55 protein-coding genes, 1 pseudogene and 1 riboswitch (1 of these 57 only partly in view) are annotated in these 57,223 nt (G+C 49.6%); of the genes and pseudogenes, 27 read left to right on the top strand and 29 right to left on the bottom strand.

The window, feature by feature from the left end; translation table 11 throughout:
- Positions 1–299 precede the first annotated feature (299 nt).
- The 3 genes from groES to CRO57_RS01015 all read left to right on the top strand — a co-directional run bounded on the left by groES (position 300) and on the right by CRO57_RS01015 (position 3,380).
- A complete protein-coding gene (groES, locus tag CRO57_RS01025) occupies positions 300–587 on the top strand; it encodes a co-chaperone GroES (protein ID WP_097151553.1) in 288 nt (95 codons plus the stop codon).
- Between the two features lie 88 nt (positions 588–675).
- Entirely contained in the window at positions 676–2,328 is a 1,653-nt protein-coding gene (gene groL, locus CRO57_RS01020; protein ID WP_097151552.1) for a chaperonin GroEL, read from the top strand.
- Positions 2,329–2,993: 665 nt separating this feature from the next.
- The gene (locus CRO57_RS01015; RefSeq protein WP_097151551.1) at positions 2,994–3,380 is read left to right on the top strand and encodes a hypothetical protein; all 387 of its coding nucleotides are present in this window, start codon (positions 2,994–2,996) and stop codon (positions 3,378–3,380) included.
- 27 nt (positions 3,381–3,407) lie between these two features.
- Here the strand turns inward: CRO57_RS01015 and CRO57_RS01010 are convergent, their stop codons facing one another.
- Positions 3,408–4,040 carry a class I SAM-dependent methyltransferase gene (locus CRO57_RS01010; protein WP_097151550.1) on the bottom strand — a complete coding sequence of 211 codons (633 nt, stop codon included), beginning with the start codon at positions 4,038–4,040 and terminating at the stop codon, positions 3,408–3,410.
- A gap of 201 nt (positions 4,041–4,241) precedes the next feature.
- On the opposite strand from CRO57_RS01010, the gene CRO57_RS01005 reads away from it, so the two are divergent.
- Complete coding sequence (locus CRO57_RS01005) at positions 4,242–5,138, top strand: LysR family transcriptional regulator (RefSeq protein ID WP_097151549.1); 897 nt, start codon at positions 4,242–4,244, stop codon at positions 5,136–5,138.
- A 114-nt stretch (positions 5,139–5,252) separates the two neighbouring features.
- Complete coding sequence (locus tag CRO57_RS01000) at positions 5,253–5,951, top strand: hypothetical protein (protein WP_097151548.1); 699 nt, start codon at positions 5,253–5,255, stop codon at positions 5,949–5,951.
- A 19-nt stretch (positions 5,952–5,970) separates the two neighbouring features.
- On the opposite strand, the gene CRO57_RS00995 is transcribed toward CRO57_RS01000, so the two are convergent.
- Together CRO57_RS00995 and CRO57_RS00990 are read right to left on the bottom strand one after the other, a co-directional pair.
- Positions 5,971–6,189 carry a hypothetical protein gene (locus tag CRO57_RS00995; protein WP_097151547.1) on the bottom strand — a complete coding sequence of 73 codons (219 nt, stop codon included), beginning with the start codon at positions 6,187–6,189 and terminating at the stop codon, positions 5,971–5,973.
- A gap of 31 nt (positions 6,190–6,220) precedes the next feature.
- Positions 6,221–6,733 carry an anthrone oxygenase family protein gene (locus tag CRO57_RS00990; protein ID WP_170955896.1) on the bottom strand — a complete coding sequence of 171 codons (513 nt, stop codon included), beginning with the start codon at positions 6,731–6,733 and terminating at the stop codon, positions 6,221–6,223.
- Between the two features lie 694 nt (positions 6,734–7,427).
- On the opposite strand from CRO57_RS00990, the gene CRO57_RS00985 reads away from it, so the two are divergent.
- Positions 7,428–8,051 (top strand): TetR/AcrR family transcriptional regulator, encoded by a 624-nt coding sequence (locus CRO57_RS00985; protein WP_097151545.1) that lies wholly within the window; start codon positions 7,428–7,430, stop codon positions 8,049–8,051.
- A gap of 34 nt (positions 8,052–8,085) precedes the next feature.
- Here CRO57_RS00985 and CRO57_RS00980 read toward each other — a convergent pair whose 3' ends face one another.
- Positions 8,086–8,298, bottom strand: coding sequence for a SlyX family protein (locus CRO57_RS00980; protein ID WP_097151544.1), 213 nt, complete (start codon positions 8,296–8,298; stop codon positions 8,086–8,088).
- A 219-nt stretch (positions 8,299–8,517) separates the two neighbouring features.
- Between CRO57_RS00980 and CRO57_RS00975 the strand changes: the two genes are divergently transcribed.
- Entirely contained in the window at positions 8,518–9,015 is a 498-nt protein-coding gene (locus CRO57_RS00975; RefSeq protein ID WP_097151543.1) for an RrF2 family transcriptional regulator, read from the top strand.
- A 1-nt stretch (position 9,016) separates the two neighbouring features.
- Here the strand turns inward: CRO57_RS00975 and CRO57_RS00970 are convergent, their stop codons facing one another.
- Positions 9,017–9,544 carry a group III truncated hemoglobin gene (locus CRO57_RS00970; RefSeq protein WP_097151542.1) on the bottom strand — a complete coding sequence of 176 codons (528 nt, stop codon included), beginning with the start codon at positions 9,542–9,544 and terminating at the stop codon, positions 9,017–9,019.
- 212 nt (positions 9,545–9,756) lie between these two features.
- Here CRO57_RS00970 and CRO57_RS00965 point away from each other — a divergent pair, with 212 nt between their 5' ends.
- Positions 9,757–10,668, top strand: coding sequence for an isocitrate lyase/PEP mutase family protein (locus tag CRO57_RS00965; protein ID WP_170955895.1), 912 nt, complete (start codon positions 9,757–9,759; stop codon positions 10,666–10,668).
- Positions 10,669–11,363: 695 nt separating this feature from the next.
- Positions 11,364–11,475: riboswitch (SAM-I-IV-variant riboswitch) on the top strand.
- Between the two features lie 59 nt (positions 11,476–11,534).
- Positions 11,535–11,891, top strand: coding sequence for a hypothetical protein (locus CRO57_RS00960; protein ID WP_097151541.1), 357 nt, complete (start codon positions 11,535–11,537; stop codon positions 11,889–11,891).
- 11 nt (positions 11,892–11,902) lie between these two features.
- Here the strand turns inward: CRO57_RS00960 and CRO57_RS00955 are convergent, their stop codons facing one another.
- The 7 genes from CRO57_RS00955 to CRO57_RS00925 all read right to left on the bottom strand — a co-directional run bounded on the left by CRO57_RS00955 (position 11,903) and on the right by CRO57_RS00925 (position 19,183).
- A complete protein-coding gene (locus tag CRO57_RS00955) occupies positions 11,903–13,024 on the bottom strand; it encodes a glycoside hydrolase family 3 N-terminal domain-containing protein (RefSeq protein WP_097151540.1) in 1,122 nt (373 codons plus the stop codon).
- Positions 13,025–13,144: 120 nt separating this feature from the next.
- Entirely contained in the window at positions 13,145–14,131 is a 987-nt protein-coding gene (gene hisG / locus CRO57_RS00950) for an ATP phosphoribosyltransferase (RefSeq protein WP_097151539.1), read from the bottom strand.
- 17 nt (positions 14,132–14,148) lie between these two features.
- A complete protein-coding gene (locus tag CRO57_RS00945) occupies positions 14,149–15,291 on the bottom strand; it encodes an ATP phosphoribosyltransferase regulatory subunit (RefSeq protein WP_210200722.1) in 1,143 nt (380 codons plus the stop codon).
- A 51-nt stretch (positions 15,292–15,342) separates the two neighbouring features.
- A complete protein-coding gene (hisS, locus tag CRO57_RS00940) occupies positions 15,343–16,809 on the bottom strand; it encodes a histidine--tRNA ligase (protein ID WP_097151537.1) in 1,467 nt (488 codons plus the stop codon).
- A gap of 214 nt (positions 16,810–17,023) precedes the next feature.
- Positions 17,024–17,653: a DNA-3-methyladenine glycosylase I gene (locus tag CRO57_RS00935; RefSeq protein ID WP_097151536.1), complete on the bottom strand. Its 630-nt coding sequence runs from the start codon at positions 17,651–17,653 to the stop codon at positions 17,024–17,026.
- A 120-nt stretch (positions 17,654–17,773) separates the two neighbouring features.
- The gene (locus CRO57_RS00930; protein WP_097151535.1) at positions 17,774–18,424 is read right to left on the bottom strand and encodes a TenA family protein; all 651 of its coding nucleotides are present in this window, start codon (positions 18,422–18,424) and stop codon (positions 17,774–17,776) included.
- 21 nt (positions 18,425–18,445) lie between these two features.
- Complete coding sequence (locus CRO57_RS00925; RefSeq protein ID WP_097151534.1) at positions 18,446–19,183, bottom strand: protein phosphatase CheZ; 738 nt, start codon at positions 19,181–19,183, stop codon at positions 18,446–18,448.
- A 474-nt stretch (positions 19,184–19,657) separates the two neighbouring features.
- Here CRO57_RS00925 and CRO57_RS00920 point away from each other — a divergent pair, with 474 nt between their 5' ends.
- Both CRO57_RS00920 and CRO57_RS00915 read left to right on the top strand, forming a co-directional pair.
- Positions 19,658–20,440: a DUF2927 domain-containing protein gene (locus tag CRO57_RS00920; RefSeq protein WP_097151533.1), complete on the top strand. Its 783-nt coding sequence runs from the start codon at positions 19,658–19,660 to the stop codon at positions 20,438–20,440.
- Between the two features lie 291 nt (positions 20,441–20,731).
- Positions 20,732–21,478 carry a L,D-transpeptidase gene (locus CRO57_RS00915; RefSeq protein WP_170955894.1) on the top strand — a complete coding sequence of 249 codons (747 nt, stop codon included), beginning with the start codon at positions 20,732–20,734 and terminating at the stop codon, positions 21,476–21,478.
- Between the two features lie 73 nt (positions 21,479–21,551).
- Here CRO57_RS00915 and CRO57_RS00910 read toward each other — a convergent pair whose 3' ends face one another.
- Positions 21,552–22,151 carry a LysE family translocator gene (locus tag CRO57_RS00910; RefSeq protein ID WP_097151531.1) on the bottom strand — a complete coding sequence of 200 codons (600 nt, stop codon included), beginning with the start codon at positions 22,149–22,151 and terminating at the stop codon, positions 21,552–21,554.
- Positions 22,152–22,305: 154 nt separating this feature from the next.
- Here CRO57_RS00910 and CRO57_RS00905 point away from each other — a divergent pair, with 154 nt between their 5' ends.
- Positions 22,306–23,676, top strand: coding sequence for an aminotransferase-like domain-containing protein (locus tag CRO57_RS00905; RefSeq protein ID WP_097151530.1), 1,371 nt, complete (start codon positions 22,306–22,308; stop codon positions 23,674–23,676).
- Between the two features lie 20 nt (positions 23,677–23,696).
- Here the strand turns inward: CRO57_RS00905 and CRO57_RS00900 are convergent, their stop codons facing one another.
- From CRO57_RS00900 to CRO57_RS00885, 4 genes are all read right to left on the bottom strand, one after another.
- Positions 23,697–24,983, bottom strand: coding sequence for a GGDEF domain-containing protein (locus CRO57_RS00900; RefSeq protein ID WP_097151529.1), 1,287 nt, complete (start codon positions 24,981–24,983; stop codon positions 23,697–23,699).
- 147 nt (positions 24,984–25,130) lie between these two features.
- Positions 25,131–26,522, bottom strand: a complete 1,392-nt coding sequence (locus tag CRO57_RS00895) for a heterodisulfide reductase-related iron-sulfur binding cluster (RefSeq protein ID WP_097151528.1) — start codon at positions 26,520–26,522, stop codon at positions 25,131–25,133.
- 2 nt (positions 26,523–26,524) lie between these two features.
- Positions 26,525–27,763, bottom strand: a complete 1,239-nt coding sequence (locus tag CRO57_RS00890) for an FAD-binding protein (RefSeq protein ID WP_097151527.1) — start codon at positions 27,761–27,763, stop codon at positions 26,525–26,527.
- A 43-nt stretch (positions 27,764–27,806) separates the two neighbouring features.
- Positions 27,807–29,276, bottom strand: coding sequence for an FAD-linked oxidase C-terminal domain-containing protein (locus tag CRO57_RS00885; RefSeq protein ID WP_097151526.1), 1,470 nt, complete (start codon positions 29,274–29,276; stop codon positions 27,807–27,809).
- A 176-nt stretch (positions 29,277–29,452) separates the two neighbouring features.
- On the opposite strand from CRO57_RS00885, the gene CRO57_RS00880 reads away from it, so the two are divergent.
- From CRO57_RS00880 to CRO57_RS00865, 4 genes are all read left to right on the top strand, one after another.
- Entirely contained in the window at positions 29,453–30,397 is a 945-nt protein-coding gene (locus CRO57_RS00880; protein ID WP_244579985.1) for a LysR family transcriptional regulator, read from the top strand.
- A gap of 250 nt (positions 30,398–30,647) precedes the next feature.
- The gene (locus CRO57_RS00875) at positions 30,648–31,115 is read left to right on the top strand and encodes a pseudoazurin (protein WP_244579984.1); all 468 of its coding nucleotides are present in this window, start codon (positions 30,648–30,650) and stop codon (positions 31,113–31,115) included.
- Between the two features lie 230 nt (positions 31,116–31,345).
- Positions 31,346–31,831: a pseudoazurin gene (locus CRO57_RS00870; RefSeq protein WP_097151525.1), complete on the top strand. Its 486-nt coding sequence runs from the start codon at positions 31,346–31,348 to the stop codon at positions 31,829–31,831.
- A 228-nt stretch (positions 31,832–32,059) separates the two neighbouring features.
- Positions 32,060–32,455, top strand: a complete 396-nt coding sequence (locus CRO57_RS00865) for a c-type cytochrome (protein ID WP_097151524.1) — start codon at positions 32,060–32,062, stop codon at positions 32,453–32,455.
- Between the two features lie 98 nt (positions 32,456–32,553).
- Here the strand turns inward: CRO57_RS00865 and CRO57_RS00860 are convergent, their stop codons facing one another.
- Positions 32,554–33,138, bottom strand: coding sequence for a GNAT family N-acetyltransferase (locus CRO57_RS00860; RefSeq protein ID WP_097151523.1), 585 nt, complete (start codon positions 33,136–33,138; stop codon positions 32,554–32,556).
- 525 nt (positions 33,139–33,663) lie between these two features.
- Here CRO57_RS00860 and CRO57_RS00855 point away from each other — a divergent pair.
- The 3 genes from CRO57_RS00855 to CRO57_RS00845 all read left to right on the top strand — a co-directional run bounded on the left by CRO57_RS00855 (position 33,664) and on the right by CRO57_RS00845 (position 36,461).
- Positions 33,664–34,566 carry a FadR/GntR family transcriptional regulator gene (locus tag CRO57_RS00855; protein ID WP_097151522.1) on the top strand — a complete coding sequence of 301 codons (903 nt, stop codon included), beginning with the start codon at positions 33,664–33,666 and terminating at the stop codon, positions 34,564–34,566.
- A 130-nt stretch (positions 34,567–34,696) separates the two neighbouring features.
- On the top strand, positions 34,697–35,527 hold the full coding sequence (locus CRO57_RS00850) for a (Fe-S)-binding protein (protein ID WP_097151521.1): 831 nt from the start codon (positions 34,697–34,699) through the stop codon (positions 35,525–35,527).
- Positions 35,528–35,636: 109 nt separating this feature from the next.
- On the top strand, positions 35,637–36,461 hold the full coding sequence (locus tag CRO57_RS00845) for a hypothetical protein (protein ID WP_097151520.1): 825 nt from the start codon (positions 35,637–35,639) through the stop codon (positions 36,459–36,461).
- Positions 36,462–36,656: 195 nt separating this feature from the next.
- Here CRO57_RS00845 and CRO57_RS00840 read toward each other — a convergent pair whose 3' ends face one another.
- Positions 36,657–36,995: a DUF1127 domain-containing protein gene (locus CRO57_RS00840; RefSeq protein ID WP_097151519.1), complete on the bottom strand. Its 339-nt coding sequence runs from the start codon at positions 36,993–36,995 to the stop codon at positions 36,657–36,659.
- Positions 36,996–37,270: 275 nt separating this feature from the next.
- Between CRO57_RS00840 and CRO57_RS00835 the strand changes: the two genes are divergently transcribed.
- Positions 37,271–38,161, top strand: coding sequence for a LysR substrate-binding domain-containing protein (locus tag CRO57_RS00835; protein ID WP_097151518.1), 891 nt, complete (start codon positions 37,271–37,273; stop codon positions 38,159–38,161).
- A 104-nt stretch (positions 38,162–38,265) separates the two neighbouring features.
- Here the strand turns inward: CRO57_RS00835 and CRO57_RS00830 are convergent, their stop codons facing one another.
- The 5 genes from CRO57_RS00830 to CRO57_RS00810 form a co-directional block, all read right to left on the bottom strand.
- Complete coding sequence (locus CRO57_RS00830; RefSeq protein WP_170955893.1) at positions 38,266–39,207, bottom strand: DMT family transporter; 942 nt, start codon at positions 39,205–39,207, stop codon at positions 38,266–38,268.
- A 154-nt stretch (positions 39,208–39,361) separates the two neighbouring features.
- A complete protein-coding gene (locus CRO57_RS00825) occupies positions 39,362–39,736 on the bottom strand; it encodes a hypothetical protein (RefSeq protein ID WP_097151516.1) in 375 nt (124 codons plus the stop codon).
- Positions 39,737–39,991: 255 nt separating this feature from the next.
- Positions 39,992–40,618, bottom strand: coding sequence for a LysE family translocator (locus CRO57_RS00820; protein WP_097151515.1), 627 nt, complete (start codon positions 40,616–40,618; stop codon positions 39,992–39,994).
- 211 nt (positions 40,619–40,829) lie between these two features.
- Positions 40,830–42,209 (bottom strand): glutamate--cysteine ligase, encoded by a 1,380-nt coding sequence (locus CRO57_RS00815; RefSeq protein WP_097151514.1) that lies wholly within the window; start codon positions 42,207–42,209, stop codon positions 40,830–40,832.
- Positions 42,210–42,455: 246 nt separating this feature from the next.
- Positions 42,456–43,337, bottom strand: a complete 882-nt coding sequence (locus CRO57_RS00810) for a DMT family transporter (protein ID WP_210200721.1) — start codon at positions 43,335–43,337, stop codon at positions 42,456–42,458.
- Between the two features lie 7 nt (positions 43,338–43,344).
- Here CRO57_RS00810 and CRO57_RS00805 point away from each other — a divergent pair, with 7 nt between their 5' ends.
- From CRO57_RS00805 to CRO57_RS00795, 3 genes are all read left to right on the top strand, one after another.
- Positions 43,345–43,644, top strand: a complete 300-nt coding sequence (locus CRO57_RS00805; RefSeq protein ID WP_097151512.1) for a hypothetical protein — start codon at positions 43,345–43,347, stop codon at positions 43,642–43,644.
- Positions 43,645–43,728: 84 nt separating this feature from the next.
- Entirely contained in the window at positions 43,729–44,742 is a 1,014-nt protein-coding gene (locus CRO57_RS00800) for a TAXI family TRAP transporter solute-binding subunit (protein WP_097151511.1), read from the top strand.
- 84 nt (positions 44,743–44,826) lie between these two features.
- Positions 44,827–46,884: a TRAP transporter permease gene (locus CRO57_RS00795; protein ID WP_097151510.1), complete on the top strand. Its 2,058-nt coding sequence runs from the start codon at positions 44,827–44,829 to the stop codon at positions 46,882–46,884.
- A gap of 85 nt (positions 46,885–46,969) precedes the next feature.
- Here CRO57_RS00795 and CRO57_RS00790 read toward each other — a convergent pair whose 3' ends face one another.
- Entirely contained in the window at positions 46,970–47,608 is a 639-nt protein-coding gene (locus tag CRO57_RS00790) for a LysE family translocator (RefSeq protein WP_210200720.1), read from the bottom strand.
- 134 nt (positions 47,609–47,742) lie between these two features.
- Here CRO57_RS00790 and CRO57_RS00785 point away from each other — a divergent pair, with 134 nt between their 5' ends.
- Positions 47,743–48,699: a DMT family transporter gene (locus tag CRO57_RS00785; RefSeq protein ID WP_097151509.1), complete on the top strand. Its 957-nt coding sequence runs from the start codon at positions 47,743–47,745 to the stop codon at positions 48,697–48,699.
- Between the two features lie 2 nt (positions 48,700–48,701).
- Here CRO57_RS00785 and CRO57_RS00780 read toward each other — a convergent pair whose 3' ends face one another.
- Complete coding sequence (locus tag CRO57_RS00780; protein WP_097151508.1) at positions 48,702–49,472, bottom strand: 16S rRNA (uracil(1498)-N(3))-methyltransferase; 771 nt, start codon at positions 49,470–49,472, stop codon at positions 48,702–48,704.
- A gap of 107 nt (positions 49,473–49,579) precedes the next feature.
- On the opposite strand from CRO57_RS00780, the gene CRO57_RS00775 reads away from it, so the two are divergent.
- Entirely contained in the window at positions 49,580–50,188 is a 609-nt protein-coding gene (locus tag CRO57_RS00775) for a histidine phosphatase family protein (RefSeq protein ID WP_097151507.1), read from the top strand.
- Positions 50,189–50,297: 109 nt separating this feature from the next.
- The gene (xseA, locus tag CRO57_RS00770; protein ID WP_097151506.1) at positions 50,298–51,935 is read left to right on the top strand and encodes an exodeoxyribonuclease VII large subunit; all 1,638 of its coding nucleotides are present in this window, start codon (positions 50,298–50,300) and stop codon (positions 51,933–51,935) included.
- A gap of 2 nt (positions 51,936–51,937) precedes the next feature.
- Here xseA and CRO57_RS00765 read toward each other — a convergent pair whose 3' ends face one another.
- Together CRO57_RS00765 and CRO57_RS00760 are read right to left on the bottom strand one after the other, a co-directional pair.
- Positions 51,938–52,426: a peroxiredoxin gene (locus CRO57_RS00765; RefSeq protein ID WP_097151505.1), complete on the bottom strand. Its 489-nt coding sequence runs from the start codon at positions 52,424–52,426 to the stop codon at positions 51,938–51,940.
- A 33-nt stretch (positions 52,427–52,459) separates the two neighbouring features.
- A complete protein-coding gene (locus CRO57_RS00760; RefSeq protein ID WP_141401144.1) occupies positions 52,460–53,290 on the bottom strand; it encodes a protein-disulfide reductase DsbD domain-containing protein in 831 nt (276 codons plus the stop codon).
- A 231-nt stretch (positions 53,291–53,521) separates the two neighbouring features.
- Between CRO57_RS00760 and CRO57_RS00755 the strand changes: the two genes are divergently transcribed.
- The gene (locus CRO57_RS00755; protein WP_097151503.1) at positions 53,522–54,145 is read left to right on the top strand and encodes a YqgE/AlgH family protein; all 624 of its coding nucleotides are present in this window, start codon (positions 53,522–53,524) and stop codon (positions 54,143–54,145) included.
- Positions 54,146–55,686: 1,541 nt separating this feature from the next.
- On the opposite strand, the pseudogene CRO57_RS00750 reads toward CRO57_RS00755, so the two are convergent.
- Positions 55,687–57,223 (bottom strand): annotated as a pseudogene (locus CRO57_RS00750) (EAL domain-containing protein); its annotated part runs 1,280 nt beyond the window's last position; the annotation flags it as partial.

Here is a 57,223-nt window from a genome sequence, read left to right as displayed (position 1 = left end):
ATATGTCTTATATTATAGACATTATGATTTATACAATATTTCCATTGATATCGACAATTTCTTCATCCCTCACCCCACATCGAATTCCCCAATAGCAGGTTTGCAGATCAGAGCTTATCGACAAAAAGAATCTTTTCCGCTTTCTTGACTTCTCATCTCAAGCTGCCTAAATGAGTATCCGTCGTTAGCACTCAATATTGGAGAGTGCTAACACACTTGTTTTTGAGGAGCAGAGTTTGCTCAGGTGCCGCTAATTGGGCTTGGGTGTTCTGCATAACAGACATAGGAAAGTTCATACAATGAAGTTCCGTCCTCTGCATGACCGCGTCGTTGTTCGTCGCGTGGAATCCGAAGAGAAAACCGCTGGTGGTATCATCATTCCAGATACCGCCAAAGAAAAGCCATCTGAAGGCGAAGTAGTTGCTGCAGGCAACGGCGCCCGTGACGAAGCAGGCAACCTGGTTGCTCTGGAAGTCAAAGCTGGCGACCGTGTTCTGTTCGGCAAATGGTCCGGCACCGAAGTTAAAATCGACGGTGAAGATCTGCTGATCATGAAAGAGTCCGACATCATGGGTATCATGGGCTAATCCGCTGAGCTTTTGCTCGTGATTGACCCGATCCGATCCGGATCCCCTCCTTATATACAAGTTATCTAGATTTCAGGAAGAGCACATCATGGCTGCTAAAGAAGTCAAGTTCGGCGCTGACGCGCGTGAGAAAATGCTGCGTGGCGTAGACGTTCTGGCCAACGCTGTAAAAACCACCCTAGGCCCTAAAGGCCGCAACGTGGTTATCGAAAAATCCTTCGGCGCTCCACGCATCACCAAAGATGGTGTTTCCGTTGCCAAGGAAATCGAACTGGAAGATAAGTTCGAGAACATGGGCGCACAGATGGTGCGTGAAGTGGCAAGCAAAACCAACGACGTTGCTGGCGACGGCACCACCACTGCTACCGTTCTGGCTCAGGCTATCGTTCGTGAAGGCTCCAAGTCTGTTGCAGCTGGCATGAACCCAATGGATCTGAAGCGCGGCATCGATCTTGCTGTTATTGAAGCTCATAAGTCTCTTGAAGCTGCTTCCAAGCCAATCAATTCTTCTGAAGAAGTTGCGCAAGTAGGCACCATTTCTGCAAACGGTGAAGCTGAAATCGGCTCCATGATTGCAGAAGCCATGCAGAAAGTTGGCAATGAAGGTGTTATCACCGTTGAGGAAGCCAAGTCTCTGGAAACCGAGCTGGAAGTCGTTGAAGGCATGCAGTTCGACCGTGGTTACCTGTCTCCATACTTCGTAACCAACACCGAGAAAATGATCGCTGATCTGGATGATCCATTCATCCTGCTGCACGAGAAAAAACTGACCAACCTGCAGCCAATGCTTCCTATCCTGGAAAGCGTTGTTCAGTCTTCCCGTCCTCTGCTGATCATTGCTGAAGACATCGAAGGTGAAGCACTGGCTACCCTCGTAGTCAACAAGCTTCGTGGCGGCCTGAAAATTGCTGCTGTTAAAGCTCCAGGCTTTGGTGATCGTCGTAAAGCCATGCTCGAAGACATCGCTATCCTGACCGGCGGCACCGTGATCTCCGAAGATGTTGGCATCAAGCTTGAGTCCGTATCCCTCGACATGCTGGGTACCGCCAAGAAAGTAAACATCTCCAAAGAGAACACCACCATCGTTGATGGCGCTGGCGAAAAAGACGGCATCGAAGCTCGCGTTGCTCAGATCAAGGCTCAGATCGAAGAAACTTCTTCTGACTATGATCGTGAGAAATTGCAGGAGCGTCTGGCTAAACTGGCTGGTGGCGTTGCTGTTATCCGCGTTGGTGGTTCTACCGAGATTGAAGTGAAAGAGCGTAAAGATCGTGTTGACGATGCTCTGAACGCTACTCGCGCTGCTGTTGAAGCTGGTATCGTTCCAGGTGGTGGTACTGCTCTGCTGCGCGCTTCCAAAGCTGTTGAAGCTCTGTCTTCCGACAATGCTGACATCGCTGCTGGCATCAAGATTGTTCTGCGTGCTCTGCAGGCTCCAATCCGTCAGATCGCTGAAAATGCCGGTGTTGAAGGTTCCATCGTTGTCAACAAAGTGCTGGAAGGCGACGATACCCTTGGTTTCGACGCTCAGTCCGAAGCTTACGTAAACATGATCGAAGCTGGCATCATCGACCCAACCAAAGTTGTTCGCACTGCTCTGCAGGATGCAGCTTCCGTTGCTGGTCTGATGGTTACCACCGAAGCTATGGTTGCTGATGCACCTGCTAAAGACGGTGGCGCACCTGCAATGCCTGATATGGGTGGCATGGGCGGCATGGGTGGCATGGGCGGCATGATGTAATCATGACGCTTGGCTAACCTAGCTAAGACTTACAAGAAAGCCGGATCGTTCGATCCGGCTTTTTTATTTGCCCCATGCCCATGCATTCTTAAGCTTTGTGCGCATCCGCGCACGTGTGGCGGCATGATGTAATCACGTAGCTCTAAGCACCTCGCTTAGATTTACGGAAAAGGCCGGATCATTTGATCCGGCCTTTTTCTTTTGCCTCACGCCCATGCGCATTTTGCTTTTGCTCGTCCTCGGGGCTAAAGCCCCTGCGGGCGATGCGGGGACGGCATGATGTAATCATGACGCTTGGCTAACCTAGCTAAGACTTACAAGAAAGCCGGATCATTCGATCCGGCTTTTTTATTTGCCCCATGCCCATGCATTCTTAAGCTTTGTGCGCATCCGCGCACGTGTGGCGGCATGATGTAATCACGTAGCTCTAAGCACCTCGCTTAGATTTACGGAAAAGGCCGGATCATTCGATCCGGCCTTTTTCTTTTGCCTCATACTCATGCGCTTTTTGCCTTTGCTCGTCCCCGCCTCTCCTGTGACCCATTCGAAGATGAAATAATGGAAACTGCCAGATATCTAAAGCGACCCTCAGGGATTGCAATCTCCGCAAGGCGCCCCACATTCAAATTTCAATGATATATTTTTTAGCTTGTTGAGGCTTTTCCATGTTTCCAGACAATCTATCATCCAGCAAATTTGCCAGGCGAAACTTCATCTATGTTTCGCTCCTCATATTTCTTTGTTTTGGAGCGATTATCGACGAGTTTTTTGGTCTTTGGAATGCCTATAACCTGACATGGAATGACGCAGTCCAAATGATAGGCGTCATTATTCTTACTCTCCTATGGCAGCAAGCAGATGCTACTGCTCTCAGAATTCGCCCAAGTTATACCAGCAAATTTTTGACGGTCATCTTCAGTCCTTTGGGTATGGCTGTTTATCTTTTTCAAAGTCGAACATGGAAATCGGCACTCCTCACCTATTTAGTTTTCTGCGGCGGGATTTTTCTAGTTTTTGGGCTGTTCAGTGTTGCTCTCAGCTGGCTGTTTTAGGGCTTTATTCTCAAACATTTGAAATTTCTAAATCTTTCGCGCCACTACAAAGCGGCAAGGCGGATCGGCAGGGTAATTGCCGGTCTCGATGATTTTGAAACCGGCGTCTTCAATCAATGCTTCCAGTTCCGGGGTTTCCATGAAATTGACATAAGGTGCTTTGCCAATCAGCTGCATCAATGGAAGCACGGCTATCATCAGTCGGAATTTCAGTGAACTGCTTTTGGATGGACTGCAGACCGTCTTGGAAATGAAATATCCACCGGGCTTTAGAAGCGTGTGAGCCTTGGCCATCGCCTCCGCAGCATTATCCAGCAAATGTATGAGATTGTAAGCGAGAACGGCATCCAACGGTTCCGCTTCAATGTCTGTCACACCCCCGGCCATGAATTCAATATTCTCTGCCTTGGCATCGAAAGCCTTCTCCTTAGCAATCACTATCATCTCTTGCGCAATATCACTGCCAGTATAATGAGCGACCTTGTCCGCCAATCTAAGCGCTGTTGTGCCTGTTCCACACCCCAGCTCCAACACTCTATCATTTGGCGACAAGTAAGCCGCTGTACGCTCCATGGTATAATCATAGGCCTGCATGTCCCTGATTGGGGAGCGCGCATATTTGGCCGCCACACCATTCCAGAATGTTGCTGCGTCACGCATTGGATATCTCCTGTACAGGCATTCAATCAGGCATCGCTATTATTCAATAGCAAGTGGTGATTTGGACTTTACTTGGATGCGCGCTCCTGTCCTGAAAGACTGCTGCTTTTCGAGAGCGCGCTTTAAGCTGTTCACACAACCTATTCATACAAAAACAAAAGAGAAATTGCCTAAATCTGCATTTTTGATATACGAATATGTATGAACTGGCAGCAAATATCCTTTGATTGGAATCAGGTCAGAGCCTTTCTCGTGACCGCAGAAGAAGGCTCATTGTCTGCGGCTGCGCGCGCTTTGGGTCTGACGCAGCCCACATTAAGCCGGCAGGTCATGGCGCTGGAAGAGCAACTTGGCGTCACATTGTTCGAACGGGTTGGCAAGACGTTGCGTCTTACCCAGTCCGGGAAAGATTTGCTGGATCATGTACGTGAAATGGGCGAGGCAGCGCGCAAGTTCTCCCTTGTGGCCTCCGGTCAATCGCAATCAATTTCTGGCACTGTCAGCGTTACAGCCAGCGATACAATGGCCTATGAAAATCTGCCAGCCTTTCTTCTTCAATTGCGGAGCGAAGCTCCGCTCATCGACATAGAAGTGATTGCCGACAACGAGATCAGTGATCTATTAAGACGTGAAGCTGATATTGCCATCCGCCATGTTCGACCTGAGGAACCAGATCTGATTGCCCGTCTTGTGGGCGAAATTACTGGTAGTTTCTATGCGTCTCATAACTATCTGACAGTGCATGGTCGCCCTCAGAGAATTGAAGATTTAAGCCAGCATCATTTTGTAGGATTTGGCGACAGGGACAGGATGGTTCAATATTTGCTGGCTATGGGCTTACCCATCAGCAAGGAGCAATTTCATGTCACCTCCAAGAGTGGAATTGTCGCTTGGAAGATGGTTTGCGAAGGGATTGGCATTAGCATGATGTCCGATCAAGTCGCGCTTTCCTATCCAGAGGTCGAACGCCTGTCTCTACCGATTGAGCCGCTTCGCATTCCGATTTGGCTAACTACTCATCGGGAATTGCATACCAGCAGAAAAATCCGCCTCGTCTTTGACAAGTTGGCGAACTATCTTACTTCATTATCACCGTGAGAATAGCTTCCTATCGTAGCTAGCCGCCCAAAAGCGGCAGCAAACCTGTCAAACTTAACGTATCCCTTACATTTCCATGAGTAGCTAACTCAGGGTTGTATTTGGGAGGGACAAATGGAATTTTTGCCACGCGCTGACCTATTGGAGCGCAATGGATATTTTGGTCGATTTTGCAGAAAATGGCAGGAAAATCGCTATCACCCCAGCTTTAGCACTTTTCGCCCGGACGAGATGATCGTTGATGACGATGGAAAAAGTTTGGTAGTTGATCAGGAAGAATGTGATCGTCTCAATGCAAAAATGGAGGAAGAATATCTAGCGATGCTCGACCAGGCATTTCCCGATCATATTCTGCCCTCAAGGATGATCGAACGCAAAATCACTGCCGAAGAAGAAAGCAAGGATGAGAAAATCGCAGCCTTGAGCCGAGGCCTGTTTGATATCATGAACCAGCTCAATTGGACGCAAATACTCTTGATCAGTCTTCATCCACTCAGTCCATTTCTGGAGATTGGGCAGGATTATGAACCTTTTAAGCAAGCCAGACTGACATTGGAATCACAAGGCATGCCTCATGACTTCAAGGGTGGGATCATTCTGGAGCGAGCAGAAGTGGTAACCTATCTCCCAATGCTTCTTATTGGAGTGTTTGTTCAAGCTGTTCCATTGGCATTCGCTCCCTCTAAAGATCAAGGAATTTTTGGAGCCTTTTCAGATTGCGGCATGATTCATACATTTTTCAGCGGCCTGATTGAACAGCGGAGTTTTGAAGGTGCGGCAACATCCGCCGATCTGATACCCGAGCCTGTCTGAACCAAGCGAGATGTTGGCCTCAATCGCCAACACTCCAACCGCCAATCCGGGCAAGCGTAGCCTCCACCTCATCCTGGATCGTTTTATACTCGGGATCAGAGGTCACAAAGGCATGCCCAGGGCGATGGGCGTCTGCTCGCTGCAAAAGTGTCTTGTCTTTATCTCTACCAAGATCGGATGCAATCAGGATCAGCTCATCGGAAATATCCCGATCCAATAGGGCTCGGTAAGCTTCCATAAGATTGCCCCCCTTTTCCTTGTCCTTTGGTTCAAGACACTCGCTCGGGCGAAGCTTGGAGCTGACTTATGGCACATGCGCAAATCAAAAGGGCCAGCATCGTGGTCATGGTGCGAAATGTGTTCCAAAATGTCCAGGTGGGTGCGTAAGACCACCAAAGATCCGAGGTCGCAGCAAAATCAGTCGGAACGCTCTGTATTCCCAATGCGTCATTCATGGGAACATTGATCATACCTGTCGGAATGACAGCTCCAAACAGATAGATCAGGCTAGCCAGAGCAAGCCAGATAGACGCTCGTTTCTGATGATTTCGCCATAATAACAACGCCCCAACCAAGCCCACAGGAATGGTGAGGAAAAACGTCGGATTGCGGATTGTGATATTGAGACTTTGCATGGCCGCAATTGCCACCTGAGGTTGCGCATGATTAAGTCCCGGCATGACCGACACACTATAGGAATAGAAAAACCCTGCCATCAATCCGAGCATGATCAATAGAACAAGAATATATTTATTTGTCAAAAGGTTAGAACACGATATCATATCAGGATCCTTTATCTGCATAAAAGTTGGGTTTGACCGCAAGAATTGATGCCTGACTCATCCAGCCTTGCTGATTTGTCGATATCACAACAGTACATATATATACACTTTATTTCAAAAAACCTGGCAATATAGACCATACATGGCGGGAACTTTGGAATATTTCCGAAGGAACCGCACATCTGCGCTGACCTGACCATATCTATCTCGCTGAAACCATATGGCCGAGGCGAGTTACAAGGGAACCGCAAACACTTTAAACCACTTTATCACCAAGCAATTTTGAGAAAAACAGAACTGAGTAGCTTTCGATCTTCTCATATATTTTCACTCCTCTGTGCATTACCATTCCCCAAAAGCTTCGCCATCATTCCAGCTGCACATCAGTCAACAACCTTTCTGACATCGGTTCACAAATCGCCAAGCACCGTGGAGCAATGGGTGAAAATTCGTCGTCCTTTCATTTGGTATTGCCGGCCTTGTCGAATTTGGCCATGGTCGATCTTTACCCTGTTTTAATACTCTTGGTTGCTTTCACTTGAATTTACACCACCAAATCCGTACACTGATATACACCAATTTAGATTGTAGTCTGATGGGATGCCCCGATAAATGAGTTGTCTCGGCTTTTTTCTGCCGCTAACTATCAAGCGGGTTCCTTTTATAATGATGACCAGTTTCCCGGGAGTGGGACGTGCAGGCGAAGACACGTGAGCAACGGCAACAGGAGATTATGGAGGCCGCTTTTCAGGTTCTGGCTGAAAAGGGCTATCGTAGTACCTCCATGCTGTCTATCGCCAAGAAGGCCAACGCTTCCAACCAAACACTTTATCGCTGGTATGGTTCCAAGGAGGAGTTGTTTTCCTCACTAGTGAAAGCGAATGCCAGCGAAGCAACGGAATTACTTGAAAAGACGGTTCAGACCCATAAACCAGTAGAAGAGACCTTGACCAAACTCGGTGTGGTATTGCTGCAACTTATCACCAGCAAACGGGCAATTTTGTTGAACCGGGCTGCTGCGGCTGATGCTTCTGAAACTGGGAAACTGGGGAAGACCATCGCCGAATTTGGTCGTTCTTCAGTCCGCCCCCTACTCATCCATTATCTTCAGCGGGCCAGCGAGGCCGGTGAACTTGAGCTCGGCGCCGCCGCTGATGTCGATGATGCTGCTGAAACATATTTCAATCTTCTGATTGGCGACATACAAATCAGACGGGTTATCGGCGTGGTCGAAGTGCTGAAGCGGCGCGAGGCACAAGCTCGATCTGAACGAGCCTGTCGACAATTCTTGCGGCTGTTTGGCCCCAAAGCACTCTGATCATTGTTCTTTCAGTTTCGACTGTCAGATTGAATTAGTAGTGAGGAGGCTTCTTATTGGCGGATGGCGCTTCCATACCGTCTTCCAATTCGGCCAATGCTTCTTTCAAAATACCAACCTGACGACCAAGGCGATCTATCATATCCCATTGCTTTGCCACCATTTCCGATAATTCATCAATCGTGCCGGACTGGTGGGTAACCTGAATTTCCAGATCGACAATGCGTTCTTCCAGTTGCTCTTCCATTCCTGATGCCTTCTCGTAAAAATGATATTCTTATCTGATGTGCCAGATTATCAGGGCCAAGAGCAAGCCCGGATTGATCCGCTCACACACAAATAATTGCTCAGATCCGACTTGCTATGCCAGCTCCCTTGCTAACCCGTCATTGTGCAGTTTGACCATGCTCAAGGAGAGAACCGGGTCGGTCCATTATGAGCAAGAGAGTATGAAAAGGATACCGGTATGAGACTTGCCCGAGGAACCGATTTTGCTTATCGCATCTTGATGCTTGCTGCCATGAACCGCAAACGTAGTCTGACCATTGAAATGGCATCTCAGGCTCTTGGTTTATCTCGGGCCCATTTAATGAAGTTGATCGCCAAATTGTCAGCTCATGGCTTTCTGGAAACCACCAGAGGGCGTGGTGGTGGTATGGTCCTTGGCAAGGAACCAAAGGATATTCGACTTGGCGATGTCGCAGAGGTCATGGAAGCTGATTTTGGGCTCGTCGAATGTCTTTATCGTGATGAAAGTCATTGTGCCATGTTTGGCGGATGCGAACTGACCTTTATCATGCATCGTGCCGTCCGTGGATTTCTGGACCTGTTGAATGATTATAGTCTGGACGATATTTTGACCAAATCACAAAATTCTGAGGATCTGATATTGCCTGCTTGCTTCCAATGCGATGGCCAGCCCGCCAAACCGGAAACTACAAACAAGCCCAATTCCGAAAGCTGACTCAGCGCGCCTGCTCTTGCCGGGCTTCATCGATTATATCCTGTTTCATAACACCATTTTCGAATGCATTGGGGGGAGCAATGACCCCTTTCAGAAAAATTGCCATTTGCAGACTTTTGGCAATTGTTTCCGCCCGGTTGATGAATAAAGCAGCAGCTCCTGACGTACAAACTTCATGCGCCGTTTCTCGGAAAAGTTCCAGCCAGGTCGCAAAATCTCCGGGCTCGAGATCTGTCATTTTCATATGAGCAGGCACGGGACGTCCTTGGTACTCTGCGGTTTGCATGACAACAGAACGCCAGAAACCTTTCATTTGATCAAGATGTTCCGGCCACTCCTTGCTCATGTCTTTTGCAAAAAGCCTTGCCAATCGCTCATGCTTGCGAACTTTGGTGTAGAATGCCTCAACCAGACGATCAACCATCTCATGTGTGATAGATGGTTCCAATGGTTTCCCGGATCGCGTGAATCGGGTTATCGGGCGACCGCGAAGTTCTTGCTCATCAATCATTTTGCCTTGATCCGACATCTGCTTCCCAATCCTTATCATTCGCGCCTTTACAGTTGCTTCGACATCAGAACTGCACCGGTTGCGCTCCACATAAAGCAGAGTAGGCACAAGTGCAAGTCGAGTGAGAAACTGGCGCCTGTGGGGACAGTCTGACTTTTGCTTGCACTCATTGTATCGAGCTTTTAGGGTCGAGCGGAATTTTCTTGCCCGCTTTGCGCGAAAGTCCCATCATGACCAAATCCTCCCCTTCTTCATCGACCAGCATTTCTGGCCCTTCTGCCCAATTGCGCAAGCTGCTGGATGAACCACGCTGTCACATCATGCCCTGTGCTTTTGATGCCCTGTCCGCACGCATGATCCAGCAAACTGGTTTTGATATCGGATTCATGACCGGATTTGGTGTTTCCGCTTCGCGGATTGGGCAACCCGATACGGGTCTGATTTCCTATGGAGAAATGATCGATAGCGGGCGCAATATCTGCGCTGCCGCCCCTCAATTGCCACTTATCGGCGACGGAGATACTGGATATGGGAATGCTCTGAATGTGAAACGAACTGTCAAAGGCTATGCCCAAGCTGGCTTTGCTGGAATCATGATCGAAGACCAATTGGCCCCCAAACGCTGCGGACATACGAAAGGGAAGCTGGTCGTCGAGCGCAACGAGGCAATTTCCCGTATTCAGGCTGCGGTGGATGCAAGGGACGAAGGAGCCGACATTCTGATCATGGCCCGCACTGATGCCCGTCATCAGCATGGTCTCGATGAAGCTTTGGAGCGGGCGGCAGCTTTCAAGGAAGCTGGTGCTGATATCCTGTTCGTGGAAGCGCCACACAGTCTGGCAGAATTGAAAGAAATTGCCCAAGCTGTACCCCACAAACATATGGCCAATATGGTAGAAGGTGGCGCAACGCCAATACTAGATGCCAAAACTCTTTATGAAGCAGGTTATAATCTAGCCGCTTACCCCCTTACGTTGCTATCCGCTGCAGCCAAGGCGATGCAGTCCGCTTTGACAACACTTAAGAACGGGGGCCATCCCGCAGACCTGTTGCTGGAGTTTGATGATCTCAAACAGGTAGTTGGCTTCGATGCCTATTATGAGGAAGAAAAGCCTTATTCAACATCACGAGAACTGGTTTAGAATGACGCACTGTCTCCAAAATGCAGCATAGCCCAGTCTATTTGGGTCAATATTACCGAAAAGAAAGAACGAATCTGCAATGCGGAGAATATCAACCCAAATGAGGTTCGCCCCTCATTTGGAGGGTCACTTTTTCACAGTACTATAGTCGACTTCACGCTTTTATGCTTTCATTCATGCCAATTTCAGGCATTCCCGCAAGAAGCGAAAAGCAACCATCCTTTCTCACATTCCGACAAAGGACGAAGCTAAAACTCCTTTTTATGTCATTTTTTAGAATTTTTTTCTACAAAATAGTCAATTCCCTAACTGAATAAGGTATCATTGCGTAATTCGGACTGCAGAAGACAGTCTATACATAGTGATGCAAACACATTTCATATGGCAAAAGCACCTGTCCTGACCTATACTATTTATAGAAAGTCGAACGTTGCTAGTGACCACATTCGTCCCCCAAATAGTGAGTGCTGGACAAAAGCAACATCTGTGTTGGCTTTCGAAGAGGCGGTCCCCACAAAATTACCGTCTTGAGAGGTCGTCGGTAACGGCGGCCTCTTTTATGATGATACCCGAAAATTCCTTCATATAGATCACCATGCTTGCGGAGACCATCATCGATTCCCAAATCGAGCCTTAAATCTGTTGGGTATGCAAGACTAAAGTCTTGATTTCTTCGTAAAATCGCCATAGTGTGAGGACTTCATCAAGAGAAGGGCTGGCGCCCTCGCCAACCTGCCAACCGCGGCAAGGTGGCACCGATAATCGGGATGCGGCAAAGTTGGTTTCTTTGCAAGTCAAGCGGACTATCTCCCACTCGTCGCCAGTCTTCCTGAATTCGGCCAGTCTGGCCAGTTTGGAGGATTTGTATGTTTGAAGCTTATGACCCGGAACGGGATTTGAAATTCGAGGCCCTGTTTTCCCAGGTTTCTCACCAACAAGCGATCAAAGAGGTTACGTTGCCCTCTTATCCTGACGACAATTGTCGGATAATCTTGCAAACGGGTTTTCGTACCCGTGTTATGTCCTTTCATTCAGCTTACGCACTTGGAGCGCGGTCAGGTTTTTCACTATCCAGCCTGAAAGAGAGGATTCCTGTTTGTGCAGCCATGATACGAGCGGGCCTGTCTTGTGCGATTGACGAAACCCTATTTGCCGCCCTTGTCTATCATTACGAGGCAGAAGCGCGCCGTATTGCTAACGCCAACAAGCCAAAGCATAAATAGCAAAAAAGCTGCTAACTCCTTCGTGAACGCCATACCCGCTCGGCAGATTGTGCAATCTGTCTGGCGGGTATACGCCCGTCCTGCACAGCCTGTCTGATCCAACCAATCGCTTTTATCGGGAGATCCGGGTCGGGTTTCAAACTGTTGGAGAGAAGCAGCAGATCATAGCCAGCTTGCGCCGCACGGATCGTTGCTTCCGGTAGAGACGCTATCTTTCGGACAGCGCCCATATCCAGATCATCAGTCATGGCCATACCCTGAAAGCGAAGACCGCGACGCAAGACATCTTGAACCAACGGGCGGGAGAATGTGGTCAATTGTCCTTGATCCTGCTCTGCTACACGTACGTAAAGATGGCCAGACATGACGATGTCGGCGAGGCCATGTTGAATTAATTGGGTAAAGGGTTGAAGTTCCTCAGGGTTCCAACTCTGACGAATATCAACAAAGCCCTTGTGACTGTCCTTTTTGGATAAGCCGTGACCAGGGAAATGCTTCAGTGCTGTGTGGATGCCATATTGTCGATGCGCCTGAACGAAAGCTCCGGCATAGGCAGTAACTGTTGGGGCCTTTGCGCCATAAGCCCGGCGATTGCGCCCGATCACCGGATTTGTCGGACGATGCAAATCTACCACAGGCCCAAGATTAAGCGAAAAACCGGCACCTGCCAGCTCTCTCGCTGCCTTGGCATATAAAGCTTGCGCTTGTTGAGGGCTAAGGGTTTGCGCCACCTTCAGTGCGGAGGGCAAGCGCATGAAACCATGCTGTTTGCGAAGACGTTGGACCGCACCACCTTCATGATCAATGGCAATATGCTTGACACCAGATGAAGCAAAGAGCTTATTGAGCTCACGCACATCACGACCAGATCCGATATTGGACCCAAGATAGACGATGGAACTCGCCCGCCCTTTGGCAATATGCCCGGCAATCTGACGCGCAAAGCGACCTCTGGCACTTCTGCCATTGAAACCAACCATCAGGAGAGCACCAATCTGACACTCCAAATCAGCAGCGTTGGCTATCGTGCTGACAGAGAGAAGGGCCGGAGCAGCTAGAGCTAATTTACCCGAATAGCTCAAAAACTCCCTACGAGAAGGGCAGCCTTGTTCCGTCAGCTTTGCCTTCACCATACCGCCTTATCTCCTGCCTGTGATTCATCAAACGTCAACAACCGTTCCGGTTGTTGACGTGCAATATGGTCAAACCATGTCCGTGGGTCTTCCGACGAAGAATATTCAAAGTAACCGGTATCAGAATTTGATGTTCAACCGGGTACGGATGTGATCGAAAAGTGGATTTTGTGCTTCAAAGATATAATCCATTTTCGAGACAGAAACCGATAAAGCTCCCATTTGGCGGAGTTTAGCCGCTACCGAATAGACCGATCCCTCAGCAACATGCAGCTCAACCATCTCTTTTTGCTCGGCGAATGGAGAAGCGATCTCGTTCCTTTCAAATTCACTCAGAAGCTGAGCCGATACTGTTGGAGCATCTTGTATATGGGCACGCACAAGACGACGGGTTCTCGCTGCTTCCTCAGCCTGAATTCGATCAAGAATGGCAGAGAGAGCAGATAGCGCCTGCTCTGACCAGTTTGCGGTCAGGGAGGCCACCAGATTGGCCTCGGAACGCAGCATGATACCGTCGTCGAGAATCTTCAGATTGTTGGCTTCCAGCGTGGAGCCAGTTGAAGTGATATCGACAATCACGTCGGCTGAACCAGCGGCCGGAGCCCCTTCTGTTGCACCAAGGCTTTCAACGATTTTGTAGTCAACGATACCATGACGAGAAAAGAATGCACGGGTCAGATTGACATATTTGGTGGCCACACGCAGACGGTGACCATAGCGAGCAGGCATATCCAGAGCGACATCGCTCAAATCTTCCATACTACGCACATCAATCCAGGCCTTTGGCGCAGCAATCACCACATTGGCATGGCCAAAGCCGAGTTTGAGCAGAAGGTCGACATAGCTTTCCGGATTGGCGAGATGCTCTCGGACCAAATCTTCACCGGTTACACCAAGGTGAACGGATCCAACCTTCAATTCTTTGGCGATCTCGGAAGCCGAAAGGAAGGCAATCTCAACATTATCGACGCCCTTCAGATGACCACGATAATTTCGAGAACCACCGGGGCGGGCGACCTTCAAACCAGCACGGGCAAAGAATGCGTTGGTATTTTCCTGCAAGCGGCCTTTGGAAGGCACTGCAATGATCAATGGGCTGTTGCTCATGGTCAAAATCCTTCCCTTTATGCCTGAATCCGGCCAAGCCAGATTGAAAAGCCGACCGCTGGAACCGCATGCACCGTTGCACCTAAATCCTGTTTTTCGGCTAGCAAGCCGAGCAGACGGTCATAGCGCCCTCCCCCGGCCACAGGCTTGGCTTCACCTTCCAGACGCAATTCAAAATTGAAGCCGGAGTAATAATCCAGACGGCGGCCAAAATCCGCCTTGAAGGCAACATCACCCTTGCTATCTTGCGCGGAAAGCATGTCAGCGATCTGGTTGCATGTCTCCAGGAAAGCTTCTTTCGCCTTGCCTAACACCATACCATGACGGCTTTCAAAGTCTGAAAGGCAGGAAGCCAGATCGTTGATGGAGCATTGAAGGTCCAGATAGTCTTTTAGAATGGCCAGCTTTTCACTGTCCCATCCGGCATTCGCAGCCAGTTCAGCTTTTTCCAAATAACGCTCGGCAATATCGCTGATCGAACGACCACCAACGGCGGTAAGACCGGCTATCTCGAGCATTTCCTCCACTGCTGCTGAGACATCTTCAGCTGCCTTGTCTTCCAAAATGCGGGCAAGGCCAGCAGATGCACCATGATCGTGCGAACCACCAGTCGCCAGACGGCCCAGCATCCGATCCAACACATCACGTTCACCAAATGCCCCTTCCAGACGGCGTTGCCAAACCTTTGGTGCGTTCAGCTCTTCCAGCAATGCCGAGAAGAGCGCACGATCACCAATGATGACCTCTGCATCCTTGCCGGAGAGATCTTTTACGGCGGACACAGACAGAGCGAGACTGCGTGCATTCAGTGCAGCTCCTCCTTCCGGGTCAATCATCTCAATGCCAGCTTGATGAAACTCGCCCGGCTGATCATCTTCACGCTGCCGGAATACCGGTCCAAGATAGGCGTAACAGCCTTTGCGGGCAGCATCGCCTGTTTGCAAATGATGCAAACAAGATGGAATGGTGAATTCTGGGCGCAGTGCCATTGTCTGACCATTGGCACCAGGAGCTGCGTATAAGCGACGACGGATATTTTCACCAATCAGGTCCACGAACAGATCGGCGTGATGGAGAATGGGCAGCTCAATTGGAGTGGCTCCGGCGCTTTGAAACAAAGCGGCAAGCTTGCTGCGCATTTCTTCGCTCACATAAGTCACGGTGACGACCTTTCTGTCCTTAACTCACATCTGTCATTGGATTGGGATAGGTTACTTTGCGCTCTCGCGGTCCTTGGCCTGAGCTTCCAGCATTTCTTTGACCTTGGAGACCAGATCCCCTTCAGGAACCTCGATCTGTGCCGGGCGGCTTTCTCGCCAGGTCTGGTTGTCTTCGATCTCTGCCGACAGGCGCTTGCCTTCTTCCAGATCCTTGATCTGGATAACACCTTGCTCACGCTCGTCAGATCCTTGAATGATTGCAAGCGGACAGCCACGCTTATCGGCATATTTAAGCTGATTACCGAACTTCTTCCAGTTGCCCTGATACATCTCGGCGCGAATGCCTGCGGCACGCAGATCCATGACCATTTTCTGATAATGGCCAAGAGAGGCCACATCGCCATCCATAACAGTGACGAGCACTGGTGGCAGGACCGTATCATCACCCAGTTTACCGAGATTCTTAAGTGCCGACATCAAACGGGACACACCAATGGAGAAACCCGTTGCTGGGACATCGCGCCCCACAAAGCGTTTCACCAGACCGTCGTAACGACCACCGCCACCGACGGAGCCAAATTGCACGACTTCGCCTTTTTCGTTGGTCACATCAAAGAGCAGCTCGGCCTCATAGACCGGACCGGTATAATATTCCAGACCACGCACGACTGACGGATCAATTTTGACCCGATCCTCGCCATAACCGCAGCTTTCGAAAATGGAACGCATGGTCTCCAACTCTTTTTGACCGTCATTTTCAATAGTCTCGCTGCCCGCCATATAACCAAGCACCAAATCTGCATTCTCATCGGAAAGACCTGCACCTTTTGTAAAGTCACCAGATTCATCCTTACGGCCTTCTCCGAGCAGAAGCTTCACGCCTTCAGGGCCGAACTTATCGAGCTTATCGATAGCACGCAGCACAGTCAGGCGGGTTTCGGCATGTTCATCACCATCAAGGCCGATAGCATCCATCAAACCATCGAGCACTTTGCGGTTGTTGACGCGGATCACATAATTGCCGCGCTCAATGCCCAGAGCCTCCATGGTGTCAGCCATCATCATGCACATTTCAGCATCGGTCTGAACGCCCGGCGAGCCAACGCTGTCGGCATCAAATTGCATGAACTGGCGGAAACGACCTGGGCCAGGCTTTTCATTCCGGAACACATAGCCAGCACGATATGAGCGGAAAGGCAGCTGAATTTCGTTGATGTTTTCTGCGACATGACGCGCCAACGGAGCCGTCAAGTCATAACGAAGGCTCATCCATTGCTCGTCATCATCCTGAACGGAAAAGACACCTGCATTGGGACGGTCGGTATCAGGCAGGAACTTGCCAAGACAATCGGTATATTCAAAAGCTGGAGTCTCAATCGGATCGAAACCATAATGCTCGTAGACAGCCTTGATTTTGGCGATCATCTCTTCACCGGCGCGAATCTCGCTTGGCATCCGGTCGACAAATCCGCGCGGCAGGCGGGCCTTGAGCTTCTGGGGCTTGTTCTTCTTTGCCATTTCGGTCAGGTCACTTTCGATCAGATGGACGGAGTTTGCCCAAGATACACCACGGGCTAGATGGGTTTGTCCTAGCCCGAAGCGAAGTGATCTGCAAGAGATGAGGCAGCCTCACATCGAGAATGAAGCCGAAAAGTCACGGAAATGCCACATAACCAGAAAACAACCTGGGAAAAGGCGGAATTTTCCCGCCCTTTAGAGCAAACGTATCTCATCAAATCGGACGCTTGAAAGCGGCTCTAGCTGCTTCGATTTTTTCTCTGCAATAACATCCTTCCAGATGGTCATTGACCAGTCCCATCGCCTGCATGAAGGCGTAGACCGTGGTTGGGCCGACGAAAGACCAGCCACGCTTTTTCAGATCCTTTGAAATCCGGGTAGAGATATCTGTCTTGCCCAGAGTTCTGGCCGTCTCATAATCCAGCTTGGCGGGACGCTCTTCCGGTTTCGGCTCCTGACGCCAGAAGTAAGCAGCCAGTGACCCTTCTTCCTTGATCAGTTCCTGCGCCCGCTGGGCGTTGTTGATGGTGCTTTCGATTTTCTTGCGATGGCGAACGATACCTGCATCTTCAAGACATCTCTCGACATCCTCGTCGGTAAAAGCCGCTACCTTGTCAATTTCAAAATTGGCAAAGGCTGCGCGAAAATTTTCGCGTTTTTTCAGGATCGTGTACCAGGAGAGACCGGACTGAAACCCTTCAAGGCAAATTTTCTCGAAAAGAGTACGATCGTCGCCCGTAGGATTGCCCCATTCATTGTCATGATAAGCAATATAGTCTTCCTTGCCGCCATGCCACCAACAGCGCATTCTTCCGTCTTCGCCAAGGATCAAACCATCGGACATGATCTCGCTCCCAAATTGAATTGTTCTTTCTTTGTTCTATTTACATGCAAGGTATATTGTCAAGACGAAATTATCTAAGACATGCTTTAACGCGGTATGATTGTAAAGATAGTCGGTTTTCTAACCATTCTTATAGGCAAGATCGAAAAATTGACGTTCAAGAGACATCGCCTCGATGAAAAGAACTTTGGCAGCTTCCTGCTCATCGATGCTCGCAGCCTCCCAAGCTTTGTCCAGCTGATCACGCAGATAGGCGACCACTCCCTCGAACCCTTCACCCGCATGTAGAGTAATCCATTCGGAGAACCAGAATGGCAAATCGGATTTTGGGGGATTGAACGGCGTCGCCCAGGTCAGATAAGACCATTCAGCCACATTGAGGACAGCCAACATCTGCAGATATGAGCCAGAATTTGCGGCTTTTTTCATCACATCCTGAAAGGCTTGGGTTACCTCTGATGCTGACGCATTTTGGTCATTTGTGCTGATATTCAACGCCTCAAACGAGCGCAAGAAATAAGTATTCTCTGGCCCAGTTATGACTGCGAGAAATTGTGCAGCCGGAACACTATCCGCAAGGCTCGGAGCATGGGCAATCATTGATGCCAACAACCGTACGAAGCCATCTACAAATTTATAGTCCTGCACTAGATAGTAACGCATTTTTTCCAACGGCAAAGTACCGGCGGCCAACTCCTTGCAGAAGGCATGGGTTGTCGCTGCTTGCCAATCTTCATGGGCAAGAGAGCGCAAAAATTCACTTGGACGCATGGAAGCTCCTCGATGAGAAAACTAATCGAACAGGGCGTCGATATCGTCCTGGCTTGCAACACCTTCTTCATCCTGAAGGGCAGGACCGTTCAACAGGGCGGCATCACCGGTTTTCTCCATCGGATTATCGACTTCAATTTCCTGAAAGTGGTCGATACCACCCCAGATTTCCATCATGGATACAATCCGATCTTCGATGAAACGCAAGACATTGACCACCTTCGTGATGCGCTGACCGGTCAGATCCTGAAAGTTACAGGCTTCGAATACCGAAACCACACTTTCGGAAATTTCATGTGTCCAGTCGTCTTCTTCACCTGTCAGGGTTTTGGAAAGTTTGGAGGCATTTTCATCAATAACTTCCGCTGCGGCAAGAATTTGCTCCGTGGCTTGTTCTGTTCCATGAACAATGGCATCCAGTTCATCGGTCACCTTGTTCATTTCCGCACTATGCAGGCCATTTACATGGAGCGTCGCAATTTCGCGCTTGGTTTCAGCAATTGCAGAATAGATTTCATCCATCTCCGCCTTGATCTTGAGCGCTTCGGTCATCTCGCTTTGATAGTTCTCAACTATCGAATTGTTCAATTCCTGAGCAGGTTCAATCAATCGACGAAGGCTCGCCAACTCGGACATGATCTGTCCGTGCTGATCGGAAGACATGACACCAGAGCCAGATGATGAGGCAGAAACAGGTTGATCCGGTAGTGTTTCACCTAAAATCTGCTCGATCCGAAAAGGTCTGTTCGCCCGCGCCATCCCACTCTTCTCCATATTTGCAAAGTCATTTGCAGAGGACCAGCTTTGCACTTCGGCAAAGTTACTGCCCCGACTATAAAAGCAGCTTGGTTAAAAATGAGTTGTCCTATTGTGTAAAAATATCACAATCTTGTTAGCCATATATAACGATCAAATTTGGCATGTTATTGGCCAAAACGAGCTGTTTGACAGACAAATTCCACATTCAGGGATGAAACAGAGCTCCGTATAAATGACATGCAAAAAGGTCACGACCAATTGTAAATCAGCTGTCGTGTGACAATAAATTGCAAGCCTCTTCCGAACCATGATTGACCAACATGCCACAAATGGGCAATTGTTGTGTCACGATATGGATCGCACTCCCAACCTCGATCCAACGGACATGCATATATATGTCTGGACCCCGTAAAGATAAATGTCGGCTTGCCTGTCATTATCTGTTGTAAAGAGTAAAATCTTGTGACCCTAATCATGCCGACCAGACAGATTTCATACCCGTTGGACCGCTTTGTACCCGATGCGAGCGCATTCTTTTTTGCCTGTCTTCTTGGCCTGATGGTCCTTTTTACTACGGACGTTGCTCAATCAGCCCCGGCAAAATATCCGGACGCACTGGTTGCCGATGGCTTTTATCGCACCGTTTTTGGATCTGAAATTCGTGCCTTGAGTTGGGGAAGCCAAACCAACAGGGTCAAGAAATATGTCACTCCCATCAAGATTTGGATTGATAATCGCTCCCGGATCAACCGCAAGGCTCTGGTTCGCCGCTTTGTCTCATCATTGCCTCTTTATATCCCGGCCTTGCAGCTCAGTCTGGTTCGAAACCGCAAGGATGCCAATTTTCGTATTTTCATTGTTGATCGCGAAGACTATGCCTCCACCGTACGCAGGGAAATTTTCCGCAACAATTCAATAGATGTGCCTGGCCAGTGCATTGTGAGAGTGCTCTCTCGCCGATCCGGAATATTGGGAAGCGATGCAGTACTGGTCGCCAATCAAGGCAAAAACCTGTTTCGTCGCTGTATGGTCGAAGAAATTCTGCAAGGTCTTGGTCCTGTAAATGACGATGACAGCCTGATGTATTCCGTTTTCAATGATCGCTCACGCTTTGATCATTTCACCCGGTTTGATCGCCTGATCCTCAACATGCTTTATAACAAGCGTGTAAAACCGGGCATGACTCGTCGACAAGTGGAACCCATCACCATGGACATTCTCCGTGATGCAAAGGCAATTGTATCGAGACGACCATAAGGTCATCTGGCATTTCAATCATGACCACTACCCGGATCCGTCCATTAACCAGTTATCTCTGCAATTTTACGCTTCATTTACGCTGACTCCAATTGATGAGCCCTGCAAGCTTTGATTAACCAATTGCTGGCGTCTTTGCTTTAATTTGAAAGTCGAGGCAAGGGCTGGGTCACTGGAGCATTCGTATTTGTGTTTCAATGGGCCATGCCACCAATGTTGGATGGTAGATATGGTCAATATGACCCAATCAGTCCTGCTCCCTTTTTTGCTTTGACACAGTTAGTAGTGAGTATGTCGATGAAGCGCCTTTGTATGTTTGCCTGTGCCATGTCGGTGGGCCTTTGTGGTCTTACAGTTCCGACACTGGCCAGTTCCGTGCGGTACGCCGCTCCTCCACCCGTTATCTTGAGCCCGGATCGGATTGACCCTTGGGTTTTACAGTTGCGTCCCGGGAAGGCTCGCCCGACTGTGCGTGATAGCCGCCCGCAGGTTTCACGCCGCACAGTTCGGATCAACAATCGTAACTCAACACGAGTACGAGGCCGAACCGAGCGGTTGTCTGCCAAGAAAACAAAACCACGTGTTCGTCAGATGGATCCCCGCTTTCTGCCAACTGTCATAGATTATGACGGCCCGCATAAAGCAGGTACCATCATTGTGAATACCAATGAGCGGTATCTCTATCTGGTCGAGAAAGATGGTACAGCCCGCCGCTATGGTGTGGGTGTCGGCCGTCCGGGGTTTGAATGGGCTGGCAAGCACAAAGTAACACGCAAGGCAGAATGGCCATCCTGGCGCCCACCTGCGGAAATGCGCGCTCGCCAACCTGGTTTGCCTGTTTTCATGGAAGGCGGCCCACGCAATCCACTGGGGGCCAGGGCCCTGTATCTAGGCTCTACACTTTACCGTATCCATGGCTCCAATGAACCCTGGTCCATCGGCAAAGCGGTGAGCTCTGGTTGCATTCGCATGCGAAATCAGGATGTCCAGGACCTTTATGAACGTGTTCGTGTAGGCACCAGGGTGATTGTGCTTTAAGCACATTCACCTTTTTTCAAGACACCCAAAAGGCAGCCATTGGCTGCCTTTTCTCATTTGCATCATTCGTCTGTCATCCTTGGAGCCACAAGGACCAAGCCGTAGAGCCGACCATCAAAATCGCCATGCTGGTAGTGAAGACATGAAAGGCTCGGCCACGCCCCAGCATGCGCATAATGGCAGCGCCAGCCAAAGCCCAGCTGGAATGAAAAACCAATCCCCCCATCGCAAAACCAGCCGCCAAAAAAAGTGCCTCATCCCATAAAGGGCCTGTCGGAGTGAAGTAAACCGAATATCCAATCACACCCATAGCCCAGGTTTTCGGGCTAAGTGGATGGATCAAGGTCCCTTCCCAAAAAGACAATGGTTTGGCTGTTCCTGCTTCCCCCTTTGATAATGTCAAAACCCGCCAGGCCAGATAGAGCATATAAGCCATGGATGCCCCCTTCAGCAGCCAAGTCAACCATCCACCATTCGATAGGACTGCGCCCAGCCCATAGGCAATCAGGATATTCATACCGATAGCAGATAGCACCGCCCCAAGGATTGGACGCAAGGCTGCCTTGGCACCGATCTGCGCTCCAATAGCCATGAATGCCAGATTACCTGGCCCCGGAGTTCCGGTCATAACAGCAACAAAAAGCATGAAAGGGAGTAAGGTGGAAAAATCCATGAGATAGCCTTTAGATACAATCGATACAATTTTCTTGTTTTAATGCTATCTATTGATTTATTGTTTGGTCAAAGATTACATTGTCTCTGAGACAATATTCTGCTCAGAATAAATATCAGACCATTGGCAGCTCATTGCAAACAAGAGATCTATCATGGCTCAAACCCTTAGCTGGCTTCCTGATTTATCCAAACGTGAAGGTCCACTTTATCAAGCACTGGCAGATCAATTGGCCAATGATATTGCGTCTGGACGTCTGGAAGTTGGTACGCGCCTTCCCCCTCAAAGAGCACTCGCGTGGGAACTGGGATGCACCCATGGAACTGTAACCCGTGCTTATGAACGAGCAGAAAAAATGGGATTGGTTCAGGGAGAAATTGGTCGCGGCACCTATGTCAAAGGGCACGAAACCCTCCCCTCGCCTCTTTCGCCGCCTGCCAACCAAGGGGCAGAGCTGGATTTCGCACGAAATTTTTCACTACCACATCTGGATCCGGATCTATCGGCAGCTCTTGGGTATCTTTCCAGCCAATCAGGCCTGAATAGCTTGCTCAATTATGTTCCGGCGGATGGGTTGTTGAGACATAAGGAGGCTGGAGCATTTTTTTTCCGACATTTCGCGGTGACATGCTCCGTTGAGGATGTATTGGTAACTTCCGGTGCACAGCACGGATTGCAGGTCGTGTTGCAAAGCCTGTTTCGCGAAGGAGACTATCTGGCCGTTGATGAACTCAGCTATCCCAATCTGATCAGTGCCTCCCACAGATTAGGCGTTCGTCTTGTTCCTGTTCGACGCGATTGTGAGGGTATGTCGGCTGATCATTTGCAAGATCTTTGCAAAAGACGCTCTATCACCGGTTTGATGGTGCTGCCCAATGTTCACAACCCTACGGGCGAGCAATTGTCCAGATCTCGCTTCGAGGCCCTTGCGGATATTGCAGAACGCTTTGATCTACCCGTTATTGAAGATGACCCTTACAGTGCATTAATGCAGGGCCACAAGCAAAGCCTTACCCAACTCATCCCAAACCGGGTTTGCGCAATTGGCACGACTTCCAAGATAGTGGGCGGTGGCTTGCGCACCGGCTTTTTGTATGCGCCGTCTCGCTATCGCGCAAAGCTGGTAAGAGCCATTGCCGATACCAGCTGGATGGCTTCCCCGATTCTTGCTGAAATAGCAAAATACTGGATCGAACAAGGAGAAATGGAACGCACTTTGGAACGCAAACGCAAGATCCTGCAGCAACGACACAAAATTGCCAAACAAGCCCTTGGACAAGCCGCATTTTTGCTGCCGGACCGCCTATCCTGCTGGTTGGAATTGCCTGATCACTGGAATCCGGCTGTTCTTGAATTGGAAGCTGAGCGACACGGCATTAGCCTGCTGGGAAGTCATCATTTCGTGGTGGGAAATAGTCAAGCTCCAAAAGCTGTGCGCCTGGCGCTGGGCACAGTGGCTGATGATGAGAAATTTTCCAAAGGACTGAAACTGCTTTCCACAATCATACAGCACAATCCGGAATAGAGCATTCCCAATCCTTAGCTTCATGCAAAATGGAGAGAGCGCATTTTCTTGTCGTGATACATACGTGCATCCGCCAAAGCCATCAGAGAGGAATAAGTCCCATCTCCCTCAAAGAAATGCACGACACCAATACTAATGCCCAGATCATTAAATCCAGCCTTGGTCAGAGACTCCTCAATGCTGCTGACCCAATGGCGCAAGTCATCTGATTCCAGACTTCCCGCTCGTGGAAACACTTGTACAAATTCATCTCCACCCAATCTGAAAATCTGAGCTTCTGGTGATCTGTGCTGACGCAAACAATGACCAAACAATGCAAGAGCACGATCGCCTTCTGCATGGCCCATTGTATCATTCAATCTCTTGAAGCCATCAAAATCCGCCAACATTACAACCGAATTGCGCATGGCATGAGGGTCAAACATCGTAGAAATTTCGTCTTTGGTGCGTTCACGATAATCTTCATCCAGACATTCCTTGATGAAAATCTCGCACGCTCTGCGGTTCCCTAGCCCGGTGACAACATCGGTCAAGGATTCCTTTTGGGCTTTTTCTGCCTCTTCTCGAGCCGTGCTTGCTTCAAAATATGGGCCATACAAGTCAGCCATCACTTCCAGAAGAGTACCAACTTCTTTGGCATCCTGAGGGTCACCTTCATGACCAATTATCGCATAGCCAACACAATCACCTTGATGGTTCTTCATCGACATCCCAACGACATACCCCATCCCAGTTTCCATAAAGGGAGCCGGGTCAGCAAAGATGTCACTCAGTGCCTGAAAATGGACAAGCCCGGTACACGGGCAGAATGTTTTCACCGGTTTCGCCGGCTGGAAGAGAGGCTGTTTCAACACATCACCCTCAAAACCAATATCAAAGATGACCTGCTTGGTTTTGTGATCGAGACTGCAAATAGCCATCCAGCGCCAGTCGACATGACTGCGCAAAGCCTTGATTGCAGCCTGTTGAGCGCTTTCATTATCACCGAGATAGGTCATGAAATCCTGACGCATGGCCCGGATCTGGTCTTGTTGACTGGCCTTATATTTACAAACAAAGATTATGTGATCAGACAGGTAGCTGACGGAAATCTGCCAATTATCAAGGCCAATTTCAGGGCTTTTATCGTGATTGGCCTTCGATTTGCAAAGCTTGATCAGGCGATCCAGATGTCTGGATGGAAACAGATTGGACTGATTATTCCGATAGATGCACTCTCCCTGCATATCTATCACAAAAACAGCATCGCTGACCTGATCAAAAATGGTGTAAAGACTATCTGCGATAGTCTTATCCTGCTCTGCCATCACACAGTTCCTATCATCACTCAAGGTCAAGTATGTGGCAAATTGTCTAATATCGAATTAAAAAACGACCGTTTTCTGCGGGAAGAGCAATAATTGGACAATTCAGAACAGAAAGGCACAAAACTCTTCTGTTCCGAGTGCATATTATTACCGACCTTGTCTCAACAAACCATCCAGTTTTTGTGGGATTGGCCCACCATAAGCCCAATCCAGCAATTCGATGGTATGCACGACTGGTGTATTCGTTCCCGCTCCGATTTGCGTGATACATCCGATATTACCGGCTGCAATCAGATCGGGGCGCGTTTTGTCAATATTGGTGATTTTGCGCTCCTTCAGTTGCCCCGCAATATCAGGTTGCATGATGTTATAGACGCCAGCAGATCCACAACATAAATGCCCTTCGGGAACATCTTTTACCCGTAACCCTGTCCGATGCAGCAGTGTTTTGGGAGCAGATTTCACTTGCTGGCCATGTTGCAAGGAACAGGCTGAATGATAGGCCACTGTTAGACGTGGCAACGCTTTATCGGGCTTGGGCAGTTCGATTTCTTCCAGAAATTCACTGACATCACGAGCAAGCACCGATACCTTTTCAGCCTTTTTCTTCAGCTGGGCATCATTGCGAAACATATAGCCATAATCCTTGACAGTCGTTCCACAGCCAGATGTCGTAATGAGAATCGCATCCAACCCATCTCCTTCGATTTCACGGCTCCAAGCCTCTATATTGGCGCGAGCCTGTCCATGGGCCTGATCTTCTTCCCCCATATGATGGACCAATGCCCCGCAACATCCCTCACCTTGTGCCAAAACAACCTCATAACCCAGGCGATTGAGCAAGCGGATGGTGGCTCCATTGATATTGCTATCCAGTGCTGGTTGGGCACAACCGCTCAGCAGAGCAACGCGCTTGCTTGGTGCTCGAATGGCTACATCTGCAGGATCCCTGGGGAGATCGGTCTCGATCATGATCTGCTCATCGGCCTCAAATATGCCTGGCATGGTGGTTTGTGTGGGACCCTCAATCTTGCTTGGTGCCAATCGCAACATGGCAACGATCCGCTTGCCCAGCTGCGTATTCCCAATCAGCGGTTCAAGCACAGGCAATAAGGGCTTTGACAATTTGGCCCCCAGCAGCGCCAATCGGAAGCGGTTCGGGTAAGGCAACACGGTTTGTAGCAGACGCCTCATGACCTTATCGCCAAAGCTTCGGTTATAGCTTTGGTTGATATGGCTACGGGCATAGTCCACCAGATGCATGTAGTGCACACCTGACGGACAAGTGGACATACAGGATAAGCATGACAGGCATCGGTCAACATGGGTTACCAATTCCTTGCCTGCCGGTTTGCCGTTTTCCAACATATCCTTGATCTGATAGATCCGGCCACGCGGACTGTCCAGCTCATCCCCCATCAAAACATAGGTGGGACACGTCGCGGTACAGAAACCGCAATGAACACATGTTCGTAGAATCTTCTCAGCTTCGGCCAAACCATCATCGCGCAATTGCTCAAGAGTGAAATTGGTCTCCATACCTAACGCTCCTCGCCTGAAGCCATAAGGCCTGGATTGAAGATACCAAACGGATCGAAGCTCTGCTTTACCGCTTTGTGCAGTTTGCTCACACCATTGGACAGTGGCTGAAAACTGACACCTGCACTTCTTGTGAGCTCTGGTGCCCGTATCAAAGTGGCATGCCCCCCCAATTTGGCGACCTCATTGCGGATCTCTTGTGCCGAGCCATCCTGTTCATTTTGGTGGTGACATTCAAACGCTGCATAGATTAGACCGCCCGACCAGTCATAGAGCAATGATGCATCCATCTGATTGTGTAAATATCGGCCAATGGTCGGCGCATCTGTCGGTTTGACGGAGATCTTCCAGAGGAGCTGACGGTCATCATCATTGACGATGGAAAGATCTGCGACCTTATCCCAGATTTCCTTGCTCTCATGATCGTCTAGATGTACGACTTCCCCAAAATCCAGATTGTCTGCATCACAAGCATCCATCAACAGATCCTGAAGCTCTTGGACGCGATAATTCAAAGACTCTGCAAAGCCTTCAATTCTGAGAATAGTCCTTGCCCGGATATCATCCTTGCGGGCATCAGGGTAAAGGTGAGCGGCAGAGGTAATCTCAAACGGACTACCCATGACCTTGCACATCAAAGGCACGGCTTCGTCCTCATAGAGACCATCGATCAGCAACGTGCGTTCTTGCTCTGGTTTTGGCTGAACCTTGAAACATACCTCTGTCAGAAGTCCCAATGTTCCCCATGATCCGCAAACAAGCTTGGTCAGATCATAGCCTGTGACATTCTTCATCACTCGGCCACCATTCTTGATGATTTCACCTTTGCCGTTGATCATCTCGATGCCGATCAGGCTGTCGCGGGCTGCGCCAAAAGCAATACGACGGGAGCCAGACAAATTACAGGCTGCAATTGCCCCAATAGTGGGCATACCATCTGAGCCCAAAGCCCGTTGATAGGTTATCGGATCAAAAGCCAGACGCTGGTTATGCTTTTTCAGCTCTGCTTCAATCTCCGCAAGAGGCGTCCCAGCTTTGGCTGCGATGACCATTTCCGATGGTTCATAGAGCGTGATACCGCAGAGCCCTGCGCTCGATACGATCTGTTCGACCTGCATAGGCGTACCGATTTGGGACTTTGTGCCCCCACCGCGCAATGCTATCGGGGTTCGCTTATCGGCTGCGTCTCGAATGATCTCTGCGGCCTTCTGATTAGAAGCCGGCGTCAAAATATTGGTCATGGCCTGATCCTGAAAAATAATGATTGCTCACTCAATGCAAAGCTTATTCAGCCGCTTCAAAAGTCGGATGAGCCAAACTTTCGACTTCGGGCCGACCTTCCAACGGGAAGACCTTGACCGGGTTCAACAACCATTGAGGATCCAACGCTGACTTGATCGTCATTTGCTGATCAAGATCCACCTGATTGAATTGATCATTCATCAGATCGCGCTTTTCGATGCCGACACCATGTTCTCCGGTCAGACAACCGCCAACTTGGACGCAGAGCTTGAGGATATCTGCCCCGGCATCTTCCGCTTTTTGGCATTCTTCCGGATCGTTGATGTTGTAAAGGATCAGCGGATGCAGATTGCCATCGCCTGCATGGAAGATATTGGCCACACCCAAATTGTAACTATCGACAATTTTGCCAATTCCTTCCAATACTTGTGGCAAGGTGCTGGTCGGGATGGTTCCGTCCATACACATATAATCTGAGATCCTCCCCATGGCACCGAAGGCAGATTTTCTGCCCAGCCAAATGCGACTACTCTCGGCCTCTGACTGGGAAACCTTCGTTATGGTGGGGTTGTAATCCTTGGCGATTGCAGAAATCCGCGACAGCAGATCCTCCATTTCATCATCCGATCCTTCCACCTCGATGATCAGCAATGCTTCAACATCCATTGGATAGCCCGCATGGGCAAATTCCTCGCAGACTTTGATGGCGGGTTTATCCATATATTCAATGGCGACTGGAATGATGCCCGATCCAATGATCGCAGCCACGCAAGCCCCTGCATCCGACGGAGACTGGAACCCCATCAGCATGGGGCGTGCACCTTCAGCTTGGGCCAGAATGCGTACAGTTGCTTCGGTCACCACACCCAACTGACCTTCGGAACCAATGATGAGCCCCAGCAGATCATAGCCTTCGCTATCCAAATGCTGGCCACCGACTTCGACAATGGTTCCGTCCATCATCACAATGGTAACGCCGAGGATGTTATTGGTGGTCACACCATATTTCAGACAATGAGCTCCACCAGAATTCATGGCGATATTCCCTGCGATGGTGCAAGCCAGTTGACTGGAAGGATCTGGTGCATAGAAGAAGCCATCAGCGGATACAGCATTGGTGATGTTTATATTGGTGACACCTGTTTGCAGCTTGGCAGTGCGATTGAGATAATCGATTTCCAATATCTGGTTCATCTTGGAAACGCCCAAAACGATCCCGTCTTCGACGGGCAAGGCGCCCCCCGCCAATGAGGTCCCTGCCCCACGTGGGACGACTTTCACACCCTGTTCATTGCAGAATTTCAGGATATCGCTGATCTGCTGGGTGGTATGTGGCAAGGTCACGGCCATCGGGATTCGTCGGTAGGCCGTTAGGGCATCGGCTTCATAGGCCCGACATTCATCTTCATTGCTGATTAGACATTCAGCAGGCAACAGCCTGGCCAATCCTGCGACAATCTGCTCGCGTCGTTGCAGAATTTTTTCATCAGGTATTGGCAATTCTATCGACATATCGATCCTCCCAGTCCGATCAGCAATTCATTTTCTTATTGGTAAAATGTATTTACCATTTTATCAATAGCGCAAAATTACCCAATTGGACGCATTGGCAGGAAATAATTTGCCAGCTATACCTTGGCATAATTAGAGATAATGAAAATCATTCCTTCCACATAGGAAATAATTGTATGGCGCCGACACGCGATCTGTTCGAGATGGAAATCTTCGCACGCATTGTTTCATTGGGCAGCATGACGGCAGCCAGCCAATCTCTTGGCATTTCTGCGGCAGTTGTCTCCAAACGCATGAAAAAACTGGAAGATCGGCTGGGAACACGCCTCCTGCAGCGGACCACACGTCAGATTGCCTTGACCGAAGCTGGACAGGATTTTTATGATCACGTCCAAATCATATTGGAGCGCGTGGAAGAGGCGGAAGCCGCAGTCACTCAACGCTCCAGTCAAGTGCGTGGGCATTTGACCATCTCAATCCCTACATCATTCGGTCGTATGCATGTCGCCCCACATCTTGGTCCATTTTTGCGTGACAATTCCGGCTTGTCGATTGATCTGCATAGTTCCGATGATTTCATTGATCTGGTTGGAGATGGCTATGATTTGGCTATCCGTATTGGCGCTTTGCCAGATTCCTCACTTGTTGCACGCAAATTGGCTCCTATTCATCGTCTGTTATGCGCCAGTCCTGACTATTTGGATCGTTATGGTGAACCTGCCAACCTGAATGATTTGGCGGATCATGTTTGTCTTGCTGCCCACAATCAGGATCCCTGGCGACTGGAAGGACCTGATGGTACCGAAATCATCCGTACACAGGGCATATTGCGCAGCAATTCTTCCGAAGTCATCCGCTCCGCCGTCATTGCAGGCATTGGAATAGGTCTCAGATCCAGCTGGGATGTGGGAGATGAGTTACGCGATGGACGTTTGAAAGTGATCCTGCCGCAATACCGGGCGTCCAGTCAGATCGGGCTCTATGTAATTTATCCGTCCCGACGCTTCTTGCCCGCCAAGGTCCGCCTCTTCATTGACTATCTGGCAGAGCTTTATGGCACCAATCCCTATTGGGACAATGGGCTGGATGCTTTTATTTCTCTTCCTACAAATTCCCAATAGTTCCCAGGCTCGGGCATTTGCAATATTCATGAGTAGAAGTATCAAGTTTGCGCCAGAATGTCGCAGGCAAGCCAATTTCATGAAACCAGTATTCATATTATAAACCTGAATGGTATATTCCACATTTCTTGTTTGCCCGGTCGCCGCAAGGCGTAATCCGTGTCTTGCTGGCAATGCGAATAATGGAAATGGGTGGAGCCATGCCAATTGTTTGTCTGGATCAATCCAGACATATGTCAGGAGCAAAATTATGACTTTTACCAATACGATTCCTCTAGTCACCAGCATGGCAATCTTGGCTGTTGTCACCTCTATCGCTGCACCGGCTTTTGCCGAGACTTATGAAGTTCAGATGCTGAACAAAGACCCGGAAAACAAAAAGAACAAGAACATCTTCAAACCGGCATTCCTGAAAATCAATCCAGGTGACACCGTTAAATTTGTTTCCGCCAACAAAGGTCACAACACGCAATCTGTAAAAGGCATGATCCCTGAAGGTGCTGAAAAGTGGAAATCCAAAATCTCCAAGGATTTCGAGATCACCTTCGATGTTGAAGGGACCTATGGCTACAAATGCACTCCACACTATGCCATGGGCATGGTTGGTGTGATTGTTGTTGGCAACGGCAATGGCAATCTGGCAGCTGCCAAAAGCAAGAAAGCACCGAAAAAAGCAGCCAAAGCCTTCGAAGCCCTTTATGCTCAGGTTACAGAATAAGCTTCCCAAATCGTTGAAAACTGAAAATGGGATCGGAGATATTTCCGGTCCCATTTTTTGTAGCAAGGCTCTGGCCGCAACCATCCCAGCGTGACGAATGGCAAAATGACCACTTGCTCCGCTCGTTATTTTCAATATTCTGCATCTTTCTGCCTTACTCATCCTGATGTGCTTGAGGGAGCCATCTGGGTGAATAAAGTGTGCTGCTCTCGTTGAAAGGACCCCGGTAGATGCAGACAAGAATTCAAAGTTTCTTTCACCGGACATCTGGTGCTTGCCTCCTTGTGCTGATGATCGGACTTAATAGTCAGGCTGTACAAGCGGAAGTGATAGAAGTTCAGATGCTGAACAATAATCCCGACAATCCGCGCAGCCGAAATCTGTTTTTGCCCCGCGTGGTCCATATTCAACCCGGGGACGTTGTAAAATTCATTCCTGTCGATTTTGGTCATAATGCGGAAAGCATTGATGGATTGGTGCCAAAAGATTTTCCCAAGTTCAAGAGCAGGCTGTCGCAGCCATTTGAGCAAGCCTTTGAAAAAGAGGGAGTTTATGCATATAAATGTACGCCTCACTATGCCATGGGCATGGTGGGTATCGTCGTCGTCGGAAATACCAAACCCGATATTGATCAGTTCAAAGCCAAGAAGATGCCAAGACGGGCTGCAAAGGCTTTCAGGAAAATGTTTAAGGAACTGCAAGTTCGGGACCATTAAGCAACAAAAGCAAGCTGCGACAATTTGGCTCGCTTTTGTTGCGATAATTTTGCCGCATTTCCTGCTCAAAAGGTTTAATCAGATCGGGACCCCATGACGAGCATCCCTCTCGAACCTTCATCCTATTGGATGGCAAGACTTTGATAGGGGTTTTGGTATATTGGAGGAAAGAGGCTTGAGACCAGAGATATGAGCCTTCTTTCGGGAACAATGAAAAGGACCAGAAATATGAAACGCTTGATTGCTGTTGCTGGCATGGTTGTACTTGCCGCCACCGGATCCGCACTTGCCGATGGCGATGCTGAAAAAGGCAAAAAAGTCTTCAAAAAATGTAAAGCGTGCCATCAGGTAGGCGAAAAAGCCAAAAACAAAGTCGGCCCAATCCTCAACGACATCGTTGGTCGCGAGATTGCTACCGTTGAAGGCTTCAAATATTCCAAAGCTTTCAAAGCCAAAAAAGAAGAAGGTGGCTTTGTTTGGGATGACGCGAACCTGGACGGTTATCTGACCAAGCCAAAGAAATTCATTCCTAAGAACAAAATGGCTTTCGCTGGTCTGAAAAAAGAAAAAGATCGTGTAAACGTCATCGCTTATCTGAAAACCTTCTCCAAGCCTGCTGAATAAGGTTTTCATTCTTCGCCTTGGCGAATGATTGATGTATTTTACGCCCTGTCGGACCTTTCCGGCAGGGCGTTTTGCTTTCAGGCTTTTTCTGATTGGGTCTATACAGGCTTCACTGTCAACTTCGCATGCAAGGCACGCAAGTCCGGCCAGATATAGGCTTTTTCGCGAAAGACAATCTTGTTGCTACGCCGTTCTACGCGCTTGGGACCTTCCTGACCACCAATCCTCTCATAGAAACTCTCAGCCTTCATATTGCCACCGACAACCCATAGCGCCACATCTTTATAGCCATGATCGATCAGGTCTTTGGTCAGAGCAGAAACAAGCATCTTGCCATGCCCTTGCCTCTGATGATTGGGATGAAGATAAATGGCGTAGATCTCAGAATCGGCCAGATCAGGCATTGGCTCAACCTCGTCATCAGACTTTTCCAATGAACGAAATGGACCGGCCAGAGCGTAGCCAATCAGGTTTTGCCCCTCATGCAAAACATATGCACAAAGCCCCGACTTCTCGTCGCTTAACCACTCTCGCCAATGCGGTTCCTCTGCTTTGGCATCCAGATTATCAAGAGCTGGGTCAGGCATCAAACCCTTGTAGCTGTCTCTCCAACACAGAACTTTAAGTCTGGAAATGGCTTTCGCATCATCCGGATTGGCCACACGCAGATTGATGATGGTCATAGGGCAACTCTTTTGAAACTAGAGGCAAGGAAATAGAATAACGGCCAGAATAAGGAAAAGCTGGGGTCCACAACTCCCCAGCCATCCCGGCCTCCCCCACGTCCGCAATACAGAAAGACACTTTCTTTCTGCTCTCGCATCGCCAGATGAGCGAAGTCATCGACATATCATGGACCATGCAGCATCGAGGACTTTTCCTCTATTCACGCACTCACTAAGGGCCGGACAGCTCTGGATGGTCTGAACTTGGCGAGATCTTGACTACATTCTCTGCATATTCGCCTCAATGTGCAAGCCCTCAGATGAAAAATCTTGACCTATGGCCGTCTTGGGACCAGTGGAAATATCGTCATCGATAAACTGGCTAAAACAAATTACCTGTTTTGCTGGATTGGATTCTAACGTGGATCTGATAAAATAAGACCATGTCTCCGATCACAGTGGCCTTTTGTCGCTCGCGTCAACATGCTCCGAGCGATGCATTCCTCATGCAATCGCTTACTGTTTGGAAAGAATGGGAAATTCATGATCTTCAGAGCCATTAGCCAAAATAGAACCTCGGATGCAGTCATTGATCAGATTGAACGCCTGATCCTGGAGGGTGTATTGCGCTCGGGAGACCAATTACCGGCTGAACGAGAGCTGGCTGGAAAACTTGATGTCTCACGCCCGGTGTTACGTACGGCGCTGAAGGAATTGGAAGAACGGAACTTGATCCGTACCCAACATGGTGGCGGCACCTTCATTGCAAATGTGGTTGGCACCGTTTTTTCCGATGAAGTGTTTGAGTTGATCCGTCGTCACCCCAAAGCCCATAGCGATTATTTCGAATTCCGACGCGATCTGGAGGGCGTAACTGCAGAACATGCAGCCCGTCGTGCAACTGATGCAGACAAGCTCATTCTGACGCGCATCATGGAAGTCATGCGCCAACATCATGCCGAAGGCGACATCCACAAAGAGAGTGAAGCCGATTTTGAGTTCCACCAGGCAATTGTGGAAGCCAGCCACAATATGCTGATGCTACATACCCTTCGTTCCTGTTATAAGTTGCTTGCGGAAGGTCTTTTCTATTCTCGCATTCGCCTTTATGAAACACCCGGCGTACAAGATGCCTTGCTGCAACAACATGAACGCCTTTACAAAGCAGTGATGGATGGCAACCCTGATGAAGCGCGAGAGGCTGCGAGACACCATATGGATTATGTAGAGAAAACCTTGGCTCGCACAAATCAGGCGGGTATATGGGAAGAAATCTCGCGCATGCGGCTATCCCAAATGGCCGATCGCAGCGATAAAAGCCCGAAAGCACGCAAATCTGCCAATGGACGCTCGACCACAAAAGCATCCAACAAAACCGACACACAGCTCGCGTCTGCCCATTCGGCGCGAAAGACACGGAACGCCAGGGATGAGATGACCGGATAGATCATTCACAACCACTTGATTTGGCTTCTATTTATCGATCACCATATTCTTCAATCTTTGGACAGCCCCAATTGCATCCCCTGCAAATGGACTGACCAATCCGGGCATATTCATCATCGGATCGCTTATCATGGACCAGCTAGAATTTGATTTCGATGTGCCCGAGATCGACCATCCAGCCCGGAAAGGCAAGCAGGTGGGCCTTTTTGTTACCTGTCTTGTCGATCTCTTACGTCCGGTGGTCGGCTTCTCATCGGTCAAATTGCTTGAAGATGCCGGATTTGACGTTGTGGTGCCCCAAAATCAGACGTGTTGCGGTCAATCGGCCCACCATTCCGATGACAAGAGTGATGCACAGGACCTTGCTCGAGACGTCATCAAGACATTTGAACCCTATGACTACATCGTCACCCCTTCCAAATCATGCGCCGCCATACTCCAGGACATATATCCCGACCTGTTGGCTGATGACCCCGCTTGGCAGCAACGTGCGTTGCAGACAGCAAAAAAAAGCTTTGAGCTGATCACATTTCTTCATGATGTCGCAGCTACAGAGAGGTTTTCATCCCGTTTCCAGGGTTCAATTACCTATCATACTCATTGTGAGGAGCAGGATGTTCCATCTACCGATAAGTTAGCAAAGACGCTGCTGGGCAAACTCAGCTTGATTGAGCTACGTGAAATGAACGAGCAAACAAACGCAGCTGCTGATCCATCATCCTCTCATTTGACAGGAACTTTTGAAAAAGAAGCTCATTCTGACACCCAGATTCCAAAGCGAATTATAGCGGCGGGTGCTGGCACGGTTTTATCGAACGATATGGGACATTTGATGAATCTGGCCCGATTGTTGAAACGAGATGGATCCGCCATCGAAGTTCGACATGTTGCAGAAGTTCTGGCCGATATGGCTGATGGTCCTGCTATTGGTGAGAAACAATTCGCAAATCGAAAGACCTGATCAAAGCATCTGTCACGTGCCTGATCTTTAAAAGCTACCCTTAGTCTTCTTGACGATATCCTGACTTGACTGCATTCTGAAACTGAATGGACAAAGCGAGGAGCGCAACATGACCGACATGTCTATGAATTTTCTGGATTTTCTGGATAACATTTATGGCAAGGCTGTTCGAGAGCAAATCGCCACGGCCACAAACATGCAGCCAGCTGATTTACAAAAGGCAGCTGATGCCTTTACTCCCGCCTTTCTACAAGGCCTCATGCAAATGAGTAAACTTGCTGCTCAATCCCCGGAAAGCCGTGCCTCATCCTCGCCTGATTTGATGGATTTGTGGCCTGATGAAATGCGATCAGCCATGCAAACTCTCATTGATCAGGCACAAAAAACAACACAACAATTGGGTGGCTCTGCTTCCTCTTCTTTCCCATTTTCTCTCTTCCAGCAGTCAGATGCTGCTCATCAGATGGAACAATTGCATCAAAGCTTCATGGCTTATAGTGCGCAAAGCCAGCTATGCGATCAAGTCGCCAAAGCAACGGGGTTGCCCATAGATCAATTACAAGCCTTGTTCCCGATGCTGACGGCTTACGGCCTCATGCCACTTATGCCGCCCAAACTGGATGATGCGGGAGGATGGATCGACTATCTGGGCTCCCTGGGACGACAGAATTTTCAGCGTGCAAACAAGGAGCTCGGTGATATGCCGAATCCGTTTGCTGCAGCGTTTGAAGGATGGCGTTCTGGTTTTTATCCAAAAACCGGCCCAGAACCAGCCAAGCCAGCAGCCTTGAGCGACGAGGAGATCGCGGCAAAGAAGATGGCTGAGCTGAACGATGCCGCACTGGAAATGCAGACCAATTACATGAAAGGCCTCAACTCCTTGTTCGAGAGCTACCAAACAGGGTTTGACAAAGCACGCGAAGAAAAAGAATAAGATTTTTCCTTTATGCCGGGTTCCGAACAAAAAAAGACCCGCCGGGTTAGGGCGGGTCAAGGATTGGGGACCATACGGCCATGATCCCCGGCTGCTTAGCGATGTGTGACATAGTTAGACCCAAGATTGCGAGTCTGGGGCGGATCAGGTCATGTCACATGGCGGAGTGCTAACTGATAACGGCTGCTAAACTAATCAGACAGCAACTCCTGTCAGAGGTGAACAGCATGGCTGCTCAGTCTGCGCCTGTGCCTGGAGGTTGTTGGCAAAGGCACTCTTATTGCCGGCCGTCGGGATAATACGGCGCCGCTCGGCAAAGGGAGAAAGAATATAAGGATCTGTATGCCACGGCACGGCATGCGCGGAAACCAGATCAGATCGTGTCAGACCAATATCCTTGAGCATATGATCGTCCAGATTGTCCAGACGTCGCAAGGCATATCGGTTTTTTGTCCATGCAGTTACGTTCGTTGCAAGGCGGCTGATGCCTTGCCTGGCAATATACAGAGCGCGGATGAAAGCGGCTGTCAGCATTGGTCATCTCCTTGGTTGGATGCAAGAACTGCATCTAATCTTTCCTTGAACAGATACGAACTACGGACGTTCCGTCCGATGTATCGTCATTTCGCTTGATGACGTCACTATTTCAAATTCTTTTCAATAAATCCAACGAATGTTTTTTATGGAAACCATCTGTTTTTGTGATATATAATGGGGAGAGAGAAATTTTCCAAACACGATCATGACGTTAGGGAAGTTGGCATTGCCCCCCTTCGTTGCAAAAATTCGTTAGATATTAGGAGAATAGTATGAATGCTCTTCTGGATCTTGATCAGTTGCGTACATTTATTGCGATTGCAGAAACAGGAAGTTTTACACGTGCCGCCAGTCAAGTGAACAAGACACAGTCGGCAGTCTCCATGCAAATGCGCAGGTTGGAAGAGCGAATTGGACAGACCATTTTCGTCAGGGACGGTCGTCAAAGCCGGGTAACAGATGCAGGTGTTCGCCTGCTTGATTATGCTCGCCGCATGTTATCACTCAATGCAGAAACCATCGCAGCATTTTCCGCCGACGCCATGTCCGGTACGGTTCGATTGGGCCTCCCTGATGATTATGCCCCTCGCCTTCTGCCCACGGTTCTGGCCAGCTTTGCAACTACACACCCCAATATTGAAATTGAGATGACATGCGAGCAAAGCTCCTGCATTCATCGCCGGGTGGAAGATGGTCGACTGGATATTGGAATTGTCACCCATGGTGATTGCACCAAGGGCAATATAGGTCGCATCATCCGATCAGAGCCCCTGCTTTGGGTATCCTCTGCACATCATTCCGTTCATTGCCAATCCACGATTCCTCTCGCCCTTGGCACTCCCAACTGCTCTTGGCGACATTCTGCAACTGAATCTCTTGTTCGTTCTGGCAAGCAATATCGTGTGGCTTATGTCAGTTCGTCTGCTGCTGCCCATACCGGCGCGGTCATGGCTGGGCTTGCTGTATCCGTCCTTCCGGAAAGCGCTCTGACCTCTGACATGCGTGTGCTCGGAGATCGGGAAGGTTTTCCCGAATTACCTCATTGCGACATTGCACTTTTGCGCTCCAAAACGGCCCAGGACCGCATTCACAACGCACTTGCCGCTCACATTGTCAATGCACTGGACAACGTATCAGGTAGCGGATCATTGGCAGCTGAATAGGTTTTGGGCCCCAAAACCTCAAATCATTTTCACGGCTCATTTTGTTATTGATCTTGTAAAGAGCTATGAAAGCATCCGAGTGAGCAGATTTACCCTTCCCGCACTCAGCTTTTTTTACCGCGCATCACCAATATATTGCCACCAAGAATGGCTGCGAGACCGATCAAACCGGGTAATGTCCATTGATAACCTTCAAAAATCGTGGAGATGGCCAGAGCCACGATAGGGAAGAGAACCGTTGCATAGGACGCTCGTGCCGCACCGATATTTTTCAGCAATGTCAAATATCCGGCGAAGGCAATCACGGAGGCAACGATTGCCAGCCAGATCGTTGCACTCCAATAGGTCCATGTCCATTCAATAAGAAATGGTGTGCCTGTTACCGTTGCGACGAATATCATCCAGAGTGTGCCATAAAGCATGCCCCAGGCGTTTGTGCTGATCAGAGGCAACTGAAGTTTCTGATTGGACGCGGCAACCATGTTACCGATGCAAAAACAGAGCGTCCCGGTCAACCCCAGTCCAAGTCCGGTCAAGATACCATCATTGCCCGTTGATGCGGATACCTCCGGCCAGAAAATCAATGCTATCCCGGCAAATCCCATAAGCGAACCCAGGGCTGCCAATGGTGTCGGCCTTTGCCCGAATACAATAGCGGTAAGCACAATATTGATCAGGCTTGCCAGTGAAAAGATAACTGCCATCAGGCCAGACGCCATATAACTCGCGGCGTAATAGAACATTACGAAATTGGTCGAGAAAATGAACATCCCTAGCAACAGAAAACGCACATGGATACGCCAACCAAAACGCATGGGAGCTTTGGCGAAGAGCGCCCATGCCATCATGGCCACAGTTGCAATTGCAAACCGATAGACGCCTGTCACCAGTGGCGGCACGATCTCAATTTGAAATGTCATCGCAATCCAACTGGTACCCCAGATGAATACCATGAGGATATACAGCCCAAGATCAGACGCGGACATGACACCAAAATGTGGAGCTTTGGCAGATTGAGAATATGTGGTGGCGTTGCTATCACTCATGACAGATTTCATTCCCATAGACCTCACCCACATTGGGGTGGAAGGTAGAGATTTCCAGTCTGCCACGGACCGTATCAAAATCAGCCCATCAATTCCAATGACAATAATCATCCGATTGATAAGAAATTTTGATCAAAATTAATCTCAAAGCGCCTTAGTGCTGCAAGGATTGTTTGGATGTCGCGCAATATTGGCGAATTTCACCCTTGATCTTTTCGGGATGCTCATCCTTACAGGCCGCCTCACTTTTTTGCTCAACCAAGGTCAGTTCACCGCCTACAATCTGATTGAGGTAAGCCGTGCGCGGAGCGTCTTTAGGTGGGCGGTGCTTGAATTGCGTAATTGCCTGTTTTGTCATCACACAATCAATTGTGATGATTTCGACCCCGCCATTGGTCAGGATCTCTGTCACCGGAGGAATGGACGCTTTACAGGTATCCATGTCAGCCTTTGTGGTATAGGCCGTCGACTGCCCACCTTCTGCCATTGCAGTCAGAACAAACAAAGTGACAATAGAAGATGCCGTCATGATATTTCTCGTTGATTGGAACCAATTGTCCTTATCCTACAAGAGATATCCGGATTGGCGCCTTGGCAAAGATCAAATTTTCAACACCCCTTCCTGTCCGGTGGCAAAATGCAGGACCGGTTCAATTTGTTCATCCAATCATCAAAGCGATCACAATGATGGGATCAACCGAAAGTCAAGAAATTGCAACATCCCAAGATTTGTTAAAAACGAACAGAAGAGTACAGTTTGATGCTGGCCTCTTCTGTTCAATCATCACTTCACTTCCCGTGCCAGTTTGCCTGCAAATACAAGCAGCAGAAAACCGGATGTCACACGAAAGGTCCGGTAGCGCGTTTGGGTTAGAAAGCGCGTTCTCAAAAAGGCAGCTATGCCAGAATAACTGAGCAATGAGGCTATTGAGATCGTGCAGAAGGTGGCAATCATAATGGTGGATTGCAACCAGATTGGGCGCGATGTATCCATCACTTGCGGGAAAATGGCCACAAAGAAGAGAATTGCCTTCGGATTGGTCGCTGCAAGCGTGAATGCCTCAAAGAACAACACTTTATTGGGAATATGCGGGCGGTCTACGCCATTTTCACCCAAATCCAATTCTTCCTTGATCCAGATAAGCTTGAGACCAAGCCAAGCCAGATAGACGACACCCAGCCAACGGAACAATGTCCATAAAATCTCTGATGCCAGGACAAAAGCAGCAACGCCACCGGCACAGAAAGAACCAGCCACCACCAAGCCGAGAGCGTTCCCAAAGATCGTTGGCATGGTGCCCTTGACGCCCAACTGGGCCGCTCGGCGAATAGTATTGAGAATGGCAGGTCCGGGGGTGACAATATTGGCAGCGGAAATCATGGCGAAAGATGCCCAGACGAGAAAATCCATTGATTAAATGGCCTTTATGCAAGATGGCTCGGCGGGTTGGAATGAATGAGGCAGATATAGATCCTGAAAAAGGATCGCCGCGAGCCTGAAGGTGGGAAGGGTGTGCATATTAGCTGTGTAAAGCGCGATTTGTCCATCCCTGAAAACGACCAAAGAAAAAGCCGCCCAAAGAAGAGCGGCCTTGAATTCTGAATTGGTTGTTTGAAGGAAATCAGTAAGCGAAATCCTCAAAAACACGATCAATATTGCCACCCCATTCGTTGCAATAGCGTGAAAGCAGCATATCGGATGGCGTCATGCCAAGCGCTACGGTTTCTTCCAACGCCGCCAGATACTGGGTTTCGTCAAAGCCCGCACCGTTTTTCTGGCCTCGAGCAGCAAGACCATTTCGAGAGAGTTCCACAACACGGCGAGCAATGGCTTGAACATTATCACCACGGAAAGGTGTTCTCAGACCATCTTTGGCAACGCCAATACGCAGCGCATTACGCTCTTCCTCTGTCCAATCCTTGACCAGATCCCAGGCTGCATCCAGCGTCGTCTGATCATATAGAAGGCCGGTCCACAACGCAGGTAGAGCGCAGATACGGCGCCATTGCCCGCCATCAGCCCCACGCATTTCGATATAGCGTTTCAGGCGCACTTCGGGGAACAATGTGGTCAGATGATCTTCCCAATCCTGCATGCTTGGCAGAGTATCAGGAGTGTCCTGCATCCGTTTGCCGTTCAGATAATCACGGAAGGTCACCCCGGTCATATCGTAATAAGTGCCATCACGGATGATGAAATACATCGGGACATCCAGCGCCCAATCAACATATTGCTCATAGCCGAAATTCTCGTCAAAGACGAAAGGCAACATGCCAGTCCGGTCTTCATCAAGATCTTGCCAGATGGCACCACGCAGGGATTGATATCCGTTTTTCTGACCATCCAAAAATGGGCTATTGGCAAACAAGGCTGTTGCAATAGGCTGAAGAGCCAGACCGACCCGCATCTTCTTTGCCATATCCGCTTCGGACGCGAAATCGAGATTGACCTGAATGGTGCAGGAACGGAACATCATGTCCAAACCACGGGTGCCGACTTTTGGCATGTAGTTCATCATGATGCCATAGCGGCTTTTCGGCATGACCGGAGTTTCTTCCAACGACCATTTCGGCGATGTACCAAGACCGAGGAATCCGATTCCCAGCGGGTCCGCAACTTCGCGCAATTGTGCCAGATGGCCATGCACTTCGCGACACGTCTGATGCAGGGTTTCCAGCGGAGCACCAGATAGCTCGAACTGGCCACCTGGCTCAAGTGAAATAGCCCCCCCTTCGATAGGGTCGATCAGGCCAATGATATTGCCCTTATCTTCCATGCGCTTCCAGCCAAGAAGACCTTCCATGCCTTCCAGAAGACGTTTGATACCCGCTTCACCCTCATAGGGGACAGGTGCGAGATTGTTCTTGTAAAAGACAAATTTCTCATGTTCAGAGCCGATGCGCCATTGCTCTTTTGGCTTTTCACCACTGGAGATGGCTTCAATGAGATCGGCCTTGTTCTCAAGGCTTATGCTGGTCTGATTTATATTTGCGCTGGCCATGAATGCGGCTCCGGGGATGGAAGCGTGAGGACAGGAAGGTTGATATGTCCGTTGGGCAGGCGTCCCCTCATGCGATCTGCCGTCTCACCAAATTAGGGATTCTTGATCAATCTACAATGGGAGAATTGGGATAAAGTTGCATAGAGCAAAATTATTGCGCGCGCACCCTTGAGATTGATCAACATATTGTGACGTAATAGAGTAATCAGCCTCATTGAGAAATGAAATTCCCCTAAGCATCATTTCTTACACAGCTTCGCTTGCTTCCTTGCCTGGTGCACGCTGCTCTCGATAGATGATGTAAAGCCCCGCCCCCACGGTGACCGCGATACCCAGCGTCGCCAGAAAATTCGGTAGATCGGAAAAAATGATCCAGCCAATGAAAGTGGCAAACGGGATTTCGAGATATTGCATGGGAGCAAGCGTGGCACTTGGAGCATAGCGCAAAGCAACTGTGAAAAGCAGATGTGCAAAGGTGCCGATAATACCAGAGCCAATCAGATAAACCCATTGAACGCCCTGTGGCATCACCCATGCAAAGCCATCCCAAATCCTGTCATCAAGCACCAACATGCAGAAAAGAAGTGTGATAACTGCCATGAATCCAGACAGGGTCTGAATGGAAACCGGGTCAATCTCGCGTGTCATTTTTCGTGTTACCATCATGAAAACCACAAAGGTGAGTGCCACGAAAATCGGCCATAGAGCATTCAAGCCAACGGCAACGAAATTGGGTTGAACCACCATAAGTGTACCGACGAATCCAATGATGGATGTTATCAAACGATGCGGGCCGACATGCTCCCCAAGATAAAAATGACTTACCAGTAACATCAGAAGTGGAAAGATAAAGGCGATCGCAACGGTATCTGCCAGAGGCATATATTTCAGACCGAAATACATGCCGACAATCCCGGCTGCATGAGTAATTGTTCGGATTGCAAGCAGGAAATAGATTCGCCTGGAATATCGCAACCAGGCTCTCCCCTTCTTGAACAAGACATAGGGCAATAACAGCAAGCTCTGCGCCGTAAAGCGAAACAGCAGAACCATCATGATTGGCACAGAGGCACTCATGAGTTTGATGAGGGCATCACCAAACGGGATCACGGCGCAGAAGGAAATCATCAGAAAGATGCCCAACAAGGGCTTATCGGAGGTCATTCGCGAGAGCGTAGTTGTGTTGGATGATATTTTCAATGCGATTGTTCTACCAACAGGCAATTTTCTTCGCAGCACCCGGATTTGGTCATTATTGCGTAGAAAGTTCAAAATTCCTGACGATCAAGCAGAAGCTGATGGCATTAAAGATATGAATTCAGACATTCACAGAAGCAGGATTTTTGGAAACAGACTGGACAGCCGGGGGTTGGATCGCTTAGCCTTTCTTCACTTTCAGGCGTTTGTTCTGAAAACCCGCCTATCTGCTGACTGACAGTCTTGCTGCCAGTCCAATCCATAAAAACCAAGCATATCACCATTTCGGTATTCGACTGATATTATAAAGAGAAGGAACATCATGACATTTATTTCCAAACTGGTGAAAGCCACCGGTATGGCTGCTGTCGTCGCTGCCGGGCTGACCGGTGCTGCCAGCGCTCAGGACATCAAGTTCTTCACTATTGGGACCGGCGGCACCGCCTATACCTATTATCCAGTGGGTGGCGTGATCGCCAATGCTATTTCCAAGCCTCCCGGCTCTCGTGAATGTGGCAAAGGTGGCTCTTGCGGTGTAGATGGCTTGATCGCTTCTGCTGTGTCTTCGCGCGGTTCCGTTGACAATGTGAATGCCATCAGCTCGGGTTTGCGCAATTCAGGCTTTGCTCAGTCCGATGTTGCCTACTGGGCCTATACCGGCACCGGCACCATGGAAGGCAAGAAAGCACAGAAAGACCTGCGCACAATTGCAGCCCTTTTCGAAGAGCACATCCATCTGGTTGCGCTGTCTGACAGTGGTATCAACAGCGTTGCGGATCTGAAAGGCAAGCGTGTCTCTCTCGATGAGCCAGGCTCTGGTACCTATGTAGATGGCAAGCTGATCCTGGAAGCCAATGGCCTTTCCGTAAAAGATGTCACCGCAGAAGCATTGAAAGGCAATGCCGCCTCTGAAGCTCTGCGCAATGGCAAGATTGACGCCTTCTTCGTGGTTGCAGGCTATCCAACCGGCTCACTGGTTGAGCTGGCTTCTGCTGCCAAGATCAAACTGGTACCTATTGATGGTGCAGGCGCCAAGGCCCTCACCGATAAATATGGTTTCTTCGCTCAAGGTTCCATTCCCGCTGGCACCTATGAAGGTGTTGGTGAGACCAGTACGGTTGCAGTTGGTGCTCAATGGTTTACCTCTGCCAAAGAAGATGACGAGCTGATTTATAACATCACCAAAGCTTTGTGGAACAAGGAAACTCGCAAGCTTCTGGATGTTGGCCATGCCAAAGGCAAGACCATCACCAAGGAAACCGCATTGAATGGCGTTGGTGTTCCTCTGCATCCTGGTGCCGAGAAATTCTACAAAGAAGCTGGTCTTCTGAAATAGATCTCGTTCCATATTTGATCCGGGCAGTTCTTCTGCCCGGATCTTTTTATATCCAGATACGACTGAAATGGGACGGAGACCACCATGCCTTCAAACCAGCCAACCCCTGATGGTGCAGGTGAATTGACAGCTGAGCAATTGGCTGAAATTGAACGCAAATATGATCCCGAAACGGCCTTTCGTCCGACCAGTGGTGTGGTGGCTCTGTTCATCACCTGTGCGCTGGTCGCAATGTCGCTCTACCATTTCTATGCCTCTGGTTTCGCACTAATCCGCGAGTTACTACACCGTGGCATCCATGTCTCCTTTGTTCTGGGGCTGGTTTTTCTGCTCTTTTCCTTTCATAAGGCGGGTAATGCAACCAAAGCCCAGAAGGCTTGGTATCGCATTGGCGGTGTCTCTTTTCTCGATATTCTTTTCTCCATGGGTGCGGTCGCCGCAGCCATGTATCTGCCATTACTTCCGCCAGAAGTGGTCGCAGAACGCGTTGGCAATCCATCTCAATTTGATGTCTTGATGGGTTCCATCCTGTTGGTTTTGACGTTGGAAGCAACACGTCGCTCCGTTGGACCGACCCTTCCCATCATCGCCCTTATCTTCATGGCTTTCGCCCTATTTGGGCCTTATGCCCCAGGTGCGCTGAAACATGGTGGCACCTCATGGCTTGGCTTGATAAACCATCTCTACATGACCAATCAGGGCATCTATGGCGTCGCCATCGGGGTCATGGCGCAATATGTCTTCCTGTTCATTCTATTTGGTGTGTTGGCAACTCGTATTGGGCTTGGCCAGCTTTTCATCGATCTCGCCATGGTGATCGCGGGACGCTATTCCGGTGGTCCAGCCAAAGTCGCCATCTTCTCCTCCGCTTTCATGGGCACGATTTCCGGCTCGTCCATTGCCAACACCGTGACAACCGGAGCGCTGACTATTCCAGCCATGAAAAAGGTTGGTTATCCGCCGCATTTTTCCGGAGCAGTTGAAGCCACCAGTTCCACAGGTGGACAAATCACGCCACCGATTCTTGGCGCAGCCGCCTTCATCATGGTGGAATATCTGGAGATCCCCTTGCGGGATGTGCTAGCAGCTGCCCTCTTCCCTGCCCTTTTGCACTATTTTGGCATCTTCATCATGGTGCATCTGGAAGCCAGGAAACTGGGTTTGCGTGGCCTGACTGCAGAAGAATTACCAAAGCTTGGCATCGTCCTGAAGCAGCATTGGCTTTCCATCATTCCGCTCGGAATTCTGGTCTATCTGATCATGAGCGGTCGCACACCGGACTATGCAGCTGTTTACGGCATCATCGCCTGTGTTGTCGTTGGCTTTCTCAATCCGACAGATCGCTTGAGCCTGAAAGATCTTTGGGATGCTCTGGCGTCAGGAGCCAAGAATACTCTGGCTGTTGGCGCCGCTGCTGCCACCGTTGGTATCGTGGTTGGCGTTGTAACGCTAACCGGCGTCGGTTTCCGCCTTGGCTATGTGGTCGTGCAGACCGCTTCCGACATGGGGGCGTTTGTCAGCACCATCTGGCCGCTGTCCTTCTTTGCGATTGAGCAATGGGCACTGTTCTTCTCTCTCATTCTGATTGCGATCGCCTGTATCATCATGGGTGCGGGAATTCCGACAACGGCAACCTATATCATTCTGGTAGCAGTGGCAGCACCAGCACTGGCGCAATTGCAGGTGCAAAATTTGGTCAGCCATTTCTTCGTCTTTTATTACGGCGTTTTGGCCGATATCACACCTCCGGTTGCGCTGGCCGCTTATGCTGCGGCAGGCATAGCAGGCTCCAATCCGTTCCAGACCGGCAATACAGCCTTCCGCCTTGGCATTGCCAAGGCCATGGTGCCCTTTGTCTTTGTCTATAGCCCAGCATTGCTTCTGGTCGCTGAGGGCTTCACCTGGTCAGCCTTCATCATCACGCTTTCCAGCGCCATGATGGGTATCGGCTGCATGGGGATTGCCTTCTCCGGCTACCTGTTGGCGCCTCTTCCCATGCTACAGCGCTGGTGGATGGCCTTGGTTGCTCTGCTGTTCATTGCACCTGGCCTGACAACCTTGCTCATCGGTATAGCCTTGGTCGCACCAATAGTATTGTTGCAATTGCGGGATCGGAAAAAGTTAGCTGTTGCAGCAAGCTAGAAGCAATTTCACTTCCTACAATCAAAAAAAGCCGCCGGAGATTTCTGGCGGCTTTCCTACATTCTGTATTTGTGTTCTCATCTCGCTACGTACGGCTTGCAGTAGCCAGACGCGCACCGAGGCCAACCAGTAATCCTCCAAAAGCTCTATCCAACCATAGGGCAAATCTGGAATGTTTCTTGAGGTAAGTCGCCAGCGGCGCAGCGGAAAAGACATAGACAGCTTCAATGGCAAATCCGATCAGGATAACCAAAAAGCCGAGAAAAATGGTTTGCTCGATGACATAGCCACTTTGCGCGGTGATGAACTGAGGCAAAAACGCCATGAAAAAGATCGCCACCTTGGGGTTGAGAATGTCAATCAGCATGCCTTGCCGAAATACTGATGACGCACTTGTCTTCTTGTTTGTTTTATCCTTGAAGGCCAACGCACTTTCCTTTGCAAAGAGTGCCTTGATCCCAAGATAGATCAGATAGGCCGCACCGACATATTTCACCAGCATAAAGGCCGTCGCAGAAGTTGCCAGAATCGCCGACAAGCCCAAAGCAGCTGCAAGCACATGGACAAACGCACCGGTACAAACACCTGCGGCGGCAGTGAGGCCGATTTTTCGTCCGTGGGCCAGTGATTTGGACAGAATGAAGATCAGATCTGGTCCAGGCGATAGCGAAAGCAGGCTGGCAGAGATGATGAACAAACTCCAGCTTTCAATCGACATGATCATGAGCAGTTTCCCCCATAGCGTTTATTTAGGCAGTCTTCTTGCTATCAGGGAAATTGTTCCCATGGCAATCTTTATCTTGTCAATTGCCGGCATGCATTCCATGGTGGAAATCACTCACCCACTTGGACACCCTCATGCCCGAAATTGCCCATCAAGTTGATGTTTCCCGTAGAAAAGGGATCCTGCAAGCCTTTGCCTGTCTTGTGCTGATCAGTGCTATGCCGGTAATCGCCAACACCCGTCCGTCAGATGGCGTTGGAACCGATGCGCTGACCTATGCTTTCCTGTTGTCCGTCTGGCAATTTCTTTTTTCTCTTCCACTCTTTGCAAGAGAAGCTAAGAGTGGACGGAAGGGGTTATTCGATCAGACGATGGAGCGCGCAGTCAAAAAGCGATTGCTCCTGACCATTATTGGCACCGGGATGATGTTCGGGCTCTCGACTTTTTTGTATGTGCTCTCGGCAAGAAAAGCGGGAGCGGTTGGATCTGCTTTGGCCATTCAGGCTTATCCCTTGTTCGCAATATTATTGGAGAGCTTGTTCCTGCGACGTCACAAGACAATTCTTGAACTGGCATTCACCCTCGTACTGATCACAACATTGGTTTATTTGGCAACCAATGGTACCTTCCAGTCGGAAGAGCTGTCCGGCTGGTTCCTGCTTGCACTGACCATCCCGTTGATCTGGAGCATTGCGCATATCATTCTGCGTGAAATGATGGGAAAAACCTCTTTCACACCAGCGCAGATTACAACCATTCGTGCGGGCACCTCGTTGCTGTTTTTACTCGGCGTGATGATGTTTACAGGGCACATCACAACATTGCCTGATGCATTTTTCAATGGTGCCTTACAACAGGCTGCTGCCGCATTGGGGCTGGTCTATTATGTGGAGCTATTGATCTGGTTCTATGCGGTACGACATATTGATGTCTCGCTAGCCAGTTCCATTACCGTTCCTGCACCAGCTGGCACCATGGTGCTTGCATTTATTTTTCTCGGTGACCAGATCCAGACCTATCAGATAATCGCCATGTTCGTGATCATGGCCAGCCTGTATGGTCTGATTTTCGCTGGAAAACGCAAGGCCTGAACCTAGACCCAATCTCCCAGTACGGCCTGAACAATGGCAAGAGAAGCAACAGCCGCTGTGTCGGCACGCAGAATGCGCGGCCCCAAAGGGATAGCTGCAACAAATTCACATGCCAGCAATTCCTCGCGTTCCTGTTTGGAAAAACCACCTTCCGGGCCAATCAATATGGCAAGCGGCGGCACTCCTTCACCCTCGCCACGCAAGGTGTTGAGAATCGCGAGAGGATCAAGATTGGTTTCGGTCTCATCGCAAAAGATGATCAGTCGATCAGGATCACTTTGCTGCCATTGCTCCAGCAATTTTGACAGAGCCACAGGATCATCAACTGGAGGAATGGAAAGGATGCCACATTGCTCGGCAGCTTCGATGGCGTTCAGGCGCATCTTTTCGAGTTTAGGCCGACGCTCCTGCGTATGTTGCGTCATGATGGGCCGCAACTTCGCCACACCCATTTCGACGGCTTTTTGTGCCATATAATCGATACGGGCAGATTTTAGCGGCGCAAAAAGATAGTGCAGATCGCTTGCTTTCGGGTCTGGTTGTGGGCGCTCCTGTTCCATTGGCACGAGAGCTGCTTTCTTGCGCCCCAGGGCATGCAACTCGCATTTCCATTCCCCATCCCGGCCATTGAAGATCAGCATCTGATCGCCTTGTTCCATACGCAAGACATTAAGCAGATAGTTGGCCTGAGCCCGATCACAGGGAATGGCATTGTTCTCAACAATATCCTGCTCGACCCAAAGACGCTGGCTCTTGTAATCATAATGGGACATTTGCGTCTCCTTCTGCCTTGGCAGGGCTTCTCAATTACCCTATTTCTTGTCTTCCTATTGCATTTTTACCAGGCTTCGCCAAGAGCAGATAAAGGACATTGATATTTATGGCTCGTATTATTCTTATGCGTCACGGCCGAGGTGAGTTTGACTTTGATGATGCATATGGGCGCTGGCTCTCTGCCAATGCAATGGCCGAGCTGATCGACAATTATGAAACAACTGGACTGGCACAACCTCAATCACCGCCGGATGATACCAAACATCTTGCTCAAAGCGCCAGTTATGCTGTTTCCAGCCCGCTTCCACGAGCGCTTGCCTCCCTATTGGCCCTCCGCATGGATGTGGAGTTTACAACAGACCCAGTTTTTACCGAAGTCCCAATGGCTCGCCCTGCTTCACTCTCCTTTCTTGGCAAAATCCCTTTACCAGTGATTGTCTGGTCGGTATTGTTACGATTGCTCTGGTGGTTAAGGCTCGCAAAGGGCAAGGAAGGCTATGGAGCCAGTATCATCAGAACCCGTATCGCCGCTCTCAGGCTAGAAGAAACCGCGACACAACATGGTACAGTTTTTCTCAGCGGCCACGGTTTTTTCAACCACATGCTTGGCAAACAGCTGAGAAAACAAGGATGGCTTGAGAAAACTGACGTCATCTCCAGTACAGTTTCGTCTGGATATTGGGCTTGCAAGGTTTTCGACAAGACCCTGCCTTGATCAACAGCTTGTCCAGGACAAGCTTGACCCGCAGGCCAAACGGAGGCACCTATGGTGCTAGCATATTTATGAGCCAGGTCTGACCCTGAAGGTGAAAGCTTTTAACCGTATGTCTCAAAGCACCAACGCCGCAGAATTTACAGTTTCTGAAATCAGCTATGCCGTTAAATCTTCCATTGAAGAGCAATTCGGCTATGTGCGGGTAAGGGGCGAGCTTGGACGTGTTTCGCGCCCGGCATCCGGGCATATTTATCTGGATCTGAAAGACGACAAATCTGTTCTCAACGGTGTCATCTGGCGTGGTGCAGCTCAGAAGATGACTGTTCGACCCGAACAGGGACTGGAAGTTATTGCGACGGGGAAACTGACCACCTTTCCCGGACAATCCAAATATCAGATGGTGATTGATCGCATGGAGCCAGCCGGCGCTGGCGCCTTGATGGCCCTGTTGGAAGAACGCAAGAAAAAGCTTGCGGCAGAAGGATTGTTTGCACAGGAACGCAAAAAGCAAATCCCTTATCTGCCAAGAGTGATTGGTGTTATTACCTCGCCCAGTGGGGCCGTTATTCGCGATATTCTTCATCGTGTGGCTGATCGTTTCCCGGTTCATGTCATCATTTGGCCCGTGCGGGTGCAAGGCGAAACTTGTGCCAAGGAAGTTGCCAATGGCATTCGCGGCTTCAATGCTCTCTCGGAGGGTGGAGACATTCCACGTCCGGATCTTCTGATCGTTGCTCGTGGCGGTGGCAGCCTCGAGGATCTTTGGGGGTTCAACGAAGAAGAGCCGGTACGTGCTGCTGCCGAAAGCGATATTCCCTTGATATCAGCTGTGGGGCACGAAACTGATGTCACTTTGATTGATTACGCCGCTGACCTGCGAGCTCCTACGCCGACCGGCGCTGCCGAGATGGCTTTACCAGTCAAATCGGAACTGCTTGCTACGTTGGGTGATTTGCATTTGCGTCAATCAGGTGCTGTGTTGCGCATGATGGAGCGTCGCCGCTCGGATCTGCGATCAGCTGCACGTGCGCTTCCGCAACCGAAGGATCTTCTGGCTCTCGCGAGACAGCGTTTTGACATGGCCTCGTCTCGTCTGGGCCAAAGCCTGCTGGCCTCGACCATGAACCATCGCAACCGATTTGATACAAATTCGGTCCGTCTACGTCCCGGATTGATGTTGAATAAAATTGCTATCCAGACAGAACGATTGACTGATCGTCAAGATCGGCTGAAACGCATATCGCTGCTCACTGTCGAACAGAAACGCACCCAGTTGGAAGCTGCCAGCCGACTATTGGAAAGCCTCTCTCACAAAGGCGTTCTGGCTCGTGGTTTTGCCTTGGTTCGAAATCGCGATCATGAAATGGTGCGACAAGCCGGGCAAGTATCTGCTGGGCAAGGTCTCAGTCTGGAATTTTCTGATGGCACGGTCTCTGTGGTCGCAGGATTGCTTGATCCGGTTGACTTGACCCCTTCGGATAGCAATCCAGCAACGGGCAATGATGATACCAACGAGCCAGCAGATGACACGGCCAACGGTATCATGGGGGCTGGTGCGATTTCTGCCGAAGATATCGAAGCAACCTTGCGCGATATGGCTGGTGGAAAACGTCGTTCAGCGAAACCAACCAAAAGTGTCTCATCCACCAAGTCAGACAATTCCGAAGCACCTGCCAAGGACAAACCGAAAGCAAAGCCGCGCAAAGCCCCCAAATCAAGCGATGATGCACAAGGTAGCCTCTTCTAGGGTTAGGCTTGCAGTTGCTCGATAATAGCAGCAGCACCAGTTTTTTCGGCAACACCCGGTTTTTCTTCCAGATTGAAATGGGTCACCACACCGTTATCTGCAATGAGAGAATAGCGCTGATTGCGCAAACCCATTCCATGGGCTGACAGATCAATATCGAGTCCCATGGCTTTTGCAAATTCACCACTGCCGTCCGAGAGATACAGCATTTTGCCTTTACCGCCGGTATCTTTGGCCCAGAAATCCATCACGAAGACATCATTCACTGCCACAACCGCTACAACATCTGCCCCCAGAGCTTTCAATCCCTCAATATTATCCAGATACCCGGGCAGATGATTTTGGTGACATGTAGGTGTGTAGGCCCCTGGCACACCAAATAAAATCACCTTTTTGCCTGCAAAAATATCCTGGGTGGTCAAGTGCTCAATATGGTCTTCTTTCAAGACGGGAAAACGGGCAACAGGAATTGTATCTCCAATTTTGATCATGTCTTCTCTCAATCATTTTGATTTTCGTGGCAGTCAGTCAGTCAGAAGGATGGTCTGTTCAACCGCTTTTTCGCCATTGGTCAGTGTAAAAATCAGTTCCACATTCTTGGTCTTGGCTTCTTTGGGCAGACCTTCCAGTCCCAGTCGAAACTGGCCAGCCTGATTTTTCATAGGCTGCGGTAATGGAAGATACCAATCGGTTGGTCCTTCAACAAACAAATCGGACTTCCCCATCCCTTTTGGTATGTCAGCGGTAATGATCAGCTGATCCGGTGCATTGAGACCCTTTTTCCGGATCACCTTGGTTATTCTGAAACCTTCTTCGCTCTTGCCGGGCACAAGAGCCAGATCACGATCAATCACAAACTCCGATGCTCCGTCCTTATCACCACCAGCAGGAACGAAAAGTGATAGATTGGCTTGCACTGGTACGCAAAGATCTGAACAGAGGCCAACATTTGCATCCAACACCAGATTAACCGCCTGGTCTGCTTTATGAGGAATAACACGGATCGGGAAAGTCACCCAATCCTTATACCCAAGCAATTGTGAGATATTGTCCCCATATCGGGTTGGTGCAGGCCATAGAATTTCGACGTTCTTTACATTGGTTGACGCGGAAAAGTCCAAGGTTGGGGGAATACCAGCATCACCGGGCACCTTCCAGTAGGTTTTCCAGCCAGGCTCCATTTCAATTTCCAACCCTGCTTTCACCCCGTCAACGAATTTGCCCCCTGCAACAAGTCGCATTTTGCCGCCATACCCTTCCGACCAAGGTGATTGCGCTGCCATTGATGGAACCGTATTTAGCATTGCGACGCTGACAGCAAACAACATAAGTCTTTTCATGGAATGCAGGGGCATCTGTTCCGGATCCTTTTCATTCAACAACAGGTTTGATCAATTTCGGCTGGCATATATTATCCAACTATCATGGCATAGTGAGGGACGAGATCCAGTTTTGTACCAATATTGTCTTCATTTTTTTGTGATAGCCCAATAGCTGGGCAGAGGGCCTGCTTCCCTCTTTACAGACGCCCTGTCGGGCAGGTACGATTCTGGTATAAGTGATTTGCCAACCATGATGGCAGGAGCATGACAGAGCTAGGCAACTCCAATATAGGTAAGTCTCAATTGCCTTCCAGCCTGGAAGGGCAATTTCTTGTGGCCATGCCCAGCGTCAAGGGCCCTCATTTTGAACGATCCGTCGTTTATATCTGCTCCCATGACAAACAAGGAGCCATGGGACTGATTATCAACCAGGTTTCAGATCAGATCACATTCCCCGATCTTCTCAAGCAAATTGATATTCTTGGTGAAAGTGCCGGGGCAATTAGCTTGCCGTCTCCTGCGCGTAGAATGAAAGTACTGGATGGTGGACCCGTTGATCAAGGACGAGGCTTTGTTCTACATAGCGGGGACTACATCCTCAAAGATTCCACATTGCAGGTTGCCAATGATGTTTGCCTGACAGCGACCATCGAAATCTTGCGAGCACTCGCTGAGGGTACAGGACCAAGTTCGGCTCTACTAACCCTTGGATATGCCGGATGGTCTGCCGGGCAGTTGGAAGAAGAGTTACAAAGTAATTCCTGGCTGACCTGCGAACCTGATCCCACAATGCTTTTCGAATGTGCACCAGAAGATCTTTATGATCGTTCGCTGGATTTGATGGGAGTCGATTTGTCGATGCTCTCCAGCGAAGTCGGGCATGCCTGAATTCCGAAGTCTATCTTCTATACCTTTGAAGACCGAAAAGAAAACCAACCATCTCAGTTTTCAAAAGACCAAAAGCCGGTTCATTCAATATTTTTGAAGATCGCTATACAGTCCGCATGTGACCACACTCACAAGCTAGAGCGTCTTCGCGAAAAACTGAAGCACTTTTTCGGATAAGAGCTCGTTTCGAAACAAAGAGTTAAAACACAACTCACGATTCAACGATTGCGAGAAATACTTTATGTGTCACCATTGGATTTTTTCATGGCATTAGCAATGGCTGCGGCAATGTCCTGATCAATTCCAGACATATCCGGCATCGCAAAAGGCAGATCGCTATCATCTGTCACCCTGTCCTTTGATGGAACGGCTTGACCTGGATTGTTCGAACCTTGCTGTGGCGGCTGTTCGGGAGCCTTCTGTCTTTTTTGTTCAACTGGCTGGCTGTTTGCGCCGACAGTATGCTGCTTTTGAGGCGGAGTTGTTTTGCCAGAAGTCAGTGGGCTGGCTTCCTGATCTGGCTCTGCCTGCCCCGCAGGCCCGCGGTTCGCGGGTTGTGTGGCACCCTGTGGCACTGGCGCATTTGCAATATTACCGGATGGATCCGTTGCCGGGCGAGATGGATGAACCTGTGGCTGCAGGGATTTTTGCTGTAGCGACTGGGTTTGTTGGGCCGTTTTCTCCTGTCTGACCGCAGACCCCTGAGCATTTTGATGCTGTACAGAAGGAGCTGGCATTGCCTGTGATGCAGCTGCAAGTGGTAGTTGTTGACCGCGTACAGGTGCGGCAGGAGCCTGATTTGCAACGTTAGGCTGAGGCATATTCGCTTCAACAGGCAATGCCGGGGTTGCCCGAGCCACCCTGCTATGCTGGTTGGGGTTGCCTTGCGAAGCTTGGGATTGCATATCCTTGCCAGTCGGATGCGATTTATCCGACTTGGCCTTTTTCTCTTTTGCCTCTTTCAACGCTTCGGCCGAGTTTTTGGCAGATTGCACAGCTGAATTGGCAGCATCTTCTACAGCTGACAAGGCGGACTTCAAAAAGTCTCCGGCCTTTTTTGCAGGCTTTTGGGATTTTTTCTCGGCCTGCTGCTGATCTGGATTTTGCTGACTTGCACCGGACGGTCTGGAAGCTTGAATCTGCTTGCCGGGAGTTTTTGCTTCCGCGCTTGCTTTGTCCTTCTTCGTCTCGCCCTGTTGTCGATCAGCGACTTTCATCAGAGTGGCGCCCTGCTCTGTAACCGCTTGCGCAGCCGCTTCGCTGATGGCGCTTTCAAGCGCCAAATCCATAACATCATCCAAGGCAGCATCGGGTTGTGGAACGGGTTTGGGCGATTTTGGTGGTTCTGCTGGTAGCGGAGTAGCTGCTATCTGGCGAGCATGGGCTTGAGCGCGTTCCAGCTCTTTTGCTTCAGCTGCGAGTTTGGCTTCAAGCTGGCGTTGCTTTTCCGCTTTCTGGCGCGCAATTTCCGCCTTGGCTTCGACTTCCTGACGCGCTTTTGCCTCGGCAAGTGCCGCTTTTTGTTGTTCCAGTTGATGGTGCAGCAACTGGCCAGCGTCACTTGCTGTCAATGGTTTACCGAACAGGAAACCCTGAGCAAGCGGACATCCCATTGCCAACAATTGACTGACTGCTTCTTCATTCTCGACACCTTCGGCAACCAGATTCAGATCCAGATCCTTTGCCAATGCGACGATGGAACTGAGGATGACCGAAGTGACCTGCGAAGACTGACCGATGAAGCTTTTATCTATTTTCAGCGTATCAAACGGAAAATGCTGCAAATAAGCCAATGAAGAATAACCTGTACCAAAGTCATCGAGTGACAATCCCGCTCCCATATTCCGTAGCTTCTCCAGAACCTGGGACGCATATTCGGGGTTCTCCATGACCAGACTCTCGGTCAATTCCAGCTTGAGCGTACCACGTTTGACGTTGGAACGGGACAGAACCGTTTTGACATCGTTGATCAGATCATGACGCAGCAACTGACGGGAGGAGACATTGACGCTCATGAAGAGATCGCCCAGGCTTTCCTGTGATTGCTGCCAAACTGACAGCTGGCGCGCGGCCTGTTCCATTATGTAGATGCCCAAAGGCACAATCAGACCGGTGCGTTCAGCCGCTGGAATGAACTCCGAAGGTGGAACAATACCTCTTTGCGCATGGGTCCAGCGAGCAAGAGCTTCAAAGCCTTTGATCTGACGATCTTTCAATCCAACGATAGGTTGGAAGACAACATCAATCTCGTTTTTCTCCAACGCCGTGACAAGATCCCGGTCCATTGGACCTCGGCTGCGTCCTTGTTGACGCAAGGATGGACGGAATGGCTCAATCCGATCACCACCGAGGCGCTTGGCATGATAGAGCGCCAATTCGGCATCATTGATGACATCGCCAGCCATATTGTGGATCTGAGCGTCATAAATCGAGATACCAATGGAGAGTTTCAGTGACAATTCCTTATCACCAAAAACGATGGGTTCACGCAACTGGCGACGCACATTGTCAGCAAAGATGGCAATACGCTCTGGCTGTTGTTCGGACAGCAGAATGATTGCAAATTGGTCACCATAAAAGCGGGCAATCGTGTCTTGAGGTTTTAGGATTCTGTTCAAACGCCGCGCCACGGTCAATAGCAAGGAGTCTCCAATGGACAAGCCATAGCTATCATTGATGGAACGAAAATCATCGATGTCCACCAGCAGAACAGCAGGTTTCGCGGTTGCTTCCACCTTGGTGCGGATCATCGCACTTCCCAGACGGTCGTGCAGCAATTCACGATTGGCCAGCCCTGTGAGATTGTCATGCACCGCATCATGCAGCATGCGTTCTTCAGCATTGCGCTGGTCCGTGGTATCCAGCAATGTGCCAACACAACGCACAACTTCCCCATCAGTTCCAACAACGGGCCGAGCCCGCAGTTTGAACCAACGATAATGCCCGTCATCGGCGCGTAGACGGAAACTCTGATTCACGCGTCCCCGCCGTTGATCGATAACAGCATCCAACGTCGAGGAAAAACGATCTCTATCCTGAGGGTGGAGAATTTCCAACCAATCACGTGCATGGCCATCC

This window comes from Cohaesibacter gelatinilyticus, from assembly GCF_900215605.1.
GTDB classification, from domain to species: domain Bacteria; phylum Pseudomonadota; class Alphaproteobacteria; order Rhizobiales; family Cohaesibacteraceae; genus Cohaesibacter; species Cohaesibacter gelatinilyticus.
Note: the sequence above shows the minus strand (reverse complement) of the source record. Positions and strands in the feature narration are given on the sequence as shown.

Coding starts and splice junctions, on each gene's coding strand:
- CRO57_RS00760 (WP_141401144.1), bottom strand. CDS start 53,290: ATGCCCCTGCATTCCATGAAAAGACTTATGTTGTTTGCTGTCAGCGTC.
- CRO57_RS00965 (WP_170955895.1), top strand. CDS start 9,757: ATGACCAAATCCTCCCCTTCTTCATCGACCAGCATTTCTGGCCCTTCT.
- hisG (WP_097151539.1), bottom strand. CDS start 14,131: ATGAGCAACAGCCCATTGATCATTGCAGTGCCTTCCAAAGGCCGCTTG.
- CRO57_RS01010 (WP_097151550.1), bottom strand. CDS start 4,040: ATGCGTGACGCAGCAACATTCTGGAATGGTGTGGCGGCCAAATATGCG.
- CRO57_RS01005 (WP_097151549.1), top strand. CDS start 4,242: ATGAACTGGCAGCAAATATCCTTTGATTGGAATCAGGTCAGAGCCTTT.
- CRO57_RS00820 (WP_097151515.1), bottom strand. CDS start 40,618: ATGGATTTTCTCGTCTGGGCATCTTTCGCCATGATTTCCGCTGCCAAT.
- hisS (WP_097151537.1), bottom strand. CDS start 16,809: ATGGCAAAGAAGAACAAGCCCCAGAAGCTCAAGGCCCGCCTGCCGCGC.
- CRO57_RS00915 (WP_170955894.1), top strand. CDS start 20,732: ATGTCGATGAAGCGCCTTTGTATGTTTGCCTGTGCCATGTCGGTGGGC.
- CRO57_RS00970 (WP_097151542.1), bottom strand. CDS start 9,544: ATGTCGGATCAAGGCAAAATGATTGATGAGCAAGAACTTCGCGGTCGC.
- CRO57_RS00930 (WP_097151535.1), bottom strand. CDS start 18,424: ATGCGTCCAAGTGAATTTTTGCGCTCTCTTGCCCATGAAGATTGGCAA.
- CRO57_RS00870 (WP_097151525.1), top strand. CDS start 31,346: ATGCAGACAAGAATTCAAAGTTTCTTTCACCGGACATCTGGTGCTTGC.
- CRO57_RS00775 (WP_097151507.1), top strand. CDS start 49,580: ATGGCTCGTATTATTCTTATGCGTCACGGCCGAGGTGAGTTTGACTTT.
- CRO57_RS00990 (WP_170955896.1), bottom strand. CDS start 6,733: ATGATATCGTGTTCTAACCTTTTGACAAATAAATATATTCTTGTTCTA.
- CRO57_RS00960 (WP_097151541.1), top strand. CDS start 11,535: ATGTTTGAAGCTTATGACCCGGAACGGGATTTGAAATTCGAGGCCCTG.
- CRO57_RS00935 (WP_097151536.1), bottom strand. CDS start 17,653: ATGTCCGATGGTTTGATCCTTGGCGAAGACGGAAGAATGCGCTGTTGG.
- groES (WP_097151553.1), top strand. CDS start 300: ATGAAGTTCCGTCCTCTGCATGACCGCGTCGTTGTTCGTCGCGTGGAA.
- CRO57_RS00780 (WP_097151508.1), bottom strand. CDS start 49,472: ATGTCCCATTATGATTACAAGAGCCAGCGTCTTTGGGTCGAGCAGGAT.
- CRO57_RS00925 (WP_097151534.1), bottom strand. CDS start 19,183: ATGGCGCGGGCGAACAGACCTTTTCGGATCGAGCAGATTTTAGGTGAA.
- CRO57_RS00830 (WP_170955893.1), bottom strand. CDS start 39,207: ATGAGTGATAGCAACGCCACCACATATTCTCAATCTGCCAAAGCTCCA.
- CRO57_RS00995 (WP_097151547.1), bottom strand. CDS start 6,189: ATGGAAGCTTACCGAGCCCTATTGGATCGGGATATTTCCGATGAGCTG.
- CRO57_RS00955 (WP_097151540.1), bottom strand. CDS start 13,024: ATGGTGAAGGCAAAGCTGACGGAACAAGGCTGCCCTTCTCGTAGGGAG.
- CRO57_RS00875 (WP_244579984.1), top strand. CDS start 30,648: ATGACTTTTACCAATACGATTCCTCTAGTCACCAGCATGGCAATCTTG.
- CRO57_RS01000 (WP_097151548.1), top strand. CDS start 5,253: ATGGAATTTTTGCCACGCGCTGACCTATTGGAGCGCAATGGATATTTT.
- CRO57_RS00835 (WP_097151518.1), top strand. CDS start 37,271: ATGAATGCTCTTCTGGATCTTGATCAGTTGCGTACATTTATTGCGATT.
- CRO57_RS00855 (WP_097151522.1), top strand. CDS start 33,664: ATGATCTTCAGAGCCATTAGCCAAAATAGAACCTCGGATGCAGTCATT.
- CRO57_RS00755 (WP_097151503.1), top strand. CDS start 53,522: ATGACAGAGCTAGGCAACTCCAATATAGGTAAGTCTCAATTGCCTTCC.
- CRO57_RS00890 (WP_097151527.1), bottom strand. CDS start 27,763: ATGACCAATATTTTGACGCCGGCTTCTAATCAGAAGGCCGCAGAGATC.
- CRO57_RS00910 (WP_097151531.1), bottom strand. CDS start 22,151: ATGGATTTTTCCACCTTACTCCCTTTCATGCTTTTTGTTGCTGTTATG.
- CRO57_RS00810 (WP_210200721.1), bottom strand. CDS start 43,337: ATGATTTCCTTCTGCGCCGTGATCCCGTTTGGTGATGCCCTCATCAAA.
- CRO57_RS00840 (WP_097151519.1), bottom strand. CDS start 36,995: ATGCTGACAGCCGCTTTCATCCGCGCTCTGTATATTGCCAGGCAAGGC.
- CRO57_RS00795 (WP_097151510.1), top strand. CDS start 44,827: ATGCCTTCAAACCAGCCAACCCCTGATGGTGCAGGTGAATTGACAGCT.
- CRO57_RS00860 (WP_097151523.1), bottom strand. CDS start 33,138: ATGACCATCATCAATCTGCGTGTGGCCAATCCGGATGATGCGAAAGCC.
- CRO57_RS00980 (WP_097151544.1), bottom strand. CDS start 8,298: ATGGAAGAGCAACTGGAAGAACGCATTGTCGATCTGGAAATTCAGGTT.
- CRO57_RS00850 (WP_097151521.1), top strand. CDS start 34,697: ATGGACCAGCTAGAATTTGATTTCGATGTGCCCGAGATCGACCATCCA.
- CRO57_RS00785 (WP_097151509.1), top strand. CDS start 47,743: ATGCCCGAAATTGCCCATCAAGTTGATGTTTCCCGTAGAAAAGGGATC.
- CRO57_RS00845 (WP_097151520.1), top strand. CDS start 35,637: ATGACCGACATGTCTATGAATTTTCTGGATTTTCTGGATAACATTTAT.
- CRO57_RS01015 (WP_097151551.1), top strand. CDS start 2,994: ATGTTTCCAGACAATCTATCATCCAGCAAATTTGCCAGGCGAAACTTC.
- CRO57_RS00765 (WP_097151505.1), bottom strand. CDS start 52,426: ATGATCAAAATTGGAGATACAATTCCTGTTGCCCGTTTTCCCGTCTTG.
- CRO57_RS00790 (WP_210200720.1), bottom strand. CDS start 47,608: ATGATCATGTCGATTGAAAGCTGGAGTTTGTTCATCATCTCTGCCAGC.
- CRO57_RS00975 (WP_097151543.1), top strand. CDS start 8,518: ATGAGACTTGCCCGAGGAACCGATTTTGCTTATCGCATCTTGATGCTT.
- CRO57_RS00805 (WP_097151512.1), top strand. CDS start 43,345: ATGCCCAACAAGGGCTTATCGGAGGTCATTCGCGAGAGCGTAGTTGTG.
- CRO57_RS00825 (WP_097151516.1), bottom strand. CDS start 39,736: ATGACGGCATCTTCTATTGTCACTTTGTTTGTTCTGACTGCAATGGCA.
- CRO57_RS00885 (WP_097151526.1), bottom strand. CDS start 29,276: ATGTCGATAGAATTGCCAATACCTGATGAAAAAATTCTGCAACGACGC.
- CRO57_RS00905 (WP_097151530.1), top strand. CDS start 22,306: ATGGCTCAAACCCTTAGCTGGCTTCCTGATTTATCCAAACGTGAAGGT.
- CRO57_RS00800 (WP_097151511.1), top strand. CDS start 43,729: ATGACATTTATTTCCAAACTGGTGAAAGCCACCGGTATGGCTGCTGTC.
- CRO57_RS00920 (WP_097151533.1), top strand. CDS start 19,658: ATGCCGACCAGACAGATTTCATACCCGTTGGACCGCTTTGTACCCGAT.
- CRO57_RS00880 (WP_244579985.1), top strand. CDS start 29,453: ATGGCGCCGACACGCGATCTGTTCGAGATGGAAATCTTCGCACGCATT.
- CRO57_RS00815 (WP_097151514.1), bottom strand. CDS start 42,209: ATGGCCAGCGCAAATATAAATCAGACCAGCATAAGCCTTGAGAACAAG.
- CRO57_RS00895 (WP_097151528.1), bottom strand. CDS start 26,522: ATGGAGACCAATTTCACTCTTGAGCAATTGCGCGATGATGGTTTGGCC.
- CRO57_RS00900 (WP_097151529.1), bottom strand. CDS start 24,983: ATGGCAGAGCAGGATAAGACTATCGCAGATAGTCTTTACACCATTTTT.
- groL (WP_097151552.1), top strand. CDS start 676: ATGGCTGCTAAAGAAGTCAAGTTCGGCGCTGACGCGCGTGAGAAAATG.
- CRO57_RS00865 (WP_097151524.1), top strand. CDS start 32,060: ATGAAACGCTTGATTGCTGTTGCTGGCATGGTTGTACTTGCCGCCACC.
- xseA (WP_097151506.1), top strand. CDS start 50,298: ATGTCTCAAAGCACCAACGCCGCAGAATTTACAGTTTCTGAAATCAGC.